Annotated in this window: 36 protein-coding genes and 2 tRNA genes; 17 read left to right on the top strand and 21 right to left on the bottom strand. The window is 71.3% G+C overall.

Features of this window, described 5'->3' with window-relative positions; genetic code table 11:
• Positions 1-108 precede the first annotated feature (108 nt).
• From ACWDN5_RS24115 to ACWDN5_RS24105, 3 genes are read right to left on the bottom strand one after another with little or no spacing between them, the layout of a single operon-like run.
• Positions 109-597, bottom strand: coding sequence for a hypothetical protein (locus ACWDN5_RS24115; RefSeq protein WP_449677856.1), 489 nt, complete (start codon positions 595-597; stop codon positions 109-111).
• Positions 594-1,169, bottom strand: coding sequence for an RNA polymerase sigma factor (locus ACWDN5_RS24110; protein WP_310968895.1), 576 nt, complete (start codon positions 1,167-1,169; stop codon positions 594-596). Before ACWDN5_RS24110 ends, ACWDN5_RS24115 begins: the two co-directional genes overlap by 4 nt.
• Positions 1,166-2,797, bottom strand: coding sequence for a S8 family serine peptidase (locus tag ACWDN5_RS24105; protein WP_449677855.1), 1,632 nt, complete (start codon positions 2,795-2,797; stop codon positions 1,166-1,168). Before ACWDN5_RS24105 ends, ACWDN5_RS24110 begins: the two co-directional genes overlap by 4 nt.
• Before the next feature lie 198 nt (positions 2,798-2,995).
• Between ACWDN5_RS24105 and ACWDN5_RS24100 the strand changes: the two genes are divergently transcribed.
• Positions 2,996-6,064: an RHS repeat domain-containing protein gene (locus tag ACWDN5_RS24100; protein WP_449677854.1), complete on the top strand. Its 3,069-nt coding sequence runs from the start codon at positions 2,996-2,998 to the stop codon at positions 6,062-6,064.
• On the opposite strand, the gene sigJ is transcribed toward ACWDN5_RS24100, so the two are convergent.
• Entirely contained in the window at positions 6,061-6,942 is an 882-nt protein-coding gene (gene sigJ / locus ACWDN5_RS24095) for an RNA polymerase sigma factor SigJ (RefSeq protein WP_449677853.1), read from the bottom strand. The two genes, ACWDN5_RS24100 and sigJ, sit on opposite strands and share 4 nt — an antisense overlap.
• Positions 6,943-7,096: 154 nt before the next feature.
• Between sigJ and ACWDN5_RS24090 the strand changes: the two genes are divergently transcribed.
• Positions 7,097-9,895 carry an alpha-L-fucosidase gene (locus ACWDN5_RS24090; protein WP_449677852.1) on the top strand — a complete coding sequence of 933 codons (2,799 nt, stop codon included), beginning with the start codon at positions 7,097-7,099 and terminating at the stop codon, positions 9,893-9,895.
• On the opposite strand, the gene ACWDN5_RS24085 is transcribed toward ACWDN5_RS24090, so the two are convergent.
• A complete protein-coding gene (locus ACWDN5_RS24085; protein WP_310968905.1) occupies positions 9,884-10,507 on the bottom strand; it encodes a hypothetical protein in 624 nt (207 codons plus the stop codon). The genes ACWDN5_RS24090 and ACWDN5_RS24085 overlap by 12 nt on opposite strands.
• A gap of 77 nt (positions 10,508-10,584) precedes the next feature.
• On the opposite strand from ACWDN5_RS24085, the gene ACWDN5_RS24080 reads away from it, so the two are divergent.
• Positions 10,585-11,037, top strand: coding sequence for a hypothetical protein (locus ACWDN5_RS24080; protein ID WP_449677851.1), 453 nt, complete (start codon positions 10,585-10,587; stop codon positions 11,035-11,037).
• 21 nt (positions 11,038-11,058) lie between these two features.
• Complete coding sequence (locus tag ACWDN5_RS24075) at positions 11,059-11,739, top strand: DUF2716 domain-containing protein (protein WP_449677850.1); 681 nt, start codon at positions 11,059-11,061, stop codon at positions 11,737-11,739.
• On the opposite strand, the gene ACWDN5_RS24070 is transcribed toward ACWDN5_RS24075, so the two are convergent.
• On the bottom strand, positions 11,728-12,957 hold the full coding sequence (locus tag ACWDN5_RS24070) for a S53 family peptidase (protein WP_449677849.1): 1,230 nt from the start codon (positions 12,955-12,957) through the stop codon (positions 11,728-11,730). The genes ACWDN5_RS24075 and ACWDN5_RS24070 overlap by 12 nt on opposite strands.
• Positions 12,958-13,227: 270 nt before the next feature.
• Here ACWDN5_RS24070 and ACWDN5_RS24065 point away from each other — a divergent pair, with 270 nt between their 5' ends.
• Positions 13,228-15,552 (top strand): chitobiase/beta-hexosaminidase C-terminal domain-containing protein, encoded by a 2,325-nt coding sequence (locus ACWDN5_RS24065; protein WP_449677848.1) that lies wholly within the window; start codon positions 13,228-13,230, stop codon positions 15,550-15,552.
• On the opposite strand, the gene ACWDN5_RS24060 is transcribed toward ACWDN5_RS24065, so the two are convergent.
• The gene (locus tag ACWDN5_RS24060) at positions 15,539-16,597 is read right to left on the bottom strand and encodes an erythromycin esterase family protein (RefSeq protein ID WP_449677847.1); all 1,059 of its coding nucleotides are present in this window, start codon (positions 16,595-16,597) and stop codon (positions 15,539-15,541) included. The genes ACWDN5_RS24065 and ACWDN5_RS24060 overlap by 14 nt on opposite strands.
• 17 nt (positions 16,598-16,614) lie before the next feature.
• On the opposite strand from ACWDN5_RS24060, the gene ACWDN5_RS24055 reads away from it, so the two are divergent.
• The gene (locus ACWDN5_RS24055) at positions 16,615-17,316 is read left to right on the top strand and encodes a MerR family transcriptional regulator (protein ID WP_449677846.1); all 702 of its coding nucleotides are present in this window, start codon (positions 16,615-16,617) and stop codon (positions 17,314-17,316) included.
• Here the strand turns inward: ACWDN5_RS24055 and ACWDN5_RS24050 are convergent.
• Positions 17,305-18,147 carry an ion transporter gene (locus ACWDN5_RS24050; protein WP_310968912.1) on the bottom strand — a complete coding sequence of 281 codons (843 nt, stop codon included), beginning with the start codon at positions 18,145-18,147 and terminating at the stop codon, positions 17,305-17,307. The genes ACWDN5_RS24055 and ACWDN5_RS24050 overlap by 12 nt on opposite strands.
• Positions 18,148-18,332: 185 nt before the next feature.
• A complete protein-coding gene (locus ACWDN5_RS24045) occupies positions 18,333-19,316 on the bottom strand; it encodes a hypothetical protein (RefSeq protein WP_449677845.1) in 984 nt (327 codons plus the stop codon).
• Positions 19,317-19,697: 381 nt separating this feature from the next.
• Here ACWDN5_RS24045 and ACWDN5_RS24040 point away from each other — a divergent pair, with 381 nt between their 5' ends.
• Both ACWDN5_RS24040 and ACWDN5_RS24035 read left to right on the top strand, forming a co-directional pair.
• Positions 19,698-21,896 (top strand): NB-ARC domain-containing protein, encoded by a 2,199-nt coding sequence (locus ACWDN5_RS24040; protein WP_449677844.1) that lies wholly within the window; start codon positions 19,698-19,700, stop codon positions 21,894-21,896.
• A gap of 375 nt (positions 21,897-22,271) precedes the next feature.
• Complete coding sequence (locus ACWDN5_RS24035) at positions 22,272-22,442, top strand: hypothetical protein (RefSeq protein ID WP_310968917.1); 171 nt, start codon at positions 22,272-22,274, stop codon at positions 22,440-22,442.
• Here the strand turns inward: ACWDN5_RS24035 and ACWDN5_RS24030 are convergent.
• The 8 genes from ACWDN5_RS24030 to ACWDN5_RS23995 all read right to left on the bottom strand — a co-directional run bounded on the left by ACWDN5_RS24030 (position 22,439) and on the right by ACWDN5_RS23995 (position 35,875).
• Positions 22,439-23,071, bottom strand: a complete 633-nt coding sequence (locus ACWDN5_RS24030) for a TetR family transcriptional regulator (RefSeq protein ID WP_449677843.1) — start codon at positions 23,069-23,071, stop codon at positions 22,439-22,441. The two genes, ACWDN5_RS24035 and ACWDN5_RS24030, sit on opposite strands and share 4 nt — an antisense overlap.
• A 14-nt stretch (positions 23,072-23,085) precedes the next feature.
• Positions 23,086-24,483 (bottom strand): MFS transporter, encoded by a 1,398-nt coding sequence (locus tag ACWDN5_RS24025; RefSeq protein WP_449677842.1) that lies wholly within the window; start codon positions 24,481-24,483, stop codon positions 23,086-23,088.
• 291 nt (positions 24,484-24,774) lie between these two features.
• The gene (locus ACWDN5_RS24020) at positions 24,775-25,638 is read right to left on the bottom strand and encodes an alpha/beta fold hydrolase (protein WP_449677841.1); all 864 of its coding nucleotides are present in this window, start codon (positions 25,636-25,638) and stop codon (positions 24,775-24,777) included.
• A 138-nt stretch (positions 25,639-25,776) separates the two neighbouring features.
• On the bottom strand, positions 25,777-27,879 hold the full coding sequence (locus ACWDN5_RS24015; protein WP_449677840.1) for a hypothetical protein: 2,103 nt from the start codon (positions 27,877-27,879) through the stop codon (positions 25,777-25,779).
• A 171-nt stretch (positions 27,880-28,050) separates the two neighbouring features.
• A tRNA-Glu gene (locus ACWDN5_RS24010) sits at positions 28,051-28,122 on the bottom strand.
• Between the two features lie 306 nt (positions 28,123-28,428).
• Positions 28,429-33,285, bottom strand: coding sequence for a DNA repair ATPase (locus tag ACWDN5_RS24005; RefSeq protein WP_449677839.1), 4,857 nt, complete (start codon positions 33,283-33,285; stop codon positions 28,429-28,431).
• Entirely contained in the window at positions 33,282-35,291 is a 2,010-nt protein-coding gene (locus ACWDN5_RS24000; RefSeq protein WP_449677838.1) for a flotillin family protein, read from the bottom strand. The genes ACWDN5_RS24005 and ACWDN5_RS24000 overlap by 4 nt, the downstream gene beginning before the upstream one ends.
• 5 nt (positions 35,292-35,296) lie before the next feature.
• Positions 35,297-35,875, bottom strand: coding sequence for a hypothetical protein (locus ACWDN5_RS23995; protein WP_310968931.1), 579 nt, complete (start codon positions 35,873-35,875; stop codon positions 35,297-35,299).
• A gap of 231 nt (positions 35,876-36,106) precedes the next feature.
• On the opposite strand from ACWDN5_RS23995, the gene ACWDN5_RS23990 reads away from it, so the two are divergent.
• On the top strand, positions 36,107-37,246 hold the full coding sequence (locus tag ACWDN5_RS23990) for a Fic family protein (RefSeq protein WP_449677837.1): 1,140 nt from the start codon (positions 36,107-36,109) through the stop codon (positions 37,244-37,246).
• Here ACWDN5_RS23990 and ACWDN5_RS23985 read toward each other — a convergent pair.
• Positions 37,156-38,493, bottom strand: a complete 1,338-nt coding sequence (locus ACWDN5_RS23985; RefSeq protein ID WP_449677836.1) for a hypothetical protein — start codon at positions 38,491-38,493, stop codon at positions 37,156-37,158. The genes ACWDN5_RS23990 and ACWDN5_RS23985 overlap by 91 nt on opposite strands.
• Positions 38,494-38,592: 99 nt before the next feature.
• Positions 38,593-38,665, bottom strand: a tRNA-Thr gene (locus ACWDN5_RS23980).
• A 180-nt stretch (positions 38,666-38,845) separates the two neighbouring features.
• Between ACWDN5_RS23980 and ACWDN5_RS23975 the strand changes: the two genes are divergently transcribed.
• The 6 genes from ACWDN5_RS23975 (at position 38,846) to ACWDN5_RS23950 (ending at position 47,145) form a co-directional block, all read left to right on the top strand.
• The gene (locus tag ACWDN5_RS23975) at positions 38,846-40,345 is read left to right on the top strand and encodes a threonine/serine exporter family protein (RefSeq protein ID WP_310968936.1); all 1,500 of its coding nucleotides are present in this window, start codon (positions 38,846-38,848) and stop codon (positions 40,343-40,345) included.
• Positions 40,346-40,426: 81 nt separating this feature from the next.
• A complete protein-coding gene (locus tag ACWDN5_RS23970; RefSeq protein WP_310968938.1) occupies positions 40,427-41,869 on the top strand; it encodes an alpha,alpha-trehalose-phosphate synthase (UDP-forming) in 1,443 nt (480 codons plus the stop codon).
• 126 nt (positions 41,870-41,995) lie between these two features.
• Positions 41,996-44,527 (top strand): trehalose-phosphatase, encoded by a 2,532-nt coding sequence (otsB, locus tag ACWDN5_RS23965; protein ID WP_310968939.1) that lies wholly within the window; start codon positions 41,996-41,998, stop codon positions 44,525-44,527.
• An 87-nt stretch (positions 44,528-44,614) separates the two neighbouring features.
• Positions 44,615-45,142, top strand: coding sequence for a hypothetical protein (locus tag ACWDN5_RS23960; RefSeq protein ID WP_310968940.1), 528 nt, complete (start codon positions 44,615-44,617; stop codon positions 45,140-45,142).
• Positions 45,143-45,255: 113 nt separating this feature from the next.
• Positions 45,256-45,822 (top strand): ArsR/SmtB family transcription factor, encoded by a 567-nt coding sequence (locus tag ACWDN5_RS23955; protein ID WP_449677835.1) that lies wholly within the window; start codon positions 45,256-45,258, stop codon positions 45,820-45,822.
• A 48-nt stretch (positions 45,823-45,870) separates the two neighbouring features.
• On the top strand, positions 45,871-47,145 hold the full coding sequence (locus ACWDN5_RS23950) for an alpha/beta hydrolase family protein (protein ID WP_449677857.1): 1,275 nt from the start codon (positions 45,871-45,873) through the stop codon (positions 47,143-47,145).
• Here the strand turns inward: ACWDN5_RS23950 and ACWDN5_RS23945 are convergent.
• Positions 47,142-47,735, bottom strand: a complete 594-nt coding sequence (locus ACWDN5_RS23945; protein ID WP_310968943.1) for a C39 family peptidase — start codon at positions 47,733-47,735, stop codon at positions 47,142-47,144. The two genes, ACWDN5_RS23950 and ACWDN5_RS23945, sit on opposite strands and share 4 nt — an antisense overlap.
• A 157-nt stretch (positions 47,736-47,892) precedes the next feature.
• On the opposite strand from ACWDN5_RS23945, the gene ACWDN5_RS23940 reads away from it, so the two are divergent.
• Both ACWDN5_RS23940 and ACWDN5_RS23935 read left to right on the top strand, forming a co-directional pair.
• A complete protein-coding gene (locus ACWDN5_RS23940) occupies positions 47,893-48,486 on the top strand; it encodes an RNA polymerase sigma factor (RefSeq protein ID WP_310968944.1) in 594 nt (197 codons plus the stop codon).
• On the top strand, positions 48,479-49,588 hold the full coding sequence (locus ACWDN5_RS23935) for a CU044_5270 family protein (RefSeq protein ID WP_449677834.1): 1,110 nt from the start codon (positions 48,479-48,481) through the stop codon (positions 49,586-49,588). Before ACWDN5_RS23940 ends, ACWDN5_RS23935 begins: the two co-directional genes overlap by 8 nt.
• Here the strand turns inward: ACWDN5_RS23935 and radA are convergent, their stop codons facing one another.
• A complete protein-coding gene (radA, locus tag ACWDN5_RS23930; RefSeq protein ID WP_310968947.1) occupies positions 49,589-50,947 on the bottom strand; it encodes a DNA repair protein RadA in 1,359 nt (452 codons plus the stop codon).
• Between the last annotated feature and the right edge of the window lie 138 nt (positions 50,948-51,085).

The raw sequence follows: 51,085 nt of genomic DNA, 5'->3' as shown, positions 1-51,085 counted from the left end.
GGCCGGCAGGCCTTCTGCCGCGCGGAGCTCGTCGCGTTGGTCCCGAATGAGTCATTCGCGACCTTCCCGAGCCGGCCCCCGCCCGGCGCGCACCACGGTTTCCCTGGGTCAGAGCTCGATCGCCGGTGTGCTCACCGTCCTCGACCGGCCCACCGTGCGCACCAGCACCTGGACCATCCCGTGCGGCACCCCGCTCACCGCGAACCGGCCCTCCGGGTCCGACGTCGTCGTCAGCGGGCCCGAGCTCGTGCGGACCTCGATCGGGTGCTCGGCCGGGGGCGTGAGCCAGCCGTCCAGGCGGATCGTTCCCCCCGGCTCCGGGCTCACGTTCACCATGATCGTCAAGCTTTCGCTGTCGAACGTGATGAGCCTGCCCTGCTCGGCGGCACTGCGCGCGCCCGCGGCGGCGGCCTCCTGCTCCCGGATGCGCATCACCTCCAGGTCGACGTCCTCCAGCTGGATCGCGAAGCGGATCTGCTCCACCAGCGTGGGAGGCATCGGGTCGGCGTCTTCCCACAGCTCGCGCACGCCGGCCAGCAGCCGGAAGTCGAGCTCGTCCAAGGGCTCGTTCGCGCCTGGTGGTTCGACGGTCGTCACAGCCAATCTCCTTCGCCGTTGGCGAGTAGCTGCTCGCGCAGGCGCGCGAGGCAGCGTCCCCTGGTCGGGCCGATACTCCCCCTCGGCATGCCCAGCCGGGCGCCGACTTCGGCGTAGTCCGGCCGGTGCACGAACGCCACGATCCGCAGCAGGCTGCGGCAGCGTTCGGGCAAGGTGTCCACCGCGCGCCACAAGCGCACGCGCTGGTCCTCGCGCAGCACCCCCTCCTCGGGTGCCGGCGATGCTTCGGTCAGCCGCTCCGGGAGTTCCGGCAGCGGCCGCTCGACCTGGCGCTTTTCCCCCGTGCGCCAGGCCTCCCGCTTGGTGACGGTGATCAGCCAGCCGGTCAGCGCGACCGGCGAGCGGATCTCCGCGAACGAACCGAGCAGCCGCAGCCACGTCGTCTGCACGACGTCGGCCGCCTGATCGGCGTCGAGTCCCTGGTCGCGCGCCACCTGCCAGAGCAACGGGGTGAGCAGGGAAACCAGCTCGTCCAGCGCCGCGCGGTCGCCCTGCCGCGCGGCGTCGAACAGGGTCGCCACGCGAGCGTGGTCGGTCTTGGCCACGTTCACAGCGAGCCCAGCGCGGTCCAGGCGCGCTTGACGACGGTTTCCCGGTCGACCGTGGCCAGGTCCCCGGACTGCAGCAGGGCCTTGCCGAGCTCGGCGGCGGCGAGCGGCGCCGCGAACGACGTCCCGTCCCAGACCGCGAAGCCGGCGCTGTAGTCGTCGGGGTCGAAGGAGTTGCGGCCGAAGCCCGGCACCTCGTGGTCGGCGGCCGCGGTGCCGCGGACGTCGGTCGGATACGTGCTGACGACGCCGGCGCCGGTCGCCCAGCAGTGCACCCACGGGCCTTCGTTGGAGAACAGCGCCTTGCTGGTGGCGACATCGGGGTTGAGTGCCCCGACGCTGATCACCTGCGGGCCGCTGCCGCCGCCGAGCGGCTGGTCGGCGAAGGCGGCCGGGTAGAACCGGCGTGTGGTGGCGTCGTTGCCCGCGGCCGCGACGACCAGCACCCCGAGGCCGAGCAGCTCCGCGATCACCGAACCGAACTGGCCGGTGAAGGCGACGTCCGCCGGGTCTTCGACGTAGTAGCCCATCGAGATCGAAACGACGTCCACCATGTCCTGCGGGCGGTTGTTCGCCTGCGCGTTGCGGACGCGGTCGGCGAGCAGGTGCAGCGCGAGCAGGACGTCGGCTTCGTACGCGACGCCGTCGCTGTGGACCACCCGGATGGCGAGCGTGTCGGCTTCGGGGCAGGCCTGCCGGACGATGCCGGCGATGAACAGGCCGTGCCCGGTGTCGGTGTCGATGTCGCCGATCAGCGGCTGGCCGGTCGTCGGCGCGTCCCAGTAGTCGTGGAGCAGCTGGGTGGGCGCGGTCGTGCCGGAGCCGAGCTCCGCCTGCAGGATCGCGGCCTGGATGTCCGGGGCGACGGCGAGCCCGGAACCGGCGGGCGGCGGGCCGGAGCGGTCGGCCAGCCCGAACCACGGGTGCGGGCCGATGCCGGTGTCGAGCACGGCGATCACCGGCCGCCGGTGGGCGGGCTTCTCGCTGCGGTACGGCGGGGCGGCGGCCAGCGTCACCGGGATCCGGTTGGCGCCGTGGGTGCGCCCGTACGAGCTGCCCGCGCCGAACCCGCTGGTCTCCCACGGCGTGCCGCCGAGGCCGCTGGTCTCCCACGGCACCCCGCCGAACACCGGTGTCGTGAACATCAGGTGCTCGACGGACATCTCCCGGACGACGTCCGGATCCAGTTCCGGCCGCTCACCCGAGGCGGCGGCCCGCAGCAGCTGGAGCGCCTTCCAGCAGTCGACGACGACCGGATCGGCGTCTTCTCGCACGTGCAGCAGGGCGCGGACGGGCACGTCGTCGAGCTGCCGGACGCGGGCGAGCTCCTTGGCGTCGCCGCCGCGGTCGGCCGGGGCGGCGTAAAGACCGATGCGGGCGAGCACGCGGTTGATCGCCGACAGCGTCTCCTGGTCGCGCAGGTACCGCTGGGGCAACAGGAACACGGCCGGCCGGTACACGGTGGTGCGCGGGGCCGGCTGCCCGGCCGCGACGACGGCCGTCGCCGGGTCGAGCACGCGGGCGCCGTGCCGGTCCAGCACCTGCCTCGGCGGGACCGGGAGTTCGTTGAGCGTCCTTGCGTCCTCCGTCGCTGCTTCCGCGGTCTCGTCCCGCACGAACCTGACGACCATCGGGTCCACCCTCCTGCTGCCTCTGCCCCCGTCACTGATCACCAACGGCACCCGGGAAAGACCCGTGGGCCGCACCTGGGATACGACACCGACATCACGAATGCATAACGGCCACGGCAAACGGGTGACGACGTATCTGGCGCCCCCGGCTCACCCACTTGGCCCTCCACAGTCACGGATCCATGCGGGGAGATGACCATGGTTGTGCTCCGGTCGAGCACGCACGAAGCCGCCTTCACACCGGAACCGGCGACCGGCGGCGGCTGCTTCACGGTGCCGCTCGACCTGCCGCCCGGTCCCGGCGGCAGCGCGCCCGCGCTCGCCCTGCGGTACACGACCGGTGCGGCGAACGGCCCGTTCGGCGGCGGGTTCACCGTGCCGCTGCCGCACGTCGGGCCGGCGGACGACCACGCGCCGTCCGGTGCGGCGGGCCGGCTGGTCCGCCGCGGCGACGGCTTCCTGCTCACCACCCGATCGGGCCTCCGGCACTTCCTCGGCCCGGGCGACGGCTCGACCTGGTACCTCGACCGGACCGAGGACGCCTTCGGCACCGCCGCGATGTTCGCCTGGGCGCACCACAGCGGCCAGGCCTACCTCACGCGCGTCGCCTACGGCCCCTACGAAGTGGAGTTCAGTTACGAACCGCGGCCGGACGTGCTGCGCCGGGGCCGCGGCGGCACCCTCGTCACGACGGCGTTGCGGTGCGCGCGGATCGACCTGCGGGTGCCCGCCTCGGCGCGGCCGCTGGTGCGGCGGTGGACCCTCGGCTACGACGCCGACGACGTCACCGGCGCGTCCCTGCTGACGTCCGTGGCGCTGACCGGCTTCGACACGCACGGCACCGAAACCGCCGCTCCGGTCCTGCGGCTGGGCTACGCCGCCCTGGAAGCACCGTCACCGCGGCGGGTCCAGGTGGCCGCGCGGGCGCGCTCCGGCGGCGGGGTGTCCGTGCTCGACGCCGTGCCGTACCACTCCTTCGAAGACCCGCCCCGCACCGGGCGGCTGTGCGAAATCGACAACGGGATGGGGCTGCGGACCGCGATCGAGTACGCGACCGTCGCCTCGGTGCCGGTGGTCCGGCGGGTCTCGCTGCGCGAGTCGGGCACCGGCCACGTGGGCGTGACGGAGTTCGAGTACCACGACAGCCGGGCGCCCGGCTTCGGCCGCGTCGTCCAGGACGACCTCGGCGACGAGTACGCCCCGACCCTCCGGACCGTGCGCTGGTTCGGCGGCGAAGGGCTGCTGGCCAAGGAAGAGGTCTACGGCCTCGACGGCTCCGCGGCGGCGGACCGGCCGTACCGCCGCGTCGAGCACCTGCGCCGTCCACAGTGGACGCGATCGGTGACGACGGAGTTCGAACGCCGGGAGACGCCGGTTTCGGTCACCACGACGGAGACGGCCTTCGATTCGGCCGGGAACCCGACCCGGGAGGTGGCGACGACCGAACGGCCCGGGCACGAGCCGGTCGTGCGCGAGACCCGGACGAAGTACGTCACCGACCCCGAACACCGGTTCACCGCGCTCCCGGCGCGGGTCCGCGCGGTGGACGGCACCGGGAAAGTCCTGTCCGACACGATCTTCCGCTACGACGAAGAGCCCGATGGTTTCGCCGGTTCGCACGGCCTGCTGACCGCGCGGGAGGAGCTGGTGCTCACCGACGCGCTCGTCGCCGACGTCTACGGCGCGCGCCCGCCCGACCTGCGCCACCACGGCTACCACCGCCGTCCCGGCGAGGAAGGCTGGTGGGTCACGACGTTCCACGGCCGGCTCGACACCGTCTCCGGGCTGCGCACCACGACGACGGACCCGCTCGGCCACACCCGGGAGGTCCGGTACTCGGCCGATCGCTGCTTCCCCGAGGTGGCCACGGACCCGCTGGGCAACGTGACGATCACCCGCCACGACGTCCGCACGGCCCGGGTGTGCGAGGTGACCGATCCGGCGGGCGCGGTGACCACGCTGACCCACGACCCGCTGGGCCGGCCCGAAACGGTGGTGCGGCCGGGTGACTCGGCGGACCTGCCGACCGTCCGGCACCGCTACGACGGCACCCGCGTCACGACCGAGCAGCGGGCGGTGTCGGGCGAGGCGGAAGTGCTGGTGACCGCGGAGCTGCGCGACGGCGCCGGCCGGCTGGTGGAGCGGCGGCACGCGGAACTGCTCGGCGACGTCGTCGACGAGCACCACGAGTACTGCGCGCGCGGCCTGGTGTGCCGGACGAGCCGGGCGTTCCGGGACGGTGACCCGCTGCCGTCGCCGGAGGAGTTCCGGTACGACGCGCTGGGCCGTCCGCTTCCGGTCCGGGAAGGCCGGGTTGCGTCCGTCGGCGTGCATGACCTGCTCGGGCGGGAGCTGCGTGACTCGGATGGCGCGGTACACGTCCGGGACGCGGCCGGCCACGTCGTCGAGTCGCGGACCGCGGGCGGGCACACGGTGTTCCGGGTCCGGGACGCGATCGGGCGGGTGGTCGCGGTGCTGGTCGACGACCCGCGCGGCACGCCGGTCACCACGTTCACCCACCACGACGGCGGGCTCGCGGTGCCGCACGGCGCGGGGCCGCACAGCTGCGGGCGGCTGGTGCGCGTCACCGATGAATGCGGGGTGACCCAGTTCGGGTACGACGCGCTCGGCCGGCCGGCCGAGAAGCGCTGGCGCCCGGCGCACGTGGCCGTCGAGTACCGGCTCGACGTGACCCGCCGGGCCGACGGCCGGGTGTCGGCGGTGTCCTACCCCGATGCCGGCGACGGGCGGCTGACCGTGCACCACCAGTACGACGAGGTCGGGCGGCTGGTGAGCGTGCCGGGGTTCGTCGACGCCGTCGACTACGACCTGGCCGGCCGCCGCACCGCGGTGCACTACGCGAACGGCGTCAGCGAGCACTGGGCCGACGGACGGCACGTGCTCACCGGCCCGGGCGGGCTGGTGCGCGACATCGAGCCGGGCCCGGCGGTTGCGCCCGGGCCGGGCAGCGAGATCCGGGACGCGTTCGGCCGACTGCGCGGGGTCCACGGCGACGACGGCGTCAACGCGCTGTACAGCTACGACCACACCGGCCGCCGCGTCCGCACCCTGGTGACGAACGGCTCGCACATCCACGAAGTCCTGAGCCCGGACGACCACTACGCGATCGAAGACGGCGAACTGGTGGTCGTGGTGGCCGACGCGGTGCGGCGGTACGCGGACGGCCGCACCCGCTACCTGCACTTCGACGACGCCGGCGAGATCGCCCTGACCACCGGCGAAACCGGCGCGGTCGTGGACGGTTAGTCGGGCACGGCCAGGTCCAGCCGGTCGAGGCGGGCGGGGTCGGCGACGATGTCGATCTCGACGATCCGGCCGCCCGCGACCGTGAAGCCCAGCACCGAGAACGGCCGCCCTTCGCGGGTGGCGACCACGCCCGCCGCGCCGTTGACCAGCGCTCGGTGCACCACGCCGCCGCTGGCGTTGAGGCGCGAGAACGTCAGTGCCTGGTCGGCGACCGCCGCCGCGCCGCGGACCTCGATCGAGCCGCCCCGGGCCGCGCCGTGGTCGGCGCGCAGCACGACCTCCGGGTCGAGGACCGCGACCAGCGCGTCGAAGTCCCCGCCGCGGGCGGCCGCCAGGAAGGCGTCGACGACTTCGCGCTGGCGGGCCAGATCCGGGTCCGGCGCGACCGGGGCACCCTGGACCCGCCGCCGGGCGCGGCTCGCGAGCTGCCGGGTCGCCGCCTCGGACCGGCCGACGACTTGGGCGATCTCCTCGAACGGCAGCGCGAACATGTCCCGCAGCACGAACGCGAGCCGTTCGGCCGGGGTGAGCGTGTCGAGCACGACCAGCAGCGCGAGCCCGACCGAGTCGGCCATCAGCGCCTCGTGCTCGGGCCCGGCGTCCTCGCGGCTGACGATCGGGTCGGGCACCAGGGTGTTCCACGGTTCCTCGCGCCGGGCTTTCCGGGAGCGCAGCATGTCGAGGCAGACCCGCCCGACGACGGTGGTGAGCCACCCGGCCAGGTTCGCCACGGCCGCGGTGTCGCTCCGGCTGAGCTTCAGCCACGCTTCCTGGACGGCGTCCTCGGCCTCGGTCAGCGAGCCCAGCATCCGGTAGGCGACGGACCGCAGGTGGTCGCGGTGGGTCTCGAAGCTGCGGGCCAGGAGCTCGTCGTTCACGGGGTCCGTCCTTTCGCGGTGCAATCACCACCCTGACGGCCGGGGCCGCGGGTTTGTGACAGATCGGACGACTGTGTGCCGATGAGCGGCATCTTCCCTTGACGTACGATATATGAGGAACCAATCATCGGATCTCTCCGGACGAGGAGGTCCTTTGAGAATCCGAATGCTTGCCTGCCTCGCCGCCGCCGTCGCGCTGGTGGCGAGCCTGGTCAGTCCCGCGAACGCCGAGCTGTACCACCCGCGTCAGGACTGGCTGCGGGCCTCGACGGCCGGGCTGTTCCTGCACTGGGGCATGTTCACCGCGCCGCGGCACACCGACTGCGCCGCCTGGGAGCGCGACGTCACCGCCGGCGGCTGGACGCCGGGCTACTGGATCGACGAAGCCAAGAAACTGGGTGCGTCCTACGTCGTCCTCACCACCTTCCACAGCCGGCTGGGGTACGCGCGGCCGTGGCCGTCGAAGATCCCCGGCAGCTGCTCGACACAGCGCGACTTCCTCGGCGAGCTGATCGCCGCGGGCCAGGCCAAGGGCGTGCGCGTCATGCTCTACATGACCGACGATCCCCAGTGGCACAACGAAACCGGCCACGAGTCCCTCGACTCGGCCGCCTACTCGGCCTACAAGGGACACCAGGTCGACCTGACGACCCGGCCCGGCTTCGGCGAGTTCTCCTACGACCTGTTCGACGAGGTCATGGACCGCTACTCCGATCTCGCCGGGTTCTGGATCGACAACGACAACGAGTACTGGGAGCAGCACGGGCTCTACGAGCACATCCGCGAGAAGCGGCCGTCCTGGCTGCTGAGCAACAACAACGAAGACACGCCGATCATGGACACGGTCAGCAACGAGCAGAAGACCGGCATGACGCCGTCGTACGACTACCCGCAGGCCGTCTACACGCCGATGCCGCGGCTCACCGAAGCCGACTACAAGCTGCCGACCAACGGCGACTGGTGGTACAGCGGCGGCGACCAGGCCGTCGACTTCCGGCTCTCCACCGGCCGGTACATCACCAACGCGGGCTCGTCGATCAAGTCGCTGATGGCCGAAACGGCCATGCTGAACGGCAAGTTCCCGCCGCAGCAGGAGGCGTTCAACAACTTCATGGCGTCCTGGACGCAGCCGATCCGCGAATCGCTGACCGGCACCGAGGGCGGCGGCTACATGTACGGCGGCATGCAGCCGGGCTTCTGGAACGACGGCGCCCACGGCGTGATCACCCTCAAGGGCCGCACGCAGTACGTGCACGTCGTCACGCGGCCGTCGACGAACCTGGTCCGGCTGCGGGACAACGGCTACCGCGTCACCGGCGTGTCCGACCTGCGCACCGGGAAGCCGATGCGGTTCGCCCAGTCCGGCGGCTACTTGTCTATTTTGGACATCCAGAACTGGGACACCTACGACACGGTGTTCGAAGTGGACACCGCCGGACAGCAGTACTTCTACGACAAGAGCACGATCAAGGCGACCGCGTCCGCCAACGCGGCTTCGGCGGCGAACCTCGTCGACGGCAGCTACTTGAACTTCTGGGACGCGGGCGGCCGGCTCCCGGTGTCCGTGACGCTGGACCTGGGCCGGAAGCGGTCGACGGCCTACCTGGCGGTGCACGAGCGCGAATCGTCGCCGACGTACGCGCGGGAGTCCTTCGGCCGCGCCGAGGATTCCGCGCGCATCAAGGACTACCGCGTCCACGCCAGCGACGACGGCAAGACCTGGCGCACGGTCCGCACCGGTGCCCTCCCGAGCAACCGGGGCGTCCAGTTCATCGACGTCGGCGAGGTGCACGCCCGGTACCTGCAGCTCGAGGTGCTGAACACGTGGTCCGGGCCGCAGGCCAAGCCGTACTACCGGCAGCTGGCCCTCGACGAGATCGACGTCGCCTACGGCTACCCCGACCCGCGCGGCGAGGTGCCCCTGGAAGCGGAGTCGTGGCGCAACGGCTTCGAGGGCAAGGCGACGCCGGTGTGGTGCGAGGCCTGCTCGGGCACGAACGCGGTGACCGGCCTCGACCGCGGCGCCGTCGTCTTCCGGAACGTGCAGGCCACCGGTCCGTCCCGGCTGCAGCTGGACACCACCGGGCCGGGCACGCTCTCGGTGAGCGTCAACGGCGCCGCGCCGATCGCGGTCGCCGCGCCGGGCGCGATCCCGGTGCCGCTCAACGCGGGGGCCAACACGATCAAGGTCTCCGGAACGGCCGACCTCGACCGGATCGCGGTGGCGCCGATGCCACCGGAGTCGTATACGCCGAAGACGACGTTGACCGTGCAACCCGCCGGCATCCAGTGGGTTTCACCCGGTCAGCAGTCGCTGCGGATCGATGCGTCGCTGCGGCTGGACGTCGACGACCCGATCGACCAGGTGTCGCTGGCGCCGGTGGTCCCGGCGGGCTGGACGGTGACGGGCGGCCCGGCGACGACGTCCGCTCTCGGGCTCGGCCAGGTGCTGAGCGGGTCGTGGACGGTGACCGCGCCGGCGGCCCAGGACGTGAGCATCCCGGTGACGGCGTCGTTCCGGACGCTCGGGCGCGCGAAGTCCGTCAGCAAGCCGGTGCAGGTGAAGCCGCGGCCCGCGGACCGGGTGTTCATGCGTGAGGCGGAGGACTCGGCGAACGACATCGGCGACGCCGGCGTCACCGGCTGCTCGCCGTGCTCGGGCGGGCAGAAGGTGCGCAACATCGGGCCGGGGGCGGCGGTGACGTTCCCGGGCGTGACGGTGCCGTCGGCGGGTCAGTACACCCTGTACCTGGACTTCACCGTCAACGGCGACCGGGCGTACTTCGTGTCGGTGAACGGCGGTGCGCCGGTGGAGGTCAAGGTCAGCGGCGTCGGGAACAACACCCCGTACACCACTTCGGTCCCGGTGCCGCTGACCGCGGGCGCCAATACGATCCGGATCGGCAACGACCGCGCCGGGGCGCCGGATCTGGACCGGATTTCACTGGGTTAGCTCCCGCAGCACCCGGGCCGCGTCGATCTCGACGGCGCGGCCCGGGTCCCCGCCCGGCGCACACCACGCGACGGACACCCACAGCTCGGCGTAGTCGCCGCGGTCGACCCGGGGCAGCCGCCAGGTGAGCCGGCCCCCGGTCCGCTCGACGGCGTCCCCGCCGACCAGCCGCGACCAGTACGGCGGCACGTGCTGACCGGCCCGCGAGCACCGCCGCAGCAGCTCGGCCCCGGGGCCACCGACGCTCACCACGGCGTCGGCGGTCTCGGCGGTGAAGGCGCTTTCCCAGGTCCGGTCCTCGTGCGGCGCGCCGGCCAGCTCGGCCTGGACGACGAACTCGCCGACGTCCTCCCGGGCCAGTACCCGCAGGATGGTGGTCTCGCGGGTGACCCCGGGCAGCCCGGACGCGGTGGCCCCGCAGAGGACGTCCAGCCGCACGGCCTGGTGCCGCCAGCGGCAGAGTCGGGCCCCGGACGCGAGGCCCCAGGTCAGCTCGGGTCTCGCGGGCACGTCCCAGCCGCCGGCGCGAACGGCGAACCGCACGTCCCCGAGCGGGGTGACGACGTCGAGCGCCCGCGGAGCCGTCCGCGACAGGACTTCGGTGTCCAGCATGCCGACATCCTTACCCCGCGGGCCGAGCAGCGAAAACGCGCTGGGCGAACGTCACCCGACCGGGCAGGATCGGCGGCATGGAGGAGGCATTGCACCGCTTGCCGCCGGTGGGCGCGGTGGTCCACCGCGACGGCCCGGTGGTCCGGACCCACTACGGCACGCACGGCGAGGTGAGTCACGGACCGCTGCCCGGGCGCGGCCTCGAAGCGCTGGTGCACCGGCAGGTGACGGCCTTCGCGCAGCGCAACGAGCCGGTGGTGTGGCCGGTGTACGGCGACGCACGCCTCTCCGGGATCCTGCTCGCCGCCGGCTTCACCGCCGAGCCGGAACGTGCGGTGCTCCGCTGTCCGATCGGGACGGACACCACGACGCTGCCCCGGGCCGGCCACGACTGGGCCGGGCTTCAGCGGGTCGCGGAGCCGGCCGCGAAGAGCGGCCCGCACCGCCGCCCGTTCCGGGAGTTCCTCGCCGACTCCGCCCACCCGAACCGGTCGGCCGAGGTCGTCCTCGACGGCGACCGTGCCGCCTGACTGGAAGAGTCCGGGGAGGTCATGGTGCTCGGCGGGGTCACCGATCCCGGCTTGGCCGCCACGCTCGTCGCCCACGACTGGCGGCTCGCCAGACCGTACCCGGAGGTGCGCTTCCTGCTCGCGGAGGCCGCCGGCGCCCTGCGGAGCGCCTTCGAAGCCGCCGGGATGCGCGAGGTCACCACGGTCACCCGCCACCACCTGGCCGCGCCCGGCGAGCCGGCGCGGACCCGGCCGGTCCGCCGGCTGTTCTCCGAGCCGGAGTACGACGAGCTCTGGGCACGCTTCTCCGCGCGGTTCGCCTTCCGGCCCGGCATGCGGGAGTTCCCCGGCATCACCGAACCACCGGGGTCGGCGACCTGGCACGTCGGCGACCTCACCGACCCGCAGCTGGACGCATTGGAGGACATCGTCCACAAGGGACTCCGCGCGGCCGTCGAGCCCGGCGAGGAGCTGTACTCGCTCGACTGGCAGCACGTCGGCTACCGCTTCGACCCCGCCCGGGTCGGCGGCGCCGGACCGCGCCGGCCCGGCGCCGTCTTCCCGGACGGGGACTACGCCCTCTACCTCACCCGTGACCTCCGCCTGGGCACCTTCGGGCACCCGTGGGAGGAGACGGTCTGCGTCTTCGGCGACCTGCGCCCGCGGATCGACGCGGAGCTGACCGCGGCGATCGGCGAGCCGGTCCGGCGCTCAGAACCCTGACGTCCCGTTCGGCGTGCCCAGCCCGGTCGGCCCGTCGTAGCCGGCGCCCGCCGTGCAGAGGTACGCGCCGCCGCAGGTGCCGTTCGAACCCGACGTCACGTCGTAGAGCCCGCTAGTGTGCGCGTACGGGTACGACCCCGACGTCACCGCGTTGCCCGCCAGCGCGTACACGCTCGCGATCACCGGGGACGACAGGCTCGTGCCGCCGACCTGGACCCAGCCGTCCGCACCCTGGGCCAGGCCCAGGGACAGCAGGAGGTCGCACCACGACGAGCTGCCGCAGCTGTTGTACGTGTCGTACACCCCGAGCCCGGTGGCCGGGTCCGCGACGGCCGAGACGTCCGCGACCGTCCTCTTCGCACAGCCGGTGTCGTGCTGCCAGGACGGTTTCGCTTCCAGGGCCGAACACCCGCTGCCGCTGCCCTTCCACGCCGTCTCGGTCCAGCCGCGCGTGGTGGTCGCCGCCTTCTTCAGGGTCGTGCCGCCCACCGCCGTCACGTACGGCGAGGACGCCGGCCAGCTGACGCCGTAGCCGGAGTCGCCCGAGGACGCCGTGACCGCGATGCCCGGGTGGTTCAGGTGGGCGTCCGCGGTGAGGACGGTCGAGTCCTCCGCGCCGCCGTAGCTGTTGGAGATCGCCACCACGCCCGGCGTCGCCGCGGCCGTGTCGACCGCCGTCATCAGCGGGTCGGTGTCCGGGGAGTCGGCCTCCACCAGCAGGATGTGGCAGTCCGGGCAGGTCGCCGACACCGCGTCGAGGTCGAGGCTGATCTCCATCGCCCAGCCGTAGTCGGGTGCGGGCAGCGGGCTCGCCGCGCCGTTCTGGTTGACCTTCGTGAAGCAGCCGTTGGCCGTCGTGCACGGCGAAAGTCCCCGTGCGGCGCGGAACTTCGCCAGGTCGGCCTCGGCGGTCGGCGCGTCCTGAGCGTCCACAATGGCCACTGTGCGGCCGTTCGCGTGCAGCCCGCCCAGGTGGTAGGCGGCCTGGATCTCGGCCGGGCCGTAGCCGACCGGGGTCGAGTTCAGCAGCGGGCCGGCGCCCTTCGGCGACCGGATCGCCTTGCCGAGGCAGTGGAACTTGCCGGAGCTCGCGCAGCCGAAGCTGACCACGCCACCGCTCTGCAGCGGCGTCGCTTCGGCGGTCGGGCCGGCCACCGTCAGCGGGGCCGCGATCAGGGAGAGGACGACGAGGGACCGGAACAGCCGTGGAGACGCCATGGCCTACTCCTCGGTAGGGGACGAGGTGTGGCAGCGGATCGTCGCACGTCACTCGTTCGAGGTCACCCGGCAAGCGGATGTTTCTCGGTTCAGTCATTCGCCCACCGCGCGGCGAACCGGACGAACGGCGACGAACCTTCTCACCCCTTCGAGTTATTGGTCCAGACAAGTGTTACCGAAAAGTGACCGAAGCACCGTTGAGCGGGAGCTACTTTGTTGTGACTCGCAACAAATGCCTCGTGGAATCCCCAACGGCGGAGGTGTCACGGCGTGAACCGGACCTTGGACAAGTTACGACGACGCGGCCCGGGCCTCGCGCTCGTCGCCTCGGCAGTGCTGGTGGCGGCCGGGCTGAGCGCCCCGGCCGCGCTGGCCGCGGACGACTACACGCAGAGCGTCACGCAGCCCAGTGCCAGCCAGGTGCAGATCAGCTTCACCCCGACGACCCCGGCGCTGTACGTGGACATCCACTACACCGGCGTACCGGGCGTCGGCCAGCAGAACGTCCGGATGACCAACGGCTCCGGCACCTGGCGGACCACCGTCAACGGCCTGAGCAGCGGAAACGTCCTCGACTACTGGTTCACCTACGAGAAGAGCGGCCCGCAGTACGACACCCCGCACTTCAGCTACACCGTCGGCGGCGGCACGACGACGGTCGCGGCGCCGACGTTCAGCCCGCCGGGCGGCACGTACTCGAGCGCCCAGACGGTGACGATCAGCAGCGCCACCGCGGGCGCGACCATCCGGTACACGGTGGACGGCTCGACGCCGACCGCGTCCTCCACGCTCTACAGCGGACCGATCAGCGTCCCGAACTCCCGCACGGTCAACGCGATCGCCCTCAAGTCCGGTTCGACGACGTCCCCGGTGTCGAGCGCCAGCTACACGATCGGCACGCAAGCCGGCTGCCCGACGCAGTCCGACACCCCGAACTTCGGGCCGAACGTGCGGATCTTCGACCCGGGCATGTCCGCGGCGACGATCCAGGCGCAGCTGGACACCGACTTCAACAACCAGAAGGACACGCTGACCGCGCAGATGGCGGACCGGCGCGTCGCGCACCTGTTCAAGCCGGGCACCTACAACAACGTGCACGACAACGTCGGCTTCTACACCTCGGTCGCCGGTCTCGGGCAGAACCCGGGTGATGTCCTGATCAACGGGGACGTCACGGTCGACGCCTTCAACGCCTCCGACAACGGCGTCGCGCTGCAGAACTTCTGGCGCTCGGCCGAGAACATGGCCGTCAACCCGTCCGGCGGCAACGAGCGGTGGGCGGTGGCGCAGGCCGCGCCGTTCCGCCGGATGGACGTCCGCGGCGGGCTGCAGCTGTACCCGGCGAGCTACGGCTTCGCCAGCGGCGGCTACATCGCCGACACGAAGGTGGCCGGCCAGGCCGCGTCGGTGTCGCAGCAGCAGTGGTACACCCGTGACTCGCAGCTCGGCAGCTGGAACGGCGGCGTCTGGAACATGGTCTTCTCCGGCACCAGCGGCGCGCCGGCGACCACCTTCCCGAACCCGCCCGAGACCACGCTCGCGACGACCCCGGTCTCGCGCGACGTGCCTTATCTCTACGTCGACGGCACCGGCAAGTACCGCGTGTTCCTGCCGTCCCTGCGCACCAACGCGTCCGGCCCGAGCTGGGCGAACGGCAGCACCCCGGGCACGTCGGCGCCGATGAGCCAGTTCTACGTCGTCAAGTCCGGTGACACGGCCGCGTCGATCAACAACGCCCTCGCCGCCGGCTGCAACCTGTTCTTCACACCGGGCGTCTACCACCTCAACCAGACGCTCAACGTCACCAAGGCGAACACGACGATCCTCGGCATCGGCTACCCGACGCTGGTGCCCGACAACGGCGTCAACGCGATGCAGGTGTCCGATGTGGACGGCGTGCGGCTCAAGGGCCTGCTCTTCGACGCGGGCACGACGAACTCGCAGGCCCTGCTCACGGTCGGGCAGTCCGGCTCATCGGCGTCGCACGCTTCGAACCCGACGACGGTCCAGGACGTGTTCTTCCGGATCGGCGGCGCGATCGCCGGCAAGGCGACGAACAGCCTGATCGTCAACAGCGCCAACACGATCATCGACCACATCTGGGCGTGGCGGGCCGACCACGGCAACGCGGGCACGTACGGCTGGAACACCAACACGGCCGACACCGGGCTCGTGGTGAACGGCGCGAACGTGCTGGCCACCGGCCTGTTCGTCGAGCACTACCAGAAGTACCAGGTGATCTGGAACGGCCAGGGCGGCCGGACGATCTTCTTCCAGAACGAGATGCCCTACGACGTGCCGAACCAGGCGTCGTGGAACGCGCCATCGGGTGTCGCCGGGTACGCCGCCTACAAGGTCGGGTCGAACGTGACGTCCCATGAGGCATGGGGTCTCGGGAGCTACTGCTTCTTCGACACGAACCCCGCGGTGTCCAGCTACCACGCGTTCGAGGTGCCGAACACCAGCGGCGTCCGGTTCCACAGCCTGCTGACGGTGTCGCTCAACTACCGCGGCACGATCACGCACGTCATCAACGACACCGGCGGCGTCACGCCTTCGGGCACGGTGCCGGTCAACGTGGTCAGCTACCCGTAACCGGGTACTCGGCAGCCCCCGCACCCGGCTCGGTGCGGGGGCTTTCCGTGCCTAGGGCTATATGCCACACCGCCGTGGCACTTTCGAGCACGGCGGCGTCGAGGCCGAAATAGCCGCGTTCGGGCTTGGTGTCGGTGCGCCGGCGCCCGGCCGGGACGGCGGCCAGCCGCCAGGTTTCGGTGCCCCGCTGGAGCACGCCTTCGTAGGTGTCCGGCGCCGGCTCGCCGAGGCCGATGGCTTCGCTGCGGCCGAGGCTGCCGGCGACGAACGCGTACCGGTCGCCGAAGAGGGCCCCGACGATCGCGCCCGCGCCGGCCCCCGAACGTTGCAGGTGGCCGTTGTGCGCGAACACCAGCGTCGGGCCGCGGGGTGCCTCGATGGCCCGGATGTCCAGGAGGTTCTCGGCCATGAGCACCGCGCGCATGCCCGCGAGCCGCGAAATCCTCGTGTCCCGGTCGCCGGGCTGGGCGGACGCCGCGTGGTAGCGCAGCAAGCCGCGTCCCGCGAGGGCGTGCACCTTGGCCCGCTCCCAGGCGGCGTCCCGCCGGGGCGCGACGGCGTGGAGGGCGACGAGCAGGTCGTCGGCGATGACCCGCAGCTCGCGGGCCTCGGGCGACGCGCCGGGCGACTGGGCCGGGTCGAGGATCGCCTCCTGACGGCTCCACCGCTCGTCGTCGCCGGTCAGCGCCGCGATGTCGACGTCCAGGCCCAGGTAGTCGCGGACGTGCTGGAGGTAGCCGCGCGGACTGGGGGCGCTGAACATCTCGGTCGGGGCGTCGAAGCCGTGGAAGGTCAACGGCTCGTCGGCCTTGTCGTTGTACTCGCGCAGCCACTTCAGCAGCTGCTGGTTGGCGGCCACTTCGCCCAGGTTGTGCGAGAAGCCGCCGTCGAGCGCGGCGACGCGGTCGGTCTCCAGGGCGATCGACCGGAAGCCGTGCTCGGCGAGCCGGGCGAAGAGGTCGTTGCGCAGCCACGCGCAGGCCGGCTCGAAGTGGGTCGGCTCGCCCAGCCCGAGCAGCTCGGCGGTGAAGTCGGTGAGGTCCATGTGGTTGAATCGTATCCTTGAAGACTCAGTTGAGACCTGCGGACCTCGCCCGCGAGCACGGCATCTCCACGCAGGCGGTCCGCAACTACGAACAGGACGGCTTCCTCCCGCCGGCGGCCCGCACCGCGAGCGGCTACCGGATTTACACCGAAGTCCACGCGGCCGCCCTGCGCGCGTTCCTCGCGCTGGTCCCGGCCTACGGGCACGCCACGGCCGGCGGGATCATGCACGCGGCCAACGACGGCGACCTCCCCCGCGCGCTGACGCTCGTCGACCGCGGCCACGAGCAGCTGCTCCGGGACCGGGAAACCCTCAACACTGTCCGCACGGCGATCGGGCACCTGACGACCGGGCCCGCCCCCGCGCCAGCCGCCGCCGGCTGGTCGATCGGCGAGCTCGCGCACCGCCTCGGCGTCACCGCGGCGACCGTGCGGGCCTGGGAACGCGCGGGCATCCTGGTGCCTTCGCGGAACCGGGCGACCGGCCACCGGGTCTTCCAGGCGGCCGACATCCGCGACGCCGAACTGGCCCACCTGCTCCGCCGCGGCGGCTACCCGCTGGCCCACATCGCGACGGTCGTCGAGCAGGTCCGCACCGCGGGTGGCACGGAGTCGCTGGCCGAGGCGCTCGAAACCTGGCAGGACCGGCTGACCGCCCGTGGCCTGGCGATGCTCGCCGCCGCCGCGCGGCTCAGCGCGTACCTGGAGTCACGGTCGTGAGCCCGGGTGCAGCCGGTCGTACTCGTGCGCGGCCGCGCGCTGGGTGCGCACGCCGAGGGCCTTCTCCCGGTCTTCGTCGTCGACCTCGTTGAGCCCGAGCTGCACGGCCAGCCGGATCTGCTCGCGGTTGTCGCGGACCACGGCGGAGAAGAAGTCGTCGATCCGCGGGTCGAGGAGGACCTCCAGCAGCACGCGGAACGAGGTGTCGACGCAGGCGCGCACGATCTCGTCGTGGAAGGGCAGCCGCTTGAGCTTCCCGAGCTGCGGGTCCGCGGCGATCTTCTCGGCGATGATCGAGCGCAGCTCGTCCTTGTGCGCCCCGAGCGATTTGGCCAGGTTCTCCGGGTAGTTGCCGGTTTCGAGCACCTTGACGACCTCGTCGAGCACCGCGATGGTCACCGGTTTCTTGATCGCCTTCACGATCGGCTCGGACAGCTTGTCGACGAGCCGGTAGGTGAACTGCTCGCCGACGGCCCGGTCCGCGGCCCGCCCGATCCGCACGAGCAGCAGGACGACGCTGATGAACTTGTGCGCGGCCATCGCGGGGTGCGCGACCGGGATCATGGCGAACAGCTCGTACCAGTTGCGTACGAGGAACTTCCGCGCCCACCGCCGTTTCCGCCACCGCCACAGGAACTCGAGCAGGAAGATCCCGCAGATCCCGCAGTCGATGGAGAAGATGATGAACCCGACGTCGCGCGTGGGCGGGCTGAGCACCATGAACCCGAGCAACCCGACCGAACCGGCGGCGAGCACCAGCATGATCCAGTCGTCGGCGCGCACGTTCCCGGGCAGCACGCCGCTGTTGAGCTCCGGTTCACTCGTGACCATGCCCGATGATGGCACGGACGGCGTCTCTCAGCCGGGTAAGCACTGTCGAGTTTTTGTCCACTTTTCGTCACGCCCAACGCGCGCCCGATGCGGCATTGTGGACGGTGGCGGTCACGGCGAGGAGGAGCATGGAGCGGACACCGCACAGCCGGCTCGCTCCGGTGCACGGGGAAGCGGCTGGTGGTTCAAGAAGCGGGCTGCCAGCCCACGCCGTAGGACCGCGCCGGCCGCAGCTCGCGGAAGCTGGTGTGCACCTCGCCCGCGTTGTCGAGGAAGAGCGGCTTGCGCGCGGTCAGCGGGTCTTGGGCGTCCTTGGAGAATTCGCCGTCGATGCGCCAGACGCGCTGCGGTGGCTGCCGCCGGTCGAACCGGACGTTGAGGTCGAAGCTCTCGCACGGGAACTCCGGCGTGCAGCAGTAGAACGGCGAGGGCAGCTCGTCGACCCGGATGCGGAAGAAGAACTCGTGCTCGTCGCCGGCGTCCAGCGGCTGCGGCGGGCGCAGGCTGAACGCAACCCGGGACGAGCTGACCATCCGTACCGAATGCACTTCACCGCCGGCGACGACGTCGATGCCGAGGCCCGAAAGGTCCGGCTGGACGGTGGTGCTCGCCGGCCGGGCGAGGGAGATCGCGTGCTCGACGTCAGCGAGCCCGGCGACGTGACTGACCACCCGGCGCGTCTCGAAGACCTCGGCGGCCGCCACCCCGGTCAACGTCAGCCGGACCGCCAGCGCCGAGGTGTGCCAGGGGCCGTCATCGCTGATCAGCGAGCCGCCGTAGGGCGACGGCGCACCGTACGCGGCCTCGGCGATCAGGTAGATGACGTCGTCGGCGCGGCGCTGCATCGTGCGCACGTTCCGGTCGGCGCCCGTGCCCAGCAGTTCCAGGCGCTGGGTGTAGCGCTCGTTCGGGCCGGTGCCGAACCCCAGGACGATCCGCGCCGTGCGCCGCTGCGATTCGGGCAGTTTTTCGATCAACCGGCGGAGCGTTTCGACCACCTTGCCGCGAACCGTTCCCGGGGTGTCTTCTTCGTCGACACCGCACACTTCGCGCAACTGTTCCCCGACCAGCGCAGGCAGGGTCTTCGCTTGGACGCCGAGCCCCTTGCGAAGCAGTTTCAGCTCCGCTGAGAGAGCGTTGATCTTCGCTTCGGCCGCCTCCTGAGCCAAGCCGTCACCTCCGTCTTGGTCGTTGCGTGGAAGTCTACCCACCTCGGGCGCGCTCCACGACGCCATCACCTGTTTCCCGCCGTTTCCCGTTCCGGGAAACCGCGCAGGTCAGCGATTTCCTTTGAGAGGCAACGGGAAACGTCTCCCGCTGGGCAATTCGCCGGGTCAAGCTTGGTTCGCCGGAATCCTCCGGCAACCAAGGAAGCCGCCGCGGGAAAACCGCGGTGGCGGTGATCCGGAAAGGGGAACCCGATGCACACGCACTTCATCATCGTGCTCGGCCAGCTGGTCTCCCTGCTGGGCTGACCAGCAACTCGCGCCGGCGGGCCCGGGCCGCCGGCGGACCTTCCCCCCGTTCACCGATTACAGGATGATCGACCCATGCCGGACTTTGGAGCGGAATTGAAGCGTCGACGGATGTCGGTCGGCATGTCACTGACCGGACTCGCTGCGTCCGTCCATTTCACCAAGGGCTACCTCAGCAAGGTGGAGAACGGCAAGGCCCGCGTGAACCGCGAGCTCGCCAAGGCCTGCGACCAGGCACTGGGAGCGGGCGGAGAACTGCTCGCCCTCGTCGCGGAATCGGCATTCCCCGCCCGCCGCAGCGCCGGCGGCATCGTCGGGCTGCCGGACAGCGGCCGGTACTTCGTCGGCCGTGAAACCGAACTGGCGGCGCTTTCCGCGCTGCTGCTCGGGCGGGACAGCGCCCGGGTCGGGGTGGTGCACGGAATGGCGGGCGCGGGCAAGACGGCGCTGGCCGTCGCCGCCGCCCGGCGGGTCGCGGAGACCTTCCCGGACGGCTGCCTGTTCTTCGACCTCCGGGGCCACACCCCCGGGGCCGTCGAGCTGTCGCCGGGCGAAGCCCTGCACCGGCTGCTGCGGCTGCTGGACGTCTCGGCCGACCAGCTCCCCGCCGACGAAGACGGCCTGGCCAACCTGGTCCGCGACCAGCTGCGCGGGCGGCGGATGATCCTGGTGCTGGACAACGTCCGGTCCGCCGAGCAGATCCGGGCCATCACCGACGGCGAGACGTCGTCGCGGATCCTGGTCACCAGCCGCGGCCGGCTGCCCGCGCTCGACGACGCCTGGCACTTCCCGGTCGGCGTGCTGCCGCTGAGCGACTCCGTGCGGCTGCTGCGGTCCGTCGCCGACGACCACGCGCCGGCCGACGACGAGGTGGCGACCGAGATCGTCCGGCACTGCGGGCAGTTGCCGCTCGCGGTCCGGATCGTCGCGGCCCGGTTCATCGCGGGCGGCTGGACGGCGGCGAAGCTGCGCGACCGGCTGGCCGACGAGACAACCCGCCTCGGCGCGCTGGAGGACGGCGAGCGGAGCGTCGCCACCGCGTTCGCCGTCTCGTACGAAGCACTGCCCAACGACCAGCGGCGGTTGCTGGGCCTGCTCGCCCTGCACCCCGCGGCGGCCGCGGAGACGAGCGCCGTCGAAGCGCTCGCCGGTCTCGACGCGGGCGAGACGGACCGGCTGGTCGACCGGCTGCACGACGCCCACCTGGTCGTCCGCGACGAACGCGGGTACGTCGAGCTCCACGACCTGATGCGCACCTTCGCGGCGAAGCACGCGTTGCCCCAAGTGGCGGCGGAGGACCGCGAAGTCGCCGTACGCCGGCTGGTCGAGCACCTCGTCGCGCTGACGGTGGCGGCCGACGAGCTCGCCGAGCCGTACCGCTTCCGCCCGCCGACCGGCCTGCCGGCCCCGGCCGTCACGCCGTTCTCGGACGCCGAAGGCGCACTGGCTTGGCTGGGCGCGCAGTGGCCGACGCTCGCGGACATCGTCGATACCGCGGCCCGCCACGGGTTGCACGACCGCTGCTGGCAGCTGGCGTTCGTGCTCCGGGCGTTCTTCTTCCGCGAGAAGCTGTTCGAGCCGTGGATCCGCACGCACGAGCGAGCACTGGAGGCGGCCCGCGCGGCGGCCGACCCGAGCGCGACGGGCATGATCCTCAACAACCTCGGCATGGCCCACATCGAGGCGGGCCGTCCCGACGAGGCGGTCCGCTTCCACCAGCAGGCCCAGGCGGAGTTCGCCCTGGCCAGGGACGACCGGGGCACGATCGACGCGCTGTCCAGCTTGGCGTGGGCCCGCCTGTACCGCGGCGAAGCGGAGGCGGCCTTGCCCGAGTTGATGACGGTGCTGGAGGTGTACCGCCGCACGGGCCGCACCCGCAACGTGGTGATCGCGCTGCGCGGGATCGCCCTCGCTTCGGTGGCCCTGGACCGCTTTCCCGAGGCCCTGGCGGCGGCTTCGGAGGCGTCCGAGCTCGCTCAGCTGCCGGTGGACCGGGCGATGTCGGTCAACTGCGTGGCCTGGGTGCACTTCCGCGCGGGCCGCTGGGAGGAGGCCGCGCGCGGCTATCACCTGGCGGCCGAGGTGGCCGACGACGCGGGCAACGAGTACGAGCGGGCGAGGGCGTTGACGGGTTTGGGAAACACGGCGGCAGCCCGCGGAGACCGCGCGGAAGCAGGGCGCTGGTGGGCGGAGGCGGCGGCGTACCGGGTCACCCTCAACCCGGCGGTGCTGGGTGAGGCCGAGTACCGGGATAGGCCGGCGTTCGCGGAGTGAGCCTCGCCCTCTCCGGCCGTGGTGAGTGGTAACGCGGGTTCTGACCCGCGTTACCACTCACGACAGGTCTGCCCTGGGGAAAACAGGTCAAAAGCTGGACACTAACTGGCCACCGCGCCCGGCGGGGTAGCGAAGGCTTCCGTCGCGGCGATCAACCGCAGGGAAGTCGAAATCCAGGGTGAGGTTGCCGTCATGACCACGCATTGAGTTCCAAGCCGGCGAGCTGAGTTTCCCCGGCGAAAGACGTTGCCGGCAACGGGAAACACCTTGTCGCGACCGGCGTCCGGCGCGCACCATCGATACAGACCGGAATTTCGCGAAACCACCGTGAAATCCACCGAATCCCGTTCACCGGGGAATTCCGAGGAGTCTGCCATGATGGTCGTCTGTTCCGTTTCCGCCCTTCTCCGCACCGCGCTGGGCATCGTCCTGATCGCGCTGTTCGCCGGGCTGGCGCTGGCCGGGCCCAGTGCTCCGGCGAGCACGCCCGGGCCTGCCGCGCCGGCCGCCACCGCCACCGCCGCTGCCGAACCCGTCGCGCACTAAGGGCCGGTGGACTCCAGGTGTTCGATCAGGCTGGCCAGCTGGTCGGCGTACCGCCGGACGAACTCGGGCGAGTCCGCCTGCGTCCCGGTCAGGCCGTCGACCACGTGCGGCAACGTCACCGGGGCCATCGCCGCCGCCATCAGCAGCACCGTGAGGCATTCCGGGTCGGCCCAGTCCGGGAGACGGCCCTCGGCCTTCAGCGCGCCGAGCCGCTCCACCGTCCCGGTCAGGCGCTGCGTGCGCGGCGCGTGGTCGGGGTCGGTGTCCGGGCCTTCGTACTCCAGGCCCGACCACGCCAGCAGCCGGACGCCGTCGCGGCTCTCCACCGTTTCCAGAGCCATCCGCCGGACCTGTTCGGACAGCGGCAGGTCCGGCGCCATCAGTTCGCTCTGCCGCTGTCCCCACCCCTCCGACATCGCCCGGTACAGGCCTTCCTTGCCGTCGAAGTAGTACGAGATGAGCTGCTGGTTCACCCCGGCCCGCGCCGCGATCGCCGCGATTCGCGCGCCGGCGTAGCCCTTCGCCGCGAACTCCGCGGCCGCCGCCTCCAGGATCAGCCGGCGGGTGCGCTCCGGATCCCGTTGACGCTCCTGGGGCTTCGGCGAACGGCGGGGCTTCGACGCGGTCACGCCGCGACTATACGTCAACCAGCCGCTTGACTCTGTCGAACAGACGGTTGAGGCAGCGCCGCCGTGAGGACGAGGGCCAGCACGAGCACCCCGGCGCTGACCGCGAGCGCGCCCGCCGTCGCCGACGCGGATCCGCTGTCCAGCCGGGTGAAGAAGACGGTGCCGAACAAGGCGATGCCGGTCGCCGTGCCGAGCTGGACGGTCGTGTTCACGACGCCGGACGCCGCGCCGGCCTGCTCGGGCCGGATCCCCGCCATCGACGTCGCGAACAGTGCGTTCAGCACCGCCCCCATGCCGAGCCCGACGGCGATCACCGGCACCACCAGTTCCCAGCCGCGCAGTGCGGTGTCCACTTGCGACACCAGGACGGCGAGCACCACCAACCCGGCCAGCAGCACGCCGACGGCGCCGGCGGTGAAGGCGCGCCCGAGCTTCGGGGCGAGGCGCATGGCCAGGACGTTGCCCACGACGATGCCGAGCGTCGACGGCGCGAACGTCAGAGCCGCTTCCCACGGCGTGAAGCCGAGCCCGAGCTGCAGGTGCAGCGTCAGGACGAAGAAGACGCCGACGCCGGTGTTGACGCAGAGCAGGACGGCCTGGCTGCCGGCCACCTGCCGCAGCAGGTCCGGCGGGAGCAGCGGTTCGCCGCGGCGGCGGAACTGGCGCCGCTGGTGCCACGCGAACACGCCGGCCAGCGGGACGGCCGCCACCAGCAGCGCGATCGACCACGCCGGCCAGCCCAGCTCGCGCCCCTGCACCAGCGGGTAGAAGACGGCGAACAGCGCGGCGGTCAGCAGCCCCAGCCCGACGGGGTCCATCCGGTGCCGGAAGAACCCCGGCCGGCCGGGCATGGTGACCAGCGCGCCGGCCAGCGCCAGCACGCCGATGGGCAGGTTCACCAGGAAGATCGCCCGCCAGCCGGTGCCGAAGAGGTCGGCCTCGGTCAGCGCGCCGCCCAGCAGAGGCCCGGCGAGCCCGCCGACCGGGAACGCGGCCGCGTACCAGGTCATCGCCTTCGGGCGTTCGCGCTCGTCGAACTCCGCGTGGACGAACGACAGCACCTGAGGCACCATCAGCCCGGAGCCGACACCCTGCACCACCCGCGCGGCGATCAGCACGCCGGCGTGCCCGGCGAGCCCGGCCCCGAGCGAGGCGGCCGTGAACACGAGCATGCCCGCCACGAACAGCCTCTTCGGCCCGTGCCGGTCCCCCAGCCGGCCGCCGGTGATCAGCGTGAGCGCGAAGCCCAGCGCGTAGCCGGCCGAAATCCACTGCAGCGCGGCCTCGCCGGTGCCGAGCTCCCGCCGGATGGTCGGCAGGGCCACCGCGACGATCTGGTTGTCGATCATGTCCACCAGCACCGCGAGGACCGCGACCGCCAGTGCCCACCACCTGAGCGCGTGCCTCTCCACGACGTACCTCCCCAGCGACGACCTTGACCCAGCCATCGTCAAGCAACCGGACGACTCTGTCAACCAAACGTTTGATTGAGTCCGGCGCGCGTTGGAGAGATGCGGGTTGGTTCTTGAGGACCTCCTGGAGTGGGTTGCCGAAGGCTCCGGCCGCCTCGCCGCCGCAGGAACCGCCGCCGCACGGCAACATCCGCCCAAGCAGCCCCGGCCATGCCGATCGCCGCCCCGGGCCGCGAGGCACGCCGCCGCGAGCTCGAGCCCGCAGCTGGCCGCCGCGAGCGGGGGCGGCACTCAGCCTTCAAGCACCTCCCGCAGCTTCTTGGCAAAGGCCTCCGGCTGCCCGGCATAGCCGTCCTCACCGCCGAGGAAACCGCCGTGGTGGCTCGGGAACACCGTCGCCTCCTGGCCGAGCAGCGTCGCCGTTCCGATCGCCGCGCGGCCGGCGTACACCTCCCGCGACTCCTCCCCGACCGCCACGACTATCCGCGTCCGAGCCGCCGCCAAGGCCGGGACGTCGAGCCGGTACGCGCTCACCGCCAGTGTGCGGTCGGTCAGGAGTGGGTCGTCGCGGCGGCCGTCGTCCTCGGGCGGGAGTCCGAATTGGACCGGGTCCGCCAGTGGGAGTGCGAAATACGCGTCGGTGAACGGGCCTTGCCACGACGTCATCGCAAAGAACGCGGCCATTCCGGCGCCGAACCCCTTGGCCTCGTAAGCATCCCGCACCGCTTGGCCGGCCCGCTCGGCCGCGGCCGCGTCCGGCAGGGACGCGACGATCGGCGGCTCGTGGGCGACGAGCGTGCTCACGGCCTCCGGGTGCGCCGTCACCAGCGCCAACCCGGCGACCGCGCCCCCGCTGCTGCCGAACACCTCCACCGGCCCGGCGCCGAGCGCCGAAATGACGGCGTGGATGTCCTCCGCCTGTACGGCCGGCACGTGGTCCTCGCGTCCGTCCTTGCGGACGCTGCGCCCGAGCCCGCGTGGGTCGTAGGTGACCACCGTGCGGTCGGCGAAGTGCGACGCCAGCGCGCCGAACCCCTCCGCCGTCATCGGCTGCCCGATCATGAACAGCGGTGGCCGCGGACTCTCGGCGGGCGCCGGGCCGTGCACGTCGTAGACGATGTCGGCTTCGGGTGTTTCCAGGGTGTGCGTGGTCATCGGGACTCCCCTCGTCCGGTCTCATCGAGACGTTAGACGAGGGGTCCGACAATTTCCGTCGAGGCGAGGAAGGCGAGCGGGCTAAGCCGTTTACAGAGGAGAAGGAAGCCCGCTCATGGCCTCGCATCGACCACCCTATCAGGCCGGGACCAGCCGGTTGAGCGTCTCCAGCGTGAGCACGGTCGACCCCTCGGGCAGCCCTTCCGGCCGGTGCAGGCCGACGTAGGTGACCGGCTCGGCCGGCCGCGCGCCGGGCTCCCACACGGTCACCTCGGTGTCGCGCATCAGCCCGACGAGGTACCCGACGGTCAGGTACTTCCGCTCGACCAGGCCGCGCGCCAGCACGCTCGTGCTCGCCTGGTTCGTCTCGAGCCGGTTGAACCGGGGCGAGCCGGACAGGTACAGGTGCAGCCAGGTCGCCGTCCACGTGCCGGACCGGTCGCGGCCGAAGACCATCGGCAGCGCGACGCGGCCGCGGCCGCGCAGGTCCGAGCGGGTCCGCACGGTGCGGGGCTCGAACGGCGCGCCGGCCTGCGCCCGGTCGCGGAGCATCCAGCCGAACATCGACTCGGCGACGTCGTCGAAACCTTCGCCGGAGAAGACGTTTACCTGCGGCACGACGTACGCGGCGCCGAGCGAGTCCAGCGGGATGTCGATGAACTCGGTCGCCCCGTCCGGCGCCTCGGTGAGGTCGCCCGAGTACACCGCGCCGCCGTCGTGGTAATTGGTCCACGACACGTGCCCGGCGTACCGGAAGCGGGCGTCCAGCAGCAACGCCGACAGGTCGAAGTCGGTCGTTTCCCGCGCCTGCCGCCAATAGGTGAAGAACCGCAGCACTTCCCCCTCGACGTGGGTGCGCGAACCGCGCGGCAGCACGGCGAACCCGTCCTCGCTCGCCTTCCCCGACAGCGGGAGCGCGACGTCCAGCACGGCCGGGTCGACCACCAGCCGCCCGCCGGCCGGCAGCCGTGCGGAGAGTTCGGCGTCGATCAGGTCGCTCACCCGCGCGATCACTTCGCGCGGCAGCGGCGGGCGGGTGTCGGCGGCGACCCACGCGCGACGGCTGCGCGTCGTGAACACACGGGCGGCGTCCGGCGTGGCGCGGTTCACCAGGTGCTCGCGCACGGAGCACAGCACCCGGCCGGACACCGAACCCAGCACCGTGCCGGCCGCGGCGAGGACGTCGTCGACCGGATCGGCCTGCCGCAGCAGCCGATCCAGCGATCGCATGAACAGGCCCGGCGCGGCGGTCAGCACCTCGGCGGCGCGCGAAACATCGCCGTCGGCGAACGCGCGCTCCGCACGGCCGGCCACCGAGGACACCTTGCGGTCGCCGCGGGCGACGTCGAACACCTCGCGCGCGCCCGGGTACGCCGTGGTCTCGTACGGGTGCAGGTAGCTGCCCAGCCGCTTGAACCGTTCGGCGAAGCGGGAAACGTCACCGAGCTTGCCCGCGTTGCCCGCGATCACACCGTCGAGCGCGGCGAGCAGGACACGCCGCTCGCGGCGGCGGAAGCTGCGGAACCGGGTCGGTTCGGCCAGCGTGACGTCGCCGCCGCTGGCCTGGCACGCCGCGCGCAGCACGTCGACGACGGTGTCGACCGCCACCAGCGGCCGGCCTTCCGCCAGCCGGACGGCGTTGAGCACGGCCCGGTTCTCGCGCACCGGCACGGCTTCGAGCTCGACGTCCCCGCAGGTGACCGCCAGCTCGGCGAGCAGCTGCAGGTCGGCTTCCCCCAGCGGGGTGCCGGACTCGGCCAAGGATCGGTACAGCGCGCGGGTTTCTTCCTCCAGCGTGCCGCCCAAGTGGACGACGGTCACCCGGTCCTTGATCGACGCGACCAGCTCGTCGTGCGCGGCGAGCAGGTCGGCGAAGCTGTGCTGGTAGCGGCCGTAGCCCGGCAGCGTGAGCAGGTCGACGACGTCGCCGCCGCCGGTGTGGCGCAGGCAGGAGACCCAGAACTCGACGGTGTCCGGCACGCGGCGCGGGAACTTCTTGAAGTAGGCGTTGTGCCGCACGTGGTCGCCGACCAGGCCGCGGACGGCGCCGACGACGGCCGCGGCGAGGTCCATCGCCGCGCCGGGTGCCACGGTGGACAGGTGGCCGAGCAGCGCGCGATCGGCCTTGAACCCCACGCTGAGCAGCACGACGTCCAGCTGCCGGGCGACGGCGGACCCGTCGCCGGCCGGGGCGGCGGCGCGCGGGACGCGCAGGGTGTGGCCGATGATCGTCTGCAGCATGGAAGTTCCCCCGGGTAGGTGGTCGCGCGCCGTGGTGTCGAACCACGTCGGCGGAGCTTATGAGGCCCCGCTGGTTACCGAACCGCGCGCGGTGGGTTGGCCGACCGGACTCGCACCGGCTTCGCCCGGGACCACAACCCGGGGCCTCGTCTCCTTCGGCTTCGGCCAAGGTAGCGCGTCCGGGAGTCGAACCCGGGTCTCCCGGGTGAGAACCGGGGATCCGTACCGCTGGACCAACGCGCCGAGCGCATTCGCGTCCGCGCACTGGTTGCAGCGAAGACGAATGCCGGGAAAAGAGCACCGGCGGAAGGAGTCGAACCCTCTGGCCGCGGTTTTGGAGGCCGCGCCGCTTCCCAAGCTCGCCGATATAAGAAGAAAGCCGCCCGGCCCGGTTTCCCGGCGGGCGGCTCCCTGGAGCACGACGCGGCTACGTCATGACAGGGAGCCCCGAGAAGTGCACCATGTGCTGCCATTCCATGGTCGTCATGTGCCCTCCTCGGTTCGTGTGGCACCCATCATCGCCGGACGTGCCGAGCCGCGTCAAAGCAATTAAGCCTCTTCCCGCGCCAGCTGCTGGGCCGCTCGCCCGATGGCCGCCTCGACCCGGTCGGCCAGGAGGCCCACCGCGCCGACCGCGCGGCTCATCGGGTCCTCGCCGTCCCCGCCGAGCGCCTGTTCCCGCAGGTACGCGGCCTTGACGTCGGCCCACCGGGCGGCCTGCGACGGGGACAGCCGTCCCCGCAGCTCGGCCAGCTTGAGCAGGTTGGCCTCGGCACCCGAGGTCAGCGTCTGCGCCTCGCCGGCGTAGTGGTCGTCGATCAGGGCTTCGAGCTCGGCGTCGTCCATCACCGGCACGATCCGCTCGGCGAGCTTGTTCATGTTGCGGTACGAGCCCTGCAGCTGGAACGGCGGTTCGGTGCGCGAAGCGTCCGCCTGCGCCGCCGAAGCGATGTAGGCCTGGTTGTTCGCCAGCACGGTCCGCTGCACCCGCAGCAGCTTCCGCAGCACCGCGAGGACCTGCTCCAGCTCCGTGGCCGAATACGCGTGCGAAAGCTGGTCCGCCCGCGCGGACCCGTCGCCGCGGGCCATCCGGACCAGGATGTCCACATCGGACCGTTCACGCGACACGAGCGGCGCCAGCACGGTGTTCGACGTCAGCGCGTTTTCGACGTAGCTGAGCGCGAAGAGCTCTTCCTTGCCGGACAGCACGTCGCCGAGGTTCCAGACGTCCGCGCGGTTGGCGAGCATGTCGGGGATCCGGAACCGCTTGCCCTGCTCGGTGTACGGGTTGCCGGCCATGCACACCGCGAACCGCTTGCCACGCAGGTCGTAGGTCCGCGTGCGGCCCTCCCACACGCCTTCCATCCGCCGCTGCGCGTCGCACAGCGAGATGAACTTCTGCAGCAGTTCCGGCGACGTGTGCTGGATGTCGTCGAGGTACAGCAGCACGTTGTTGCCCTGCTCCAGCGCGAACGAGATCTTTTCGACCTCCTGCCGCGCGGTCGCGTTCGGCGCGTCCGCAGGGTCGACCGACGTGACGTCGTGGCCGAGCGCCGGCCCGTTGACCTTGACGAACACCAGTCCGAGGCGACTGGCGACGTACTCCATGAGCGTCGTCTTGCCGTACCCCGGCGGCGAGATGAGCAGCAGCAGCCCGGACTGGTCGGTGCGCTTGGCGTCGCCGGCCGCGCCGAGCTGCTTGGCCAGGTTGTCCCCGATCAGCGGCAGGTAGACCTCGTCGAGCAGCCGGTTCCGGACGAAGGCGCTCATCACCTTCGGCCGGTACTCCTCCAGCCGGAGCCGGTCGCGTTCGGCCGCGACCAGCTCGTTGCGCAGCCGCTGGTACGCGCGGAAGCCCGGCACGCGGTCACGGCGGAAGCGGTGCGTCCTGGCGAGCGTCTCGTCGAGCCGCACGGTCACCGACCGCCCGGTGATCCGCGGGTGCGCGCCGAGCAGACCGTCCACAGTGGCCGTCAGCGTCGCCGACGAGTCGTACCGCGGCAGGTCGCACAGCTCGATCGCGACGGCTTCGGGCAGCTCGTCGGCCGGCAGCCCGGCCGAGTCCGCGAAGGACCGCAGCCAGGCGTCGGCGAGCTGGTACCGGTCCGCCAGGTCGTCGAGCGAACCCAGGTCTTCGGCGAAGCTCCGCCGGTCGAGCCGGAACTTGTCCAGCACCGCCCGCGCGCCACCACTGGTGACGAACCCGGACGGGCCGACGGCGAGCTCCTCGAACAGGTACTCCCCGGCGGACTCGGTGTCGAGCCCGAGCCCGGCGGCGAACGCCGTGATCGCGTCGGCGAGCTCCCGCGACAGCTCGTCGATCGCCGGAGTGGCGCCGAACGCCTCCCGCACCCGCGCGAGCGACGCGGCCCGGGTCGTCCAGGACGCCTTGGCCCGCTCCTCGGCGCCGAACGCCCAGAACAGCTGGGCCGCCGCCCGGTCGGCGGGCGGGTAGCGCAGCAGCCCGGCGGCGGACCGCAGGCGCAGCAGGGCGCCCAGGATCGCGGCGGCGTCGTGGTCGTGCACGCCGCGCGCGTACCCCTCGTCGTACCGCTCCCCGGCCACGCTCCGCACGACGTCGAGCAGATCGGCTTCGACCAGCTCGGCCGCCGGCCGCTCGGCGAGGATCGAGGTCGCGAGGTACTCGGCCCGGTAGACCTCCGGCGACTCCGAGACCAGCAGCTGCTCCCAGTACGGCCGGGTCGCCTCGAACGCGGCGTCGCGCACCGGCGCCCGGTAGTCGGTGCCGGTGATCGCGAACTTCATCGAGCCGTCGTGCGGCACCAGCGTCAGGTCGACGTCCTGGGTGTTGACGGCGAAGGTGTTGCGGCCGAGGCGGATCGTCTCGCCGCCCTCGCCGTAGAGGTCGAGGCGGTCGCGCAGGGCCCGGCCGGCCTCCTGGCGAGCGGCCTTCACCCGGCCTTCCAGCTCCTCGGCCCGCACCTGGTCGCCGAGCGCCCGCAGGTCCTCGACGACGCTGCGCAGCTTCGAAACCATCGGATCGGCCGCGAAGTAGGTGTTGATCTCCTCGGCCGAGCCGAGCGAACCGACCCGGCGCGTCACGCTGCCGAGGATGCGCCCGGCCGACTCGACCAGCCTGTCCGCCCGCCGTGCCCGCTCGTCGAGCAGCGCCTGCTTGCGCGACGAGAACGCCTCGTAGACGTCGGTGCGCTTCTCCCCGAGCGAGGTCAGGAAGTCGTCGAACTCCCCGAACCGCGATTCGAGGTTCTCCAGCTGCAGCAGCAGCCGGCCCAGCTGCTCGTCGCAGCGCTCCGGGGTGTCCGCGACCGCGAGCCCGCCGGTGATGGCCTGCGCGAGCAGCGCGAACTCGGCCGCGAACTCCGCCCGGCCCTCGGTCTCCAGGAGCTCCTTGCGGCGCGCGTCGAGCGTCGCCCGGGCGCGGTTGACCGCGCCGATCACCTCGCCGACGCGCTCCAGGATCTTCGTCCGGACGACGGCGTCGGCGATGTCCAGCCCGCCCACGACGTCGGTGAGGACCTCCAGACCGGCGGACTGCTCGTCGAGCCGCTCGGCGACCGGGCCGGCCTCGGCGACGGTCTTGATCGCGCCCGCCGCGGCGATGAGGCCGTCCACTTCGGCGTGGTAGCCGGTGAACGCCTCCTCGCCCTGCAGGAACCGCACGGCCCGCTGCGCGGCCTCGGCGAACTCGGTGTCCAGGTCCGCGATCAGCGTGTCCACGCGCGCGGTGTCGGCGTACCGCAGCTCCCGCACGGTGACCAGCCGCCCGCGCGCCCGGTGCATCTCGGCGAGGCGCCGCACCCAGGCGTCCGCCGCGTTCAGCGCCTCGCCCCGCACGCGCCGCACGAGCGACGCCGTGTCGGCCGCCGCGCCGTCGACGGCCTCGGCCGCCTGCGCGGTGAGCGAGGTGACCGTCTCGAACTCGTCCAGCACCTGCTCGGCGGTGACCCGGACGTCGGACAGCGGCGAGCGCAGGTCGCCCAGCTCGGTCTCGCCCAGCCAGTGGTAGTGGTCGAAGACCCGGGCGCAGGCGGCGATCAGCGCCTCGAACACCGCCGCCGACGGCGCCATCTCCCCGATCATCCTGGTGATCGACAGGCAGTCGGAGATCCCGCGGACGAGGTCGGCGTTCCCGACCCGCTCCAGCGGCCCGGTGCCGGCCGGCTGCGACGCGGCGTAGGTGTCCGACTGGAACGGCGTCCGCCACACCTGCATCGGGTGCACCCGGCTCGGTTCGTCGGACAGCGCGCGGAACAGGATCATCGTGCCGTCGTCGAACAGCGAGTACCCGTGGCACGGGATCGGGTTGGCGACCTCCTTGCGGATCACGTTGTACGGCAGCAGAAGCGAGCGTCCCTCGGCCCGCGCGTGGAAGACGTACAGCACGTCTTCGCCGTTGGGCGAGCGGATCACGCGCTCGAACTCGAGACCGTCCACAGTGGTGTCGAACGTCTTGCTGACGCCGGTGTCGAGGTAGTAGCCACCGGGGAAGATGATGCCGTGGTCCTCGGGGAGCCGCTGGCAGGCCTGCCCGATGCCGTCGAGCCGCACGACGTCCTGGGTGCGCGTGTTGAACACCAGGTAGCGGTACTCGGTTTCCTTGTACGGCAGCATGCGCAGCAGGATCAGCGGGCCGATCCGGGCGTAGGAGACCTCGGCGTCGGCGAGGCTCTGCAGCGGCTCGTCCACCGGCTCGGCGTACACCCCGGCGCCGGTCTCGGTGTTGTTCTCGACCTTGACCGTCAGGTTGCCGCCGACGGTTTCGACGAACACCTCGTCCTCGATCGAGATGTGCGGGTGCCGGCCGAGGACGTGGTCCTCGCGGGTCGTCTCGGTCCACTCGAAGTCGTGCGACGGCGGGAAGACGTGGTCCCGCTCGCCGCGGCTGTCCAGGTAGGACACCGAGCCGTCGGCCGCGATCGCCCACCGCAGCACCCGGATGTCCTCGGTGCGCGGGCCGATCTGGAACACCGCGAGCAGCTTGCCGTCCAGCCGGCGCAGCTGCAGCAGCTTGGCCTGCCGGTAGTACCGGTACAGCTCGCCGAAGTCCCGCCCGAACTGCTCGTCACGCAGCAGTTCGGGCAGTTCCTCGGCGCTGACGTCGTCGAAGCGGAACGCGTCTTCGTCGCGGCTGAAGCGCTGCAGCGAGAAGACGTCGTCGATCGCCGTCTCGGGCTTCAGGCCGATGAAGACGTTGTAGCCGAACAACATCCGCCCGTCGACGGCCACGATGTCCCGGGGCACGCAGTTGTTGGCGGTGCGGATGCGTTCGGTGCCGACCAGCGCGAGCTGCGCGCTGCCGAAGACCTCCAGCCGCCGCGCGTTGAGCTCGTCCGCGCGTTTCGCCAGCTCGGCGGCCTGGGCGGCCAGCCGGACGCGAAGCACTTCATAGGTGCCCGCGTCCAGCTCCGTCTCGGCCGCCGTCACTGCTTCGCGGCGACGACGGTGGCGACCGACGTCTCGGCGAGGCCGAGCCGCTGCGCCGTGGTCATCAGCTCACGGAGCTTGTCGCTGTCCGGCCCGCCGGCCTGCAGCTGCTTCGCCAGGAAGGCCGAGAGCGTCAGGTTCTTGACGTCCTCGGTGCTGACCGCGCCGATCAGCTTGGCGAGGTCGTCGGTGAAGCTGGCCGACCCGTCGACGTACGGCCGGGCGAGGGCGCCGACGACGTCGGAGTGCTGCACGAAGCCGTCCACGCTCTTGCCGAGGCCGATCGAGCCGACGATCCGGTCGAAGAACGCGGTCTCGCCGCCGACGATGTCGATGTCGGCCTTCTCCAGGCCGGCGCTGAGCACGACGGCCTGCGCTTCGGCGACGTCCCGCTGCACGTCGAGCGCGGCCAGCCGGATCTCCTTCTCGGCGTCCAGGCGCAGCCGGTACTCCTCGTGCTCCCGGCTCGCGCTGTCGAGCGCGGCCATCGCGGCGGCCTTCTCGGTGAGGCCCTCGGCCTCGCCCTTCAGCTTGTCGCGCAGCGCTTCGGCGACCACGACGGCCTTCTCGCGCTCGACGATCGCCTCGGCGCGGCCGACCTTCTCCAGCGCGACGGCGTCGCGCTCGCGCACCTGCGCGGCGGCCAGGCCGGCGGCGGCCTCCTCGGCCTGGATGCCCTCGGCGAGCCGGATCTTGGCCCGCGTCTCCAGCTCGGCGGCCTGCTGGCGCGCCTCGGCGAGGGTCAGCTCCTCGCGGGCCTTGAACTTGGCGGCCTGCTCCGCGGCCTCGGCGGCCTTGATGCCCTTGACCAGGTTCTCCTGGGCTTCGGCCTCGGCGCGGATGACGACGGCCTCACGGGTGCGCTGGGCCTCCTCGACCACGCGCAGCTTCTTGATGTTCTCTTCCTGCTCGGCGACGGTCTTCTCGACCGCGATCCGCTCCCGGATCACCTCGGCGATCGACCGCTTTTCGGTTTCGAGCTCCTTGTCCTTGGCGATCCGGGACAGCTCGGTCTCGCGCTCGCGGCCGATCACCTCGAGCAGGCGGTCCTTTTCGATGCGCTCGGACTCGATGGCGATGACGCGTTCGCGGTTCTTGCCGGCGACCTCGATTTCGCGCTGCTGGTTCTGCTGCTGGATGCCGAGCTGCTCGTCGGTGCGCAATTGCGCGGCCTGCGACTTGAGCCGTTCCTCGGCCTGCACCTTCGTGATTTCGGCTTCTTCGCGCGCCCGCATGGTTTCGATTTCGCGGCGCTGCTTGATTTCCGCGTCGGCCTGACGCCGTTCCAGCTCGAGGATCGCTTCCCGCGCGTCGACGTTCTGGCGCGTGATCTCTTTTTCTTCGTGACGGCGGAATTCGTTGGTGCGCACGTGCTCGATCGCCGTCAGTTCGGTGATCTTCCGGATGCCCTGCGCGTCCAGGATGTTCGCCGCGTCGAGCGACACCATCGGGGTCTGCTCGAGGTAGTCGATGGCCGCGTCTTCCAAGCTGTAGCCGTTGAGATCGGTGCCGATGACGCGGATGATCTGGTCGCGGAATTCGTTGCGCTTGGTGTAGAGGTCGACGAAGTCCAGCTGCTTGCCGACGGTTTTGAGGGCTTCGGAGAACTTGGCGTTGAACAGTTCCTGCAGGGTGCCCTGATCGCTGGCGCGTTCGGTGCCGATCGCCTGCGCGACCTTCACGACGTCCTCGACGGTCTTGTTGACCCGGACGAAGAACGAGATCCGGATGTCGGCGCGGATGTTGTCGCGGCAGATCAGGCCTTCCTGGCCGGTGCGCTCGATGTCGATCGTCTTCACCGAGATGTCCATGACCTCGGACTTGTGCAGCACGGGCAGCACGACCGCGCCGGTGAAGGTGACGTCGACCTTGCGCACCTTGGAGATGATCAGCGCTTTGCCCTGCGGCACCTTGCGGAACAGCCGGCTCACGACGAACAGCAGCACGAGGACGATCAGGACCACGACGGCGATCAACACGCCGGCCCCCAGGCCGATGGCATCCATTCAGTTCAGTCCTTTTCTGCCTCGAGTTCCATGGGGCTGACCCAGAAGAACTCTCCTTCGGCGTCGTAGTCGTAGATGACAACGCGGCTGCCGACGCCGAGGTTGCCTTGGCCGGCCAGTCGGATTTGGACGATTGCCGAAGAGCCGTCGGCAGCGGCGGCTTCGGCCTGCCCGAAGTCCTCGGTGACACTCGACGTCCGCACGACGGCAACCCGGCCGACGAAGTCCTGCCGCGTCGGCTCGACCCCGGCGAAGAGCCGGCGCAGCGGCACGATGACCAGCCGCGTCCCGAGCGCCCCGCCCACGAGCGCTCCGGCCAGGACGCCGAAGCCGAGCAGGATCCGCAGGGGCGCACCTTCGATGAGGACCGTGCCGACGAGGCTGAGGAACCAGCTGAAGGTGACCAGGAGAGACAGCGAGATGGACAGGGGAACCCCGCCGAAGAACCCGATCTCCCCGTCTTCGACGTCGAAGACGCCGAGCAGGGCCAGCCCCCAGTAGCCGATCACGACGACCAGCAGAAAGCTGAAGAGCACGGCGGGAAAAGCCAGCGCCGCGGTGACGAACCCGCTCATCGTTTCCATCCCCCCATGGAAGGCCCCGGCGGCGCGGGGCCCTGGCCAGCGACTATAACCGGCAGGAGGGGGTGGGGACGAACATTTCGGACACGAGCTCATCTCGCCACGGTGTCGTTCGTCTTGTCGGTTAAGTCGCCTACCCTGGATACGCTACCGTCAGAATGTTGGTATAGTATCCGACATGGAGGCGGTTAGCTGACCATCACACTGATCGTGGCTATCCGAGTTACAAACATGTTGTTCGAGACGCCGGAGCTCGACGAACGCGAGCGAGAGGTCCTGCGGCAGGTCGAGGAGCTCAAGACGGCCCTGCGCTTCCACTTGACCGAGCCTCGGCGCTGGGCGGGTTCCCTGCGCCGGGTCTCCCTTGCGCGGGCCATCCAGGGTTCGAACAGCATCGAAGGCTACGAAGCCGGGCTTGACGACGCGGTCGACGTCGCCGCCGGCGAGGAGCCGCTCGAAGTCGACGAAGAAACCCGCTTGGCACTGACCGGCTACCGCGAAGCCATGACCTACGTGCTGCAGCTGGCCGAAGACGAAGACTTCGAGTACAGCGACCAGTTGCTGAAAAGCCTTCACTACATGATGACGAACTACGCGCTGAAGAACCGCCCGGGCCGATGGCGGGCCGGGAACATCTACGTCCGGAACGACGCGACGGGCGAGATCGTCCACGAAGGCGCGGACTTGAGCCTGGTACCGGCCCTGATGCGGGAACTGGCCACGGGCCTGAACGCCGGCCCCGAATGCCCGGACATCGTCCGGGCCGCCATGGCCCACCTGAACCTCGTCATGGTGCACCCGTTCCGCGACGGAAACGGGCGTATGGCCCGCTGCCTGCAAAGCCTCGTCCTGGCCCGGAGTGGGGTGCTGAGCCCGGTGTTCATGAGCATCGAGGAGTACCTGGGCCAGAACACGCAGGCCTACTACGACGTGCTCGGCGAGGTGGGCGGCGGGTCTTGGCAACCCCGGCGGGACGCCCGCCCGTGGATCCGGTTCACGCTGACCGCGCACCTGCGCCAGGCACGCACGATGCTCCAGCGGGTCAAGGAAAGCGAACGCATGTGGGCGGAGCTGGAGACGCTCGTCCAGGGCCGCGGCCTTCCCGAGCGGAGCGCCATGGCCTTGTTCGACGCGATGATCGGCCTTCGCGTGCGCAATGCCACTTACCGTTCCTACTTCGAAGACAGTCCCGATGAAATCACGGAAGCCACCGCGAGCCGGGATTTGCGCGCCCTCGTGGCCGCCGGCCTTCTCGAGGCCGAAGGCGAGAAGCGAGGGCGGCATTACGTCGCCAAGCCACCTTTGGTCGAGATCAGGGAGCGCGTGCGAGCGGCGCGCGGGCCGAAGGACACGACCGACCCGTTCGCGGACTGACCGGTCCTGGGCGGACCGCCCGCCACGGCCGCTGAAACGCCCGTCAAGGTGACGGCCACCCTCAGCGGAGCGGCTTCGTGTCGCGCACGGCGGCGACCAGCACAAGTGCGACCGCCAACCCGGCCGTCGGCGCGACGGTCGCACCCAGCACAGCGCGGAACAGGATCCCGCCGGGCGAAACCAGCAGCACCAGCAAACTCAACCCGGCCACCACCGCCCACACGGTGACCACCCGGCCCGTCTGCTTCCGCGCGACCGGCACCGCCACCGTCAGCATCGTGGCCGCCAGCGCGATCCCGGACCAGCCCAAACCGGCCATCGTCCACGCCGACACCGCGAACTTGTCCTGGTAGAGCAGGTGGAACACCCACGGCCCCGCCACATACGCCACTGCCCCCACAACCAAGCCGACAACGAGCGTGCCGCCCGCCCCGAAGGCCGCGAACTTCCGCAGCCGGCGTCCCGTCCGGCTGGTGCAGCAGCCGCACCACCGTCGGCACGGCCAGCGTCTGGATCGGGGCGAGCACCAGCAGCAGCGGTGACCTCAGCAGCGACACCGCCAGGAACAACCCGCCGAGCGCGTCCTCGCTCCCGCGCGGCGCCACCAGTTTGACCACCGCCGGGTAGCCGGTCAGCACGCTCGCGGTCAGCGCCGCACTGACGATCAGGCCCAGCATGCGCCGCTGCAGCGCGCTCCACGCCTCACTCGACGGACCCGGCTCGACCAAGCCACGCGCCCGGAAAGCGAACGGCAGCCACGCGCACGAGCCGACCGCCACCGCGACCGCCAGCCAGGTCAGCCCGCTGACCCCGGCGACGACGAACCCGACGAACAGCACCAGCCTCGCGGCGGCCTCGGCCAGCAAGATCGCCGAGTAGCGCCCGTTCTGCCCAGCGCCGATGAACAGACCCCGCAGCGCGTACAAGGCGGGAAACGCGACAACTCCGCACGCGGCGACCAGTGCCAGCTCCCGGTGCTGGACGAACAGCTGCGCGTTCACCGCCGGCACCGCCAGCACCGCGGCCACTGCGATCGCGACGGACTCGGTCACCGCGAAGGTCCGGGCGGCGCTCAGGTCCGGCTTGCGTCCTTGCGCCGCAGCCTGGGCCGTCTGCCGCGACAGCTCCTGCTCCACCGGCGACAAGGCGCTGCCCACGCCCATGAGCAATCCCCAGAACCCGAGGAAAACCGCATTTTCAGCGGAACTGAGGTGTTTGCCGGCCAGCAGGAGCAGGACGTATCCCATCGCCGAGCCCGCCGACCGCGCTCATGCGGGACCGCACCACGAATCCCCCTCGATTTCGGGCCCGCGGCGAGGCGAAACGTTCTCGTTCTGGAGGGAAGGAGCCGGCAAGGGGGCTCGAACCCCTGACCTTCTGTTTACAAGACAGATGCTCTACCAGCTGAGCTATACCGGCCTGGCGCCGAGACGCCGCAGCCAGTGTACCGAGCCCCCTCCGGTGATCGATTCGCGGAGCGGGATCCGCAGGTCCAGGCCACTATGGAGGGACGTGGTGGACGCCACTCCATGATCCGTGCAACGGTCGGCGGGTGGCCGTCGATGGTCTTCGAGGAACGAGCGAGGAGGTGGATGGATCATGAAGATCAACGAGCGCACCAACGGGGGCCGGGCGACCAGATGGCCGCTGCTCGAACCCCCTGCCCAGCGCCCCCGGGTCCACCGCCCCACCCTCCTCAAGCGGCGGCCGTGGCACGTCCTCGAAGCTCCCACCGGGGAGTTCCCCGCCGTCGACGCCGAAGAGGCCATGGGGCCGCAGCTGCCCGACGAGGCCACCGTCAACTTCGTGCTCGACCTGAGCCTGCGCATCGGCGAGGTCCAGATGGCCAGCGGGGCCGGCGCCTCGGACGTCACCGCGACCATCATCGCCATCGCCGGCGCGCTCGGGCTGCCGCACTGCGAGGTCGACGTCATCTTCACGTCGATCACCGTGACCTGCCACCGCGGCACCGACCTGACGCCCATCACCGCGCTGCGCGTCGTGCGCAGCCGCAGCCTCGACTACACCCGGCTGACCGAGACCGAGAAGCTCGTCCGCAAGATCGTCCGCGGGCACATGGGCGCCGAGCAGGCGCAGACCGAGCTGGAGCGGATCACCTCGGCGCCGCACCCGTACCCGCGCTGGGTCGCGACGCTGTCCTGGGGCGGGGTCGCCGCGTTCGTCACCATCCTGCTCGGCGGCGGGATCGACATCGCGCTCGTCGCGTTCGTCATCAGCGGCGTGATCGACCGGGTGGGCCGGGTGGTGAACCGCTACGGACTGCCGTTCTTCTTCCAGCAGGTGGTCGGCGGCCTGGTCGCGACGCTGTCGGCCATGGTCATCGTCAGCAGCAACGTCCTGACCACGGACAAACCGACGCTGGTCGTCGCGGCCGCGGTCACCGTGCTGCTGTCCGGTCTGTCCACCGTCTCGGCCGTGCAGGACGCCATCACCGGCTACAACGTCACCGCCGCCGGCCGCACCATGGAGACCGCGCTGATGTCGGCCGGCCTGATCGCCGGGGTCGTGCTCGCCCTGCGGATCGCCGTCATGCTGGGCCTGCCGCGCACCCCGCTGCCCGAGGTGACCGGCTCGACGCCGCAGCAGCTGCCGCTGGTCGTGCTCGGCGGGGCCGGCGCCGCCGCCTGCTTCGCGCTCGCGAGCTACTCGAAGATGCGCGCCATGCTGGTCGCGGCGGCCGCCGGGGGCATCGGTGCCGCCGTCTACGGCGCTCTGATGCTGGCCAAGCTGGACGGCGTGAGCTCGTCCGCGGTGGCCGCGACGCTGGTCGGGTTCTGCGGCGGCGTGCTCGCGCGGCGGCTCGGCGTTACTCCACTGGTGGTCGCCGTGTCCGGGATCACTCCCCTGCTTCCCGGCCTCTCGACCTACCGTGGTCTATACCAAATCGGGGTGGAGCCGAGCGGCAACATCTCGACGCTCATGACGGCCGTCGCAATCGGGCTTGCGCTGGCAGCGGGCGTGGTACTCGGGGAATGGCTCGCCCAGCCGGTACGCACCGGCCTGGGCAGGCTGGAGCGCCGGTTCGCCGGACCACGCATGGCTGGTCCGCTCGAGCCGACGGAACGGAGCTTGGAGTAACACCGCGGTCACCGAATGTTCATCGCTCACGCGATAGGGTTTCACTCTGGGGCCGCGACCCAGACGCGAGGAGCAGGCGACGTGAGTGACCAGAAGGAGAACGCGAACCAGGCCGATTTCGTCGTGGTGGCGAACCGGCTACCGGTGGACCTCGAACGCACCGCCGAGGGTGAGCGCCGGTGGACGGCCAGCCCGGGCGGGCTGGTGTCGGCGCTGGAGCCGTTCCTGCGGTCGAGGAAGGGCGCCTGGGTGGGCTGGCCCGGCGTCCCCGACGTCGACGTCGACGAGTTCGACGACGACGGCCTGGTGCTGCACCCGGTTTCGTTGAGCGCCGACGAAGTCCGCGACTACTACGAAGGTTTCTCCAACGCGACACTCTGGCCGCTCTACCACGACGTCGTCGAACGCCCGGTGTTCGACCGCGCGTGGTGGAACAGCTACGTCAAGGTGAACCGCCGGTTCGCCCAGGCCAGCGCCGAGGTCGCCGCCCCGGGGGCGACCGTGTGGATCCAGGACTACCAGCTCCAGCTGGTGCCGGCGATGCTGCGCGAATTGAGACCGGACCTGCGCATCGGCTTCTTCCTGCACATCCCGTTCCCGCCGGTCGAGCTGTTCATGCAGATGCCGTGGCGCGCGGCGATCATCCGCGGCCTCACCGGCGCCGACCTGGTCGGCTTCCACCGCCCCGGCGGCGCGCAGAACTTCCTCTGGCTGTGCCGCCAGCTGATCGGCCTCGAGTCGACGCGCGGCGCGGTCGGCGTCCGGTCGCGGCCGGGCACCATGCAGGTCGGCGACCGGACGGTGCGGGTCGGCGCCTTCCCCATCTCCATCGACGCCGCGGGTCTCGACAGCCTCGCCCGCACCAAGGGCGTCCAGGAGCGGGCCGCCCAGCTGCGGCGCGACCTCGGCAACCCCAAGACGGTCCTGCTCGGCGTCGACCGGCTCGACTACACCAAGGGCATCGACCTGCGGCTGCAGGCGCTGCACGAGCTCCTGCACGAGGGCCGGCTGCAGCCGGACGACGTCACGTTCGTCCAGCTCGCCACCCCGAGCCGCGAGCGCGTCGAGCACTACCAGCGGATGCGCGGCGAGATCGAGCAGATGGTCGGCCGGATCAACGGCGAGTTCGCCCGCGTCGGCCACCCGGTCGTGCACTACCTGCACCAGTCCGTGGACCGCACCGAGCTGGCCGGGTTCTTCTCCGCTGCCGATGTCATGGTGGTGACCCCGCTGCGCGACGGCATGAACCTGGTGTGCAAGGAGTACGTCGCCGCGCGCCACGATCTGGGCGGAGCGCTGGTGCTTTCCGAGTTCGCGGGTGCGGCGGCGGAGCTCTCTAGCGCATTCCTCGTGAACCCTCACGACCTGGACGGGGTGAAGGACGCACTAGTGGCTGCCATTACCCTCGACCCGGCAGAGGGCCGTCGCCGGATGCGCGCCATGCGTCGCCAGGTCCTCACGCACGATGTCGATCGTTGGGCGCGCTCGTTCTTGCAGGCGTTGGGTGCCGAGGGGGTCGACTGAAGGCTATTCGGGTTAGGCCGCCGCAACGGGCCGCAGGGTAGAGACCCACTGCAGCTCGCGGCGGACGACGGCTGAATAGTCTTCACCTAACCCGAACGACACCGCACGAGCTCCTGAGGAGGAGTGTTGACTGCCGAGGCCCTGCCCGCCGAGCTGCGGCGCGCGATCGTCCAGATCGCTCGCACGCCGCGCCTGCTGGTCGCTTGCGACTACGACGGCACGCTGGCACCCATCACCCTCAACCCCGACGAGGCACGCCCGCTGCCCGAGTCCGTCGGGGCCCTCAGATCGCTCGCCGGTCTGCACGAGACCACCACGGCGGTCATCTCCGGCCGTGCGCTGCGCGACCTGGCCACGCTCTCGCGGCTGCCCTCCGAGGTGAACCTCGTCGGCAGCCACGGCTCCGAGTTCGACATCGGCTTCATCCACGCCCTCGACGAGAAGGCGCGGGGGCTGCACCGGCGGCTGGAGTCCGAGCTCGAGCAGCTCGTGCTGGACGTCCCGGGCGTGTCGCTGGAGGTCAAGCCGGCCAGCATCGCGGTGCACGTCCGCCGGGCCGAGCACGAGGCCGGCCGCCGCGTGCTCGCGGCCGTCCACTCCGGACCGTCCACCTGGGAAGGCGTCTCGACCACCGACGGCAAGGAAGTGGTCGAGCTGGCGGTCGTCCAAACGGACAAAGGCCACGCACTGGACATCCTGCGCCACCAGGTCGGCGCCACGGCGGCGATCTTCCTCGGCGACGACGTCACCGACGAAAAGGCCTTCGCCCGGCTGTCCGGCCCCGACCTGGGCATCAAGGTCGGCGACGGCGAGACGCTCGCCGGGTTCCGCGTGCCCGACACCGTGGACGTCGCGCTGGTGCTCGGCTTCCTGCTCGAGGAACGCCGGAACTGGCTGTACGGCGAGTCGGCCCCGCCGATCGAGCGGCTGTCGATGCTGGCCAACGAACGCTCGGTCGCGCTGCTGACGCCGGACGCGAAGCTGACCTGGCTGTGCCACCCCGGCCCGGACGCGCCCGCGGTGTTCGCCGACCTGCTCGGCGGCGAGGGGGCCGGCCACTTCTCCATCAAGCCGCACCGCAACGGCCTCCCGCTCGGCCAGCGCTACCTGCCGAACACCATGACGGTCGAAACGCGCTGGTCGCGCCTGCTCGTCACCGACTACCTCGAGCCCGAAAGCGCGCCGCACCGGACGGACCTGGTCCGGGTGATCTCGGGCGAGGCGGCGGCGAGCGTCAAGTTCGCGCCGCGGCCCGAGTTCGGCGGCGTGCCGGTGAAGCTCGAGGTCACCGAAGGCGGTGTCCGGGTGCTCGGCACGTCCGAGCCGTTCGTGCTGTACTCGCCGGGCGTCGAGTGGACCATCACCTCCGACGGCCTGCACGACACCGCGTCCGCGCTGGTGCAGCCGACGCCGACCCAGCCGGTCGTGCTGGAGCTGCGCTGCGGCACCACGGACCTCGGCCCGCACGAACTGTCCGAAGTGGAACGCCGGGACCGCGCGGGCCGCTACTGGAGCGAGTGGACGTCGAAACTGCAGCTGCCGAGGGTGCAGACCGACCTGGTGCTGCGCTCGGCGCTGACGCTGCGCGGCCTGGTCAACACCGACACCGGCGGCGTCCTGGCGGCGGCGACGTCGTCGCTGCCGGAGGAGATCGGCGGCGTCCGCAACTGGGACTACCGCTACTGCTGGATCCGCGACGCCGCGATGACCGTGCGGGAGCTCGTGCACCTGGGCTCGATCGAGGAGGCCGAGGGCTACCTGCGCTGGCTGCACGGCGTGCTCGCCACGCTGGCCGGCCCCGAGCGCCTGCACCCGCTGTACACCCTCGCCGGCAGCGTCATCGGCGCCGAAGCGGTCATCGAATCGCTGCCCGGTTATGCCGGTTCGCGCCCGGTTCGCGTCGGCAACCTGGCGAACCACCAGGTCCAGCTGGACGTCTTCGGCCCGGTCGTCGAGCTCGTCCGGACGCTCGCCGAGGCGCGCCACGAGCTGCGTGACGAGGACTGGCAGATGGTCCGCGCCATGGCGGAAGCCGTGACGCGGCGCTGGAACGAGCCCGACCACGGGATCTGGGAGGAGCGGCACGTGCCGCGCCACCGGGTCTACTCCCGGGTCATGTGCTGGGTGACCATCGACCGCGCGATCGCGCTGGGCGAGCAGTACGGCCGGGAGATCCCGGGCAACTGGCCCGGCCTGCGCGAGGAGATCAAGGCGGACGTCCTCACCCACGGCTGGAACGACGAGGTCCAGGCGTTCACCACGGCCTACGACGGCACGGACCTCGACGCGGCGTCGCTGTTCGTCGGCCTCACCGGCCTGATCGACCCGGCCGACGAGCGCTTCCAGCAGACGGTGACCGCGATCGAGGCGGAGCTGCGCAGTGGGTCCACTGTGTACCGCTACCGCCGCGACGACGGCCTCCCCGGCGGCGAGGGCGGCTTCCACATCTGCGCGGCGTGGCTGATCGAGGCGTACCTGCTCACCGGGCGGCGCACCGAGGCCCAGGAGCTGTTCGACCAGATCGTCGCGGCGGCGGGCCCGACCGGCCTGCTGCCGGAGCAGTACGACCCGATCGCGGAACGGTCCCTCGGCAATCATCCGCAGGCCTATTCGCACATCGGGCTCATCCGCTGCGCCAACTTGCTGGCGGCCAGTTAGCCCTTTCGGTCCGAAAGTCCGTGAAGGCCACGTCAAGGGACAGTTAGTCCCTTACTGTGGCCTTCACGGCTTTCGGAGGTGAGACGGGTGCAGGGGACCTTCGGCCAGGTCGAGTTCGTGCCGTTGCCCCCGCGGTTCGCCGAGCGGGTGCGCTGGGGCTCGGTGGTCGTCGGCTGCTCGATGATCGCCGGGATGGTGCTCCTGTTCGGCCTCACGACGTTCCTCCAGGGCATCGTCCACGGCCACGCGTTCCCGGACACGCTGCTCGGCAAGGCCGCGGCGGTGCTGCCCCCGCTGGGCGTCCTGGCGATCGCGGTCCTGGTGCTCACGTGCCGCCGCTGCCTCCGCGGCGACTACCTGGTGGTGGCCAGCGCCACGGCCACCCGCAGCGCCCTGCGGCTCACGTACGTGCTGACACTGGTGCTGATCTTCGGCTCGTTCGCGGTCCCGATCGTGTTCCGGGTGTGGCGCGACACGGCGGAGCTGCAGGCACCCGATCTGCTGACGACGTTCTCGACGCTCGCCTTCGCCACCATGGGCTTCCTGGCGGGGACGTTGTACGTGCGGCCGTCCGTGCAGACGCTCAGGAAGTACAGCGACCACCCGATCTGGTGAGCAGCGTTCGTCCTCTGTAGACACTCAACGACGAGCCACGACCCGGGCACCCGCCTGCTCGCAGTTACAAAGATTTCTTTGCACACTTTCCTGTGCACGGCTACAGTGGAGCCATGACCAGCGCTCCACCACCGGAACAGCTCGACCCGGATGCCCTCAAGGCCGTCACGCACCCGCTGCGCCGCCGGATTCTCGGCGTCCTGTCGGCCGGGCCGGCAACGGCCACGAAGCTCGCCAAGGCTCTGGGCGAAAACACCGGCGCGACCAGCTACCACCTGCGGGAGCTGGCCCGGTTCGGGTTCGTCGAAGACGTCCCGGAGCTCGCGCGGGGCAAGGAACGGTGGTGGCGGACGCGGCCGCGGGACATCCGGTGGCCGCGCCGCAGTGAACAGAGCACCGAATCCCGGATGCTGTTCGACGACATGCAGCGGCAGGGGTTCGAGGACGACCTCGAAAAGCTCAACCGGTTCGCGGAAACGCGCGAGGAGCTGCCCGGCGACTGGCCGGACGCACTGCTCTACGCGCGTGGCGGTACCTGGCTCACCACGGACGAGCTCAAGCAGTTCTGGGACGACTACATGGAGCTGTTCCGCCGGTACTGGCGAAGCGAGGACGACCGGTCACCGGAAGCGCGGCGCGTGCTCGTGCGCTGGCTCGCGTTCCCGGATCCAGGGGAATGACATGACACCAGGGGGTTTTCCATGCGAAAAGCAGTTCTACTGGCCGGGGTGATCCTGGCGGTCACAGCGCTCGCGCCACCGGCGTCGGCCGCGGACGTGACCAACGACGACGTCACCTTCACCAACGGCGGGGTGACGTTGCACGGCACGGTCGTCGCACCACCCGGCGGCACGAAGCTGCCGGGCCTGGTGATGGTCCACGGCTCGGGGGAGCACAGCCGGGACGACTACCGCGATCAGGCCGAATCCTTTGCGCGGCAAAGCATCGCCACGCTCATCTACGACAAGCGCACCGAAGGCTACTCGCAGTTCGAACGGTCGTACTCGACCCTCGCGGACGACGCGCTCGCCGCCGTTTCGTTACTGCGCAAGCGATCCGACGTCGATCCGGCGCGGGTCGGCGTCTGGGGGCTGAGCGAAGGCGGCTGGGTGGCGCCACTGGCGGCTTCGCGTTCTTCGGACGTCGCCTTCGTCGTGACGCTCGGGGCGAACGGGGTCGAGCCGTCGCGGCAACAGTCGTGGGCGGTCGAGAACCAGTTGCGGCGGCTGGGAATGGACGGCTCGCTCGTGCGGATGGCGTCGTCGACGATGCTGCGCCAGCTCTCCGCCGGCGGGGTGTTCCCGGAGGCGCACTACGACCCGGTGCCGGTGCTGAAGAGCCTGCGCCAGCCGGTGCTCGGCGTGTGGGGTGCGAAGGACATCCTGACGCCGCCGGGGGAAGCGGTCCGGATCTTCCGGGAATCGGTGGCCCACCACACGTTGCGGGTGTTCCCGGACGCGCAGCACCAGCTGCGCCGGACCACCGACGGCTTCGACAAGCTGCCGGGGTACGCGCCGGGCTACCTCGAACTCGTGGGCAGCTGGGTGAAGAACCCGCCGAGCGCGTCGACGGCCGACGAACCGCCGGCGCAGGATCGGCCGAGCAACGCGGTGACCCCGCTCGCCTGGTACGAATCGACGTGGCTACAGCTCGCCGTGCTGGCGTTCCTGCTGGTGGCGTTCGCCTGGTACCCGCTGGTCCGGCGCGGGCCCGCCGCGCGGCCGGCCCGCTGGCTGTCGGCGACCGGGCTGCTCGCCGTGCTCGGGTTCCTGGTCGTCGACGTGCTGATCCAGCTGTCGATGGGCAAGGGGCTGGGCCCGGTCGTCGCCGGCCGTCCGCTGCCGTGGTTGGCGCTGCAACTGCTGTCGCTGGGCGCGGTGGCCGCCACCATCGGCACGGCGGTGGCGTGGTGGCGGAACCGCGGTCTCCGGCTCGGCCTCCTGCTGGCCGGCGGCGTGGTGTTCGTCCCCTGGGCGATCTACTGGGGCCTGCTGGGCGTCTAGGCGGAGTAGCCCTTCGGCGGGATCAGCGTCGCCAGCTGGTTGAAGGTCAGCCAGTAGATCTGGTTCCCGCCGAAGTTCGCCGGGTCGGCGATCTTGACGGTCATGTCGGAGCTGTCGTACCCGATGACCGTGAAGTAGTGGTAGATCGTGTAGTTCGGGTAGCCCGGCGGGTGGTTGTTCGCGGGCGCGACGATGTTGGCGACGATCGGGTAGCCGTTGTCGATGTCCAGCACGATATCGCGCCAGAGCAGGTCCCGCTGGGCCTGGGTGGGCGGGTCGTTCGGCATCTCCTTGGTCTCGTACCAGGAGGTGCCGAGGTCCCGGTTCAGGACGCCGGTGACCTGCCCGATCCAGTCGGTGCCGTTGGTGGTGGTGCCGAGCTGCGCGGCGAGGGTGCCTTGGCTCGGCAGGTTCGACGTCCGCGCGGACAGGGCGATCCGCGTGGCGGCCGGCCCGCACCAGTAGCCGGTTTCCTGGACCTGGTACTGGATGTTGAGGACGGCTTCGGTGGTGGCCTCGGCCGCGGCGGGCAGGGCCACGAGCCCCATCGCGGCCACGAGCGTGACGAAGCCCAGGCGGAATCTGCGCATGACGGTCCTTCCCCAGTTGTGACGCCGGTTGGCCAGCGCCTCACCCGTGGATGATCTCGGCAGAATCCGACGTTTGTCCCTCACCCGGCCCTGGATGGATCACGACGAAAGTAGGCTGCGCCGTGAACGCTCGCGCACGCTGCGGGCAACTGGGGGCATGCAGGTGATCCACGAGGGCTCGGAGCTCTGGGGGCACGACCGCCCGGACCTGGGCGGACCCGAGCCCGGGCCGGCGTTCGGGCGGCTCTTCGACGCCCACGCCGCGCAGCTGCGGCGGTACCTGGCCCGCCGCGTCGGGGCCGAACCGGCGAACGACCTCGTCGCCGAGACCTTCCTCGTCGCGCTGCGGCGGCGGGAGTCCTACCGGCCCGAGCTGGGCACCGCCCGGTCGTGGCTCTACGGCATCGCCACCAACCTGCTGCGCCACCACGTGCGGTCCGAACTGCGCGGGCTGCAGGCCACCGCGCGGCTCGCGCGGACCGGCGAAGCGAGCCACGCGGGCCACGACGGCCGCGTCGCCGAACAGGTCGACGCCCAGGTGCGGGCCGCGCAGCTGGCCGGGGCGCTGGCCCGGCTCAGCCCGGCCGACCGCGACACGCTGCTGCTCGTCTCGTGGGCCGGGCTCGAGCCGGCCGAGGTCGCCGAGGCGCTGGGCATCCCGCCGGGTACCGTCCGGTCGCGGTTGCACCGGATCAGACGCTGGCTCAGGACGAACGCCCCGACCCCCGAGGAGGTGCAGGACCTTGCGTGAAGACAACGTCCGGAAGATCTGGTCCGAAGCCGAACTCGACTCGGCGCTCGAAGACCTGAACAGCGACGTCGGCGACGACGACGGGCTCGCGTTCGCCCGCGCGTCCCTGCTCGCGGCGGCCGGCGTCGAGGAGGCTCCGCCCGCACGACCGCGCACGAGCGGGGCGTGGCGGTGGCTCGCGGTGGCCGCGGCCGTCGTCGCCCTGGTCGGCGGCCTCGGGGTCGCCGCCGCCGTGTGGACGCCGGACCCGCCGGAGACGTCGCGGCCCGCCGGGCCCGCCGCCGACCCCGACCGCCCGCTCGCGCCCGGCGAGTTCCACTACGCGGAGCAGCGCGACTGGACGACGTACTTCGGCAAGACGTTCGCGATCAAGGCCGAGCGGCGGGTCGAGCTCTGGATCCCGGCCGACCCCACCGGTGTGTGGCACCGGCGCACGTCGCTGACGGCGCAGCCGCACTGGGCGGACGGCCGGTCCGCCGAACCGCTCCCCGAGCCCGTCGACGAGTACGGGCCGGGCGGGGTGTTCCCCGGCCGGCCGAACTTCTCCGGAGAGACCAAGCCGTTCTGGAACACGCCGTTCACGAACTGGCTGAGCCCGGACGCCGCGTTCGTCGCTTCACTCGTCCCCGACACGGAAAAGCTGCTCAAGCGGCTGAGGTTCGACACGGTCGACGTCAAGGACCCCGGGCAAGGGCGGGCGCACTCCGCCACGGAGTCGCTCGGCATGGCGCGCAGCGCGCTGGCGACCGGCCTGCTCCGGCCGGACGTCCGGTTCGCGCTGATCGACGCGCTCGCCGCCATCCCGAACATCCTCGTCGTCCCGCAGCGGACGACGCCGGACAACCGGCCGGCCACCGTCTACGTGGCCAAGGAGACCGGTGTGCGGTTGTTCGTCGACCCCGCGACCGCGCGGCTGCTGGCCGCGGACATCTCGCCGGCGACGGTGATCACCGGCCGGACCGAGGTGCCGATCAGCACGGGCGCGCCCCCGCCGAGCTCGGTGGCGCCGACCACCACGACAACGCGGTTCCCCGTGGCCCCGGACCGGCAGGACGCGCCGGACGCGCAGTACTTCTACGACATCACGCGCACGTCCGGGTGATCAGCGCGCATGGCCGGCCGCGTTCAGCGCGTCCGCGACGTTCGCCACCTCCAGCACCCGGATCCCGGCGGGCGGCTTGCCCGAGTCCGGCGGGACCAGCGCGTGCGTGAACCCGAGCCGGGCCGCCTCCGCCAGGCGGCGGCCCACGCTCGGCACGCGCCGGATCTCGCCCGCCAGCCCGACCTCGCCCACCGAGACGAGCCGCGGCGACAGGGCGACGTCGCCGAAGCTCGACGTCAGCGCCAGCACGAGCGCCAGGTCGATGCCCGGCTCGGTGATCTTCATGCCGCCGACCGTGGCCGCGTAGACGTCCTTGTCGCCGAGTTTGAGGCCGCCGCGCTTCTCCAGCACCGCGAGCACCATGGCGACCCGCGCGGAGTCGAGGCCGCTGACCGCGCGCCGCGGCTGCGGGGCCGCCGTCGACGACACCAGCGCCTGGACCTCGCCCAGCAGCGGCCGCTTGCCCTCCAGCGAGACGGTGATCGCCGTGCCGGACACCGGCTCGGCGGTGCGGCTCATGAACAGCCCCGACGGGTCCGGCACCCCGACGATGCCTTCTTCCTGCAGTTCGAAGCAGCCGATCTCGTCGGCCGCGCCGAACCGGTTCTTGATGCCGCGGACCATCCGCAGTGTCGAGTGCTTGTCGCCCTCGAACTGCAGCACGACGTCCACCAGGTGCTCCAGCACACGCGGGCCGGCCACCGAGCCGTCCTTCGTGACGTGCCCCACGAGCACCACCGGCAGCCCGCGCTCCTTGGCCAGCGCGACCAGCCCGGACGTCACCGCGCGGACCTGCGTCACCCCGCCGGGCGAGCCGTCGACCTGCGGCGACGCCATGGTCTGCACCGAGTCGACGATCAGCACGCCGGGCTTGACGTCGTCGACGTGCCCGAGGATGGCGGAGAGGTCGCTCTCGGCGGCCAGGTACATCCGCTCGTGGACGTTGCCCGTTCGCTCGGCGCGCAACCGGACCTGGCCCGCGGATTCCTCGCCGGTGACGTAGAGGGACCGGTCGACCGTCTTCGCCCACTGGTAGGCGACCTCGAGCAGCAGGGTCGACTTGCCGACCCCTGGCTCACCGGCGAGCAGCACCACCGCGCCCGGCACCAGGCCACCGCCGAGCACCCGGTCGAGCTCCGGCACCCCGGTGCGCCGGGCGCGCGCAGCTTCGACGTCGACCTCGCCGATCGGCCGCGCGGGCGCACTCGGCGCCCCGGCGGCGACGCGCTGGATGGCCGGCTTCGCGGGTGCGCCGCGCTCCTCGAACGAGCCCCATTCCTGGCACTCCGGACAGCGGCCCAGCCACTTGGCCGCTTCGTATCCGCAGCTCCCGCAGCGGTAGGTGGTCCCTTTCTTCACCCCGCGAGGCTATCGGCGACCACCGACAAAACCGGCCGCCGGTGTCGCGAATGACTCTCAGTGTCAGGGTTGGTGGTGCCGTACTTGGTGCGGTTAGGGTCCGGTCTTGGTCATGTGGTGACTCGGAATGACGTTGCT

The organism is Amycolatopsis sp. NPDC003731, from assembly GCF_053586895.1.
Note: the sequence above shows the minus strand (reverse complement) of the source record. Positions and strands in the feature narration are given on the sequence as shown.

What these genes read in the sequence shown, in the direction of transcription:
- ACWDN5_RS24105 (WP_449677855.1), bottom strand. Translation starts at nt 2,797, where the DNA reads ATGGTCGTCAGGTTCGTGCGGGACGAGACCGCGGAAGCAGCGACGGAG.
- ACWDN5_RS24100 (WP_449677854.1), top strand. Translation starts at nt 2,996, where the DNA reads ATGGTTGTGCTCCGGTCGAGCACGCACGAAGCCGCCTTCACACCGGAA.
- ACWDN5_RS24085 (WP_310968905.1), bottom strand. Translation starts at nt 10,507, where the DNA reads ATGCTGGACACCGAAGTCCTGTCGCGGACGGCTCCGCGGGCGCTCGAC.
- ACWDN5_RS24080 (WP_449677851.1), top strand. Translation starts at nt 10,585, where the DNA reads ATGGAGGAGGCATTGCACCGCTTGCCGCCGGTGGGCGCGGTGGTCCAC.
- ACWDN5_RS24075 (WP_449677850.1), top strand. Translation starts at nt 11,059, where the DNA reads ATGGTGCTCGGCGGGGTCACCGATCCCGGCTTGGCCGCCACGCTCGTC.
- ACWDN5_RS24070 (WP_449677849.1), bottom strand. Translation starts at nt 12,957, where the DNA reads ATGGCGTCTCCACGGCTGTTCCGGTCCCTCGTCGTCCTCTCCCTGATC.
- ACWDN5_RS24060 (WP_449677847.1), bottom strand. Translation starts at nt 16,597, where the DNA reads ATGGACCTCACCGACTTCACCGCCGAGCTGCTCGGGCTGGGCGAGCCG.
- ACWDN5_RS24050 (WP_310968912.1), bottom strand. Translation starts at nt 18,147, where the DNA reads ATGGTCACGAGTGAACCGGAGCTCAACAGCGGCGTGCTGCCCGGGAAC.
- ACWDN5_RS24040 (WP_449677844.1), top strand. Translation starts at nt 19,698, where the DNA reads ATGCCGGACTTTGGAGCGGAATTGAAGCGTCGACGGATGTCGGTCGGC.
- ACWDN5_RS24035 (WP_310968917.1), top strand. Translation starts at nt 22,272, where the DNA reads ATGATGGTCGTCTGTTCCGTTTCCGCCCTTCTCCGCACCGCGCTGGGC.
- ACWDN5_RS24020 (WP_449677841.1), bottom strand. Translation starts at nt 25,638, where the DNA reads ATGACCACGCACACCCTGGAAACACCCGAAGCCGACATCGTCTACGAC.
- ACWDN5_RS24015 (WP_449677840.1), bottom strand. Translation starts at nt 27,879, where the DNA reads ATGCTGCAGACGATCATCGGCCACACCCTGCGCGTCCCGCGCGCCGCC.
- ACWDN5_RS24000 (WP_449677838.1), bottom strand. Translation starts at nt 35,291, where the DNA reads ATGGATGCCATCGGCCTGGGGGCCGGCGTGTTGATCGCCGTCGTGGTC.
- ACWDN5_RS23995 (WP_310968931.1), bottom strand. Translation starts at nt 35,875, where the DNA reads ATGGAAACGATGAGCGGGTTCGTCACCGCGGCGCTGGCTTTTCCCGCC.
- ACWDN5_RS23985 (WP_449677836.1), bottom strand. Translation starts at nt 38,493, where the DNA reads ATGGGATACGTCCTGCTCCTGCTGGCCGGCAAACACCTCAGTTCCGCT.
- ACWDN5_RS23975 (WP_310968936.1), top strand. Translation starts at nt 38,846, where the DNA reads ATGAAGATCAACGAGCGCACCAACGGGGGCCGGGCGACCAGATGGCCG.
- ACWDN5_RS23955 (WP_449677835.1), top strand. Translation starts at nt 45,256, where the DNA reads ATGACCAGCGCTCCACCACCGGAACAGCTCGACCCGGATGCCCTCAAG.
- ACWDN5_RS23945 (WP_310968943.1), bottom strand. Translation starts at nt 47,735, where the DNA reads ATGCGCAGATTCCGCCTGGGCTTCGTCACGCTCGTGGCCGCGATGGGG.
- ACWDN5_RS23940 (WP_310968944.1), top strand. Translation starts at nt 47,893, where the DNA reads ATGCAGGTGATCCACGAGGGCTCGGAGCTCTGGGGGCACGACCGCCCG.